Origin of the sequence: Natrinema pellirubrum DSM 15624, assembly GCF_000230735.2 — an archaeon.
Taxonomy (GTDB): Archaea; Halobacteriota; Halobacteria; order Halobacteriales; family Natrialbaceae; genus Natrinema; species Natrinema pellirubrum.
The window spans coordinates 2,636,141-2,690,787 of sequence record NC_019962.1 but is presented as its reverse complement, the minus strand read 5'-3'; the positions used below and the strand labels follow the sequence as shown (position 1 = coordinate 2,690,787).

The window sequence follows — 54,647 nt, the reverse complement described above, 5'->3', positions numbered from 1 at the left end:
CCACGGGCACCCTCGAGACGGCCGCGAGCGCGCTCGAGGTCGACGGCTCGTTCTCCCTTCGATTGAAGGGCCATAGCGCGCCCGCACACGCCCACTGTCGGCTCGCCGGTGACCTCGAGCGGATCGCTGCTCTCGAAGAGGGGAACTACTACGTCGAACCGAACGCCGTCACCACCGTCCCCGTCGCCGTCGACGCCGACGGGATCGACGGACCCGTCGAGGGGACTCTCGAGGTACTCACGGGGTACGGGGCGGAATCGATCACGATTCCCGTCACCGTCGTTCCCGGCCCGTCGGCCGTCGACGTCGACGACTCGCTGGCCGAGCCGGCCAGTCCCGAGCCGGCGTCGGCCGAGGTCGAGCAGCCGCTCGCTCGACTCATCGGCGGCCTCGAGCCGGCGACGCTGGCGGTCGCCGCGCTGGGGCTGGTCGCGATCGGCGTCGGGGGCGCGACCGCCGCGACGATCGGCGGCCCCGTCACCGCGGCCGGCCTGGTGATCGTCTTCGTCGGCGTCGCCGTTGCACTCTTGTTACTCGTTCGATAACGGTCGAGGTCGGGCTCAGTCGTCGACTCTGGTCGCCTCGAGGTCGCCCTCGTCGTCGAACCGTTTGGCCCGGAGGTATCGTGCCCGGTAGCGGTTCGCGCCGTCGTAGACGTCGGCCTCGCGGATCTCGTCGGTACGGCCCTCGGCGACGGCGTCGATCAGCTCCGTGAGCTGGTTGATCTCGCTGGTCGTCAACTCGAGTTCGTAGGTGTGTTCCTCCTCGGACTCGAGGGTCGTCCACTTGCGGGCGGCGGCGACGACGAGCGAACACGGCTCGCGACAGGGGAAGGGGCCGTCGCCACCATCGACGTCGAGGTCGTCGCCCTCTTCGTACTCCCACTCGCGGCGGCGGAGACACTGTGAGTCGACACAGCAGGCCTCGGCCATCCACTCGACGGCCTCGCGGGGGAGTTCGTCGATCACGTCGTAGATCCCCGTCTGGCGCTCGGCGGTCTCGAGCCAGTGGTCGACATCCAAGTTCCCCCGCAGTTCGCGGTGCCAGTTGGCGACGGTCGCGGGATAGAAGAACTCGACCGCCTCGACGAGGTCGCCACCCGAGAGGCCGGTAAAGGCCCAGCCACCGGGCAGCGTCGGTGCGGTCTTTAACGGCCGGTAGCGGCCGTCTCCGTCGTAGGTCGCGAGTTCGCGGGCGTCCCGTGGATCGTCGTAAACCTCGAGGTCGGCGAGATCGGTGTCGGCGTCGTCGACGTGCCAGAGGTCGTAGACGCGCTCCCCGTCGGGGTCGTCGACGTCGACGAAGCGGGCGGTGATCGAGAGCTGTCCCCACTCTCGGTCGATGCCGTCGCGGAGCGCGTCGTAGCGCTCGGGCACTGCCAGGGGATCTTCGCCGGCATCCGCATCGCCCTCTCCGCTCTCGCTCCAGGGCCCAGTCGTCGCGTTGCCGGTCTCGGCGTCCGCGAGCGACGCTCGCTCGCACCAGCGGAGGAACGCGCGGCGAGCGGTCCCCTCCCCGCCGACGGTCTCCTGCCAGTAGCGCCAGTTCGTGACGTACTCGTCGGCGGCGTCGAGTGCGCGCCGCAGTTCGTCCTCGTTGAGGCCGGTCCACTCGTCGTCCGGCGTCGCGAGCCGATAGCCGTCGTCGGTCTCCTCCACGCGGAGCCCGTCGACGGAGACGCCCGCCGACGCGCGCTCGAGGAGGTCATCGAGATCCGCCGTCGTCACCGTCACGAGTCAGTCCCCCGCGCCCGCTCCCGCGTGCGGTTCCGACTCGGCGGCCGACGCGGCCAGTTCGCGGACCGCCTCCCGGGCGTCACCGATGTCGGCCCCGGCGTCCGCCGCCCGCTCGAGGACGACGTCGGCCATCAGATCCTCGGTGCCGACCGCGCCGGTGTACCAGATCCGGTGGCCGTCGACTTCGGCCGGCACGTCCCAGCCGAGCCGGTAGTCCTCGGTCAGGCCCATGTCCTCGGGGATGTCCTCCTGCGTGTGGTAGCCGTCGGCGATAAAGAGCGGGACGACGACGATGTCGTCGCTCTCGAAGTAGTCGGTGACGTCGTCGACCTCCGGTTCCTCGTCCATGAACAGCGCCTTCACCTCGTCGAAGCGGTCGCGCTCGGCGATACGGTCGCTGTGGTACTCGATCGCCTTCGCGGAGTTTTCGTTGCGGTCGGTACCGTGGCCGACGACCGAGAGGCCAAAGCCCTCGCCGACGTCGGGGTCTTCCGTCGCGGTCTCGGCCCGCTGGACGATCACGTCGGTCATCGCGTCGTGGGTCCCGACCGGCCCACAGTAGTGGATCGTTTTGCCCACGTCCTCCGCCTCGAGAGTGGCCTGGGAGGCGCTGGTGCCGTCGGACTCCCACTTGTCGGGGTCCCAGTCGTCGAGCCGGAGTTCCCGCGGGATGACCTGCTCGGTGAAGTAGCCCTCGCTGATAAACAGGGGGACGACGAACACCTCGTCGGACTCGAGCGTTCGGATGACCTCCCGGAAGTGGGGTTCCTCCTTCCAGAACGCCTCGCGGACCTCGTCGAACGCGCCCGTCTCGCGGATCGTGTCCGCGTGGGCGTAGGTGGGGTCCGAGGCGTCCGGATTCAGGTGCGATCCGTGTGCCGCGATGACCAGCGCTTGCATGCGCGACCGTTCGGACGGAGCCGGTTTATACCCTATGGAGAAGCACAATAGTTCCCCTTCGTCTGACGAACGAGAGTTCGGGTACGGTTAAAACTGATTTCAGAAATCCAAATTCACTATCGGCTCCGCCTCGCGGGAGTTCTTACCCGTTCATACGGTTTACTGTCAGTCAGTCACGGCACACCCGTCGCCCGGGTCGCGGGTGCGCCGGGACATCGGGACAGCAATCCGTATCAGTCCGAAACCGCGACCGTCGTCGTCGCTTCGCAGGTCCGCTCTCGTGCCCGCAGTTTCGCGACGGCGGTGTACTCGCCCGACTCGGGATCGGTCCACTCGGCCTCGTAGGTCGTCGACTCGCCGGGATCGAGCCGGTCCGAACTGAGCATCTGTGCGAAGGCCCGTCCCTCGCTGAACCGCCAGACTTCGGTGCCGTCGTCTACAACGAGAAACTCCGCCTTGCAGGCGTCGGCGAAATCGAGTTCGATCGCCGCCTCGCCCGCGTTGGTCACGGTGAACACGAACATGACGGCATCTCTGGAGCCGTCGGCTGTCGTCTCGAGCGAGCCCTCGAGGGTCATGGCTCCGTGTTGGCGGTCCCCTCGGATAGGTCTTGGCCGTCTCGAGCGCTCGGGCTCAGGACGTGACCCACTCCCGGAGGTCGCCGTCGACCTCGACCCGCCGGCCGACGTCCTCGAACGTGACGCCGCCGTAGGCGACGCTGCTGTCCGGGCCAACGTAGACTCCCACGGTACCACAGTCGGCCGCGCGGGCGGTCGTCAACGTCGCATCGACGCCTTCCCTGAACCGAAACGCTTGGTGTCTGGCTCCCTTCGCGGTGACTCCGGTCAGCTTCAGGTCGGCCATGTCGTCGAAGACGACCGCGTTCGTGAACTCGCCGTCGACGACGACGTTCGAGATCGTCGCGCCGTCGAAGCCGGCCGCGTACAGCCCCGATCCGGCGGCCGTCGCGTCGTCGTCGGTCCTGATCGTGACGTTGCTGATGGTCAGCTCCCGCCGGCCGTCGGCGACGTGGCCCAGCGAGATCCCCCGCGCGTTGCCGAGACACGAGACGGCGTCGATCGTCAGATCCGAGAAGCGGGAGCCGGTGTCGGCCCTGATAGCCGCATACCCGCAGCCGGTGATGTACCCGTCTTCGATCGTGATCGACTCGGCGCCGTCCCGGTGGAAGTGGACCCCGTACTCAGGTTCGTTGGTCGGATCGATCTCGAAGTCCGTGAGCGTGCAGTTCCGCGTCGGGGTCCCGTCGTCGGTGACCAGCGACTCCCGCTTGCCGTTCCAGACCCCGTTCGCGCCGGTGCCCGCGTTCTGGTTGTCGAACTGGACCGGTGCGTCGGAGTCGCCCTCGCCGCCGCGGGCCGCCCGATAGCCGTCCACGGTGACGTTCTTCGAGGAGACGACGTCGACGTGGTGGTAGTAGATGCGATCGCCGTAGATCCCTTCGAGTCGGACGTTCTCGGCGTGGGCGGGCATGATGCCGGTCGCCTCCGGCGCGTCGATCCGGACGTCGCGAACCGCCCAGTTCGACGCGCCGTCGTACCCCGTCGCGTCGAACCCTCTGTTCGAGAGCAGTGCCCGCCCCTCCTCGCCCTCGGGCCGGGGCCCCTCGAGGATCGTCGCTCGGCCCGCGCCCTGCAGGATCGTGTCGTCGCCGATCAGCGGCGTCCGCTCGAGCAGGTACCGTCCCGGCGGGAAGTAGACGATCCCGCCGCCGGCCTCGTGGACCGTCTCGAGGAGGGAGTGGACCGCCGCGCCGACCTCGGTCTCGCCGTCGCCCTCGATCCCGTGAGCCTCGACGTTCCAGACGGGCGACTCCGCGGTGCTGGCGCGGGTCATCGTCGCCGCCTCGAAGTGGCTCGTTCCGGGCACCGGCCGCTCGGGGCTCCCCCGGCCGCCGAAGTAGACCCAGTCGCCACCGTCCCCGTCCCACCGCCAGGTGATCCCCTGATCGGTGGCGTGGTAGAGTTCGTCGTCGTACTCGCCCGTCTCGGGCCGGTCGGCGATCGGCCCGCGGACGATGGCGTGTCGGTCGACCGCCTCGACCGTGTCGGTGTGGTCCCACTCGTCGCCCGGTTCGTACGTTCCGAGCCCGAGCCGCGGGGTCTCGTCGGCCACGATCACTCCCCCCCGTAACTCCGACCGTACGACTCGCCGTACCCCGGCGATCCGCCGAGGAGTCCGTCCGTACAGCCGGCAAGCGCCACACACCCACCCGACGCCCCGGCGAGCAGTTCCCGCCGCCGCAGTTCCGAACCGTCCATACGGGGCGACTCTCTCGAGCCGACATATAGCCACGGGTCGTGCGCTTCGTCACCTCGCCGGGGTCGACCGAGACGCTACGTCTATTTGCGCCCGGTCCCAACCCCCGGTCGTGCAACTGGTCGGCTACGAACCGAGCGGACGGGGATCGGCGCTGCTGGTCAGCGACGGCGACGCCGAGATCGATGCTCGCCCGCTCGAGGCCGGCGACGACCTCGCGTACTCGCTCGGCGAGCGCCACTGTGCCGGTACGATCGATGAATCGGGGGCTCACGTCGCCTGCGATCGGCCGCCGGCCCCCTACTGCGAGTACCACACCAGCACGTGGGTCTGTGCCCGCTGTACCGGTACCTGCCTGAAAGACGAGATGGACTGTTACGAGGACCACGCGGTCTATATTGCCGCCTTCGCCCCCGATACGTTCAAAGTCGGCGTCACCAAGCGCCGGCGGCTCGAGACCCGACTGCGCGAACAGGGGGCCGACCGCGGGGCCCACGTCCACACCGTCTCGAACGGCCGCATCGCCCGCGAACTCGAGGCCGAGATCGCCGAGCGGCTGGTCGACCGCGTTCGGACGCCGGCGAAGGTCGCCTCGCTGTCCGCGACCGTCGATGAAGCCGGCTGGGAGTCGGTCCTCGCCGAGTTCGACGTCATCGATCGGTATCGGTTCGACTACGGGCTCGGTCTCGAGGCCCGGCCGGTCCGCGAGACGATCGCCTCGGGGACCGTCGTCGGCGTCAAGGGTCGACTACTGGTGCTGGAAACGGGCGGCACCGCCTACGCCGTCGACATGCGCGACCTCGTCGGCTACGACCTCGAGGGCGGGCGACCCGATCGGAACCTGCAGTCGTCGCTAGGGTCGTTCGGCAGCTGACCGCCGAGCCGGTATCGGTCCACGTCATCTCACGGTCGAGGCAAGTCAGTTCGACGGTCTCGGGTACGTCTTCGGCCAGCCGACCGATACGGCAGTCGCCGGAGTCGGTCCGTTGCAAGAACGGCCGAGGGCAGACATCCGAGACATGGCAACCCTTTTCCCCGCCGCACCAGAACCCGATTGTATGACGGACGACAACGAAGCACCCGACGACGGCGACGCCGGCGAGGAAAGCGAGGAGAAATCCTTCCGAGAGCGAGTCGAAGAGATCCGCGAGAAACGCGCCGAAGAAGGAGACGGCGAGGGCGAGCCCCCCGAAAGCCCGTTCGGCGGCGGTGGCGGCCCCGGCGGTCCCGGCGGCATGGGCGGCGGCAACCCGTTCGCACAGATGATGGGCGGCATGATGGGCGGCGGTCCCGGTGGCCCCGGTCCGGGCGGCCCCGGCGGCAGCGGACAGGACGAAAGCAACGAGGAACTCGTCCGCGAAGTCCGACAGATGCGTGACGAACTCCGCGACCAGACCCGCGCGCTCAAGCGGATCGCCGACGCGCTCGAGGACCAGTAACGTCCGCTCCGTTTTCGTCGTTTTTCGCCCCCGATAGTCCACTAGTAGCTCTTGAAAGTCACCGGACACCCGATCGCAGGACATCGTTGCGATCGGTGTGAACCGTTTCAAGAGCAACTATCGCTCCGACGCTACTGTCTGACCCGGAGCCGGCCCTGCTCGTCGTAGCGGAAGCCGGCCGACTCGAAGGCCGCCTCGACCGCGTCCTCGTCGACCTCGCCGTCCGTTCCGAGGAACGGCGTTTCGGGATCGGTGCCGTTCCACTCGAGGCTCTCGGGAACCCACTCCTCGGTCACGGGCGTCGCGATGGGACGCGCGTAGCCCTGGAACACCTCGTCGACCAACCACTCCTTGTCGATCAACTGTGCGATGACACGGCGGAATCGGGGATTGCTGAACGGCGCGTCCCGCGCGTTGAACCCGAGACAGTAAAACGACCACGACGGTGACTCGAGGACGCGAGTACTGCCGGACTGATCGACGCTGCCGACGACGTTCGTCCCGAGAGGTGACGCCGTCACGTCAGCGGTGTCGTCGATGACCCGCTGGACGGCCGACCCTGGTGGATCGATACTGACGGTCAGTTCGTCGACGCTCGGTGCCGGGAGATCGACACCCGATCGCAGCGTGAAGTGGCCGTCGAACCGCTCGAGCGTGAGGCCGTCACCTTCGGTCCGACTCACGAACTGGAACGGTCCGCTCCCGATCGGTTCGATATTGTCCGTCACGACCGCTTCCGTGGTTCCCTGCGCGATGGTCGCGCCTCCCGGTCCGTTCGCGTCGCTCGCCCGCTCGCGCCAGATATGTGCGGGGAGGATCGGGACCAGTAGCGCCCGTTCACCGACCGGCCGGCCGGCGTCGATCCGCAACTCGAGTCGATCGCGGTGGACGACGTCGACCGAGTCGACGGCTTCGACCAGCCCGCGGTATCGGGGCGCGGGAGCAGAAGTCTCGGCGTCGTCGGGGTGCATGTCCGCGAGGAACCGATAGGTAAAGGCGACGTCTTCGGCCGTCATGGGCTCGCCGTCGTGGAACGGACAGTCGGTCCGGAGTCGCACGTCGATCGTCCTGGCGTCCCACTCCCACGAGCGGGCAAACCAGGGTTTGATCTCGCCGTCGGCGGTTTCGGCCGCCAGCGAGTCGTACAGGAGATCGACGAACGGACCGTGGCCCCGATAGTCGACCGCAAGCGGATTGAGGTTCGTCGTCGGCCGGGAATCGGTATGCGTGACCCGCAGCGTCGAGACGTCCGGTGCCGGATCGAGGCCGAGATAGCCCTGCGGGGTCGCAAGCGCGCGTTCGTCCCAGTCGAACCGATCGGTCCTGACCGCACGGTGTTGGTCCGGAATACAGATCGGGACGAACGGCTGTTCGATCGCCACCTCCTCGAGGACGTCCGTGACGGCCTCGCGGCGCTTTTCACCCTCGAGTTGGCGCTGGGTCTCGAGGGAGTCATCGACGGTCAGGTTGGTGTACCCGAAGGGGTTCTGCCAGCCCGATTCGTCGGTATAGACCGAATGCAACGCCTCGTAGAGGAAATCCGGATCGATTCCGCCCGGATGCTCGAGGAGACAGATGTCGAACTCGTGATCGTACAGCACCGTCCGACGGAAATCGACCGGGGATCGGATATCGAACGAGACGTCGATGCCGACCGCCTCGAAGACGTCGGCCAACTCCCGGGAGAGCCGAATGCTCTCTCTGTCGCTGTCCGTGGGGAGGGTCGTGATCGTCAGCGAGAGTTGCTGGATGTTGTCCGGCATGAGGATGTCCCGAACTTGCCGAATGCATCCGCTGGTCGAAACCGTCAGGCCGGCCGCCGCCGCCAAGGCGCCCCGCCGACTGACGCTCAGGCCGCCATCACCGGGGTCCGTTCGGTTCGGCGCGGCTGATCCTCCGTTCATTTCGTTCGTTTATCATAGTTGAAGAGCAACGATATAACAGTATTGCGCTCAGTCAACGGCCGACGACCGCCGGACGGCATCGGCCGGTCGCCCGGGAGTCACTCCTCCCGGTGGAATCGGGGTAGTCGGTCGCTGAGCCGCTCGAGGCGGTCCCCGAACAGGTCGGACAGCGACCAGCGGTCGACCAGTTTGTCCGAGAGGACGACACAGGTCGCTGCGAGGACCAGCCCTGCAGCGACGTCGATCCCCCAGTGGATCCCCAGATACATCGTCGAGATCGCGACGCTTGCGCCCAACACGACCGCGATGGGGAACCACTTGGGGTACGCCGAGCGCGTCATCGACGCAAACGCCGCGACGGTCGCCGACAGCGAGGTATGCAGCGACGGGAAGACGTTGGTGTTGGCGTTTACCTCGCGGGTGAGATACTGGTACTGGGGGTTCGTGTCGTACAGCATCCGCTCAGTGAGTTCGGCCGGCATCACGTTCCGTGGCCCATATGCGATGATGAGGATATACAGGAGGAGCCCGATCGCGTAGTTGAGGGCGTAGGCGGTCAACAGCCGACGGAAGATCCGCGTATCAGAGAGCATGAAGTACGCGATGACCGGAAAGATCAACAGGAACGTGTAGCCGAAGACGTAGACGGACGCGAAGTATGCCGTCAGCTCCGGCGTCTCGACTGACTTGAACAGGAGGATAAACTCCCCCTCGACGTTGTAAAACGTCGCGGTCAGATGGATCCCGATCTCCCGAGAGAGTTTCGGTGCCGTCTGTCTGGCGACGCGGTTTATCAGGAGAACGACGAGCAAGACGGCGATAACCGGCGCGTTCGTCCGCAAGCGGTCACGCCACTCGGCTCGAGTCCGGACGAGTCGCTCACGGCCGATAAAGACGAGGACCGAAACCGGGAGCAAGATCCCGATAACGAGGGCGACCTGTGTCAGCACCTCGGCGAGCATCGCTGTTAGTAGCCTCCAAGCAACCGTCCGTTATCATCGTATCGGAAGCCGGCCGTTTCGAAGGCGGACTTCGCGGCTTCGACGTTGAGACGACCGTTCGAGCCGACGAACGGCGTCACTGGATCCTCTCCACTCCACTCGAGGCTCGACGGAACCCAGTCGTCGGCCACCGGCGTCGCGGTCGGCGTCGCGTAGTCGTAAAAGACCTCGTCGACGATCGTTTCCTTGTCGATCAGTTGCGTGATCGCCCGTCGGAAGTGGGGATTGCTGAGCGGGGCGTTACGGACGTTGAATCCGATCTGATAGAAGCTCCGGTGGGGGGCGGTCAGTTCCGTGATATCCGACGAATCGGGTATCCCACCGAGGGCGTACGCATCGAGAATCGAGGCCGTCAGGTCACCGCTGCCGTCGGTGACCCGTCTGACCGCCGCTGCGCTCCCGGGCTCGATAGTGAACCGGAGCCCCTCTGCGACCGGCTCGCCGAGGTCGACGTCTTCTCGCAGCGTGAAGTGATCGTCGTATCGCTCGAGGACCAACTGTTCGTCCTCGGTGTGGCTCTCGTACCGGTAGGGACCGCTGCCGACCGGCGGGATGTGTTCCCCGGTGACGGCCACCCACCGGCCCTGTGGCGCGGAGAACTCGCCGCTTGCCGCCCATTGATCGATCAGTTCCTGCCAGACGTGTTTGGGGAGGATCGGCACGGTCAGTGCCCGTTGCCCGGCCGGCGTTTCGCCCCGCAGGGAGATCGTCAGTCGGCGGTCGTCTTCGGTCTCGACCGATTCGACCATCTCGACCTGCCCTCGATACCTCGATGCCGGCGATTCGGGCGCTCGCCCGAGCGACGTGTCCTCGAGGAACCGGTAAGTAAAGGCCACGTCGGATGCAGTCAGTGGCTCGCCGTCGTGGAACCGACAGTCCTCCCGGAGCGTGATCGAGACGGTCCGCCGCTCGTCGCCGCGTTCGTCGGCGTTCGCGTCGTCTTTCTCGCCGTTCGTGTCGTCGCCCGATGCTGTTTCGGACGGCGTCGCGGACCACTCGACCGACTCGGCGAGCCAGGGGACGAGTTCGCCGTTGCGCTCGCTCAACAGCGAGTCGTAGAGCAGGTCGATCATCGTCTCCCGCTCTCGTGCCGTCGCCGAGAGGGGATTGAGGTTCCGCGTCACGCGACTGTCGGTTGCGAGGGCATGGAGCTGGCCATCGCCCTCGAGCCCGAGGTAGCCGTGTCGACTGCCGAGCGTTCCCTCGTCCCAGCCCTCGAATCCGTCGGTCCGTGCGATGCGACGTTCGTCGGGGAAACAGATCGGTTCGAACGGTTTCTCTTGGGCCAGACCGTGCAGGACCGACCCGAGGCGTTGCTTTCGTTGCTCGCCGTCGACCCGACGCTGTTCCTCGAGGAGGGTATCGAAGTACATATTGGCGAACCCGAACGGGTTCTGCCACCCCCGTTCGTTGGCGAACGTAGAGTGGAGGGCGTCGTAGAGGAAGTCGGGGTCGTAGTCGGCGGGGTGGCGGCCGACGTAGAGATCGAACTCCTGGTCGATCAGGACGGTCTTCAGTAGCTCCGATGGCGAACGCATGTCCAGTGCGACGTCGATACCGACGGCCTCGAGGTTCGCCTCGAGCCGGCGGGCGATCTGGACGTTTTGCCGGTCGGCGTCGGCCGGCAGCGTCGTGATCGAGAGTGTCATCTGGTTATCTCCCGCCTGTTCGACGACGTTTCGGACGCTGTCGATACAGCCGCTTGCCGTCACCGCGGCGGCGGCCGCGCCGGCGGCCAGAAATGAGCGCCTGCTAACGCCGTCGTCGGGCGAGGATGGGGACCAATTCATTCCGTTCTCTTGCACCTCTTTGTATGCGATATATAACAGTACTGCGTACTACTACCGAATACGTGGACGGGTAAAGAATCTTTTCAATCGACGGTACATTCGCCGTAATCGAGGGCTTGGTTCTCGTTCTCAGGGGACATAGATAGTGGGCGGTCGGTCCGGAGCGCAACATGGATACGTCGACCGACGAACACACGCGTATGGACATCGCGGCCGAGCGGATCGAGCGCCTCCACGACCTCGCTCGAGCGGCGGCCGCGGACGGTGAGGACGACCGGGCTCGGTACTACGTCCGACTCGCCCGACGAGTCGCGGAGCGAAACCGACTGTCGCTCCCACGGCGGTTTCGCCGGTTCACCTGCGATCGGTGCGACGCATATCTCCGGCCGGGGACCAACGCTCGCGTCAGGCTACAGGACGGCCACGTCGTCATCACCTGTGACTGCGGTGCCCACGCCAGATACCCCTACGAGGAGTGACCCGGCTGTCGACGCGTTCGCGCGGGCGCGTCCCCATCCGAATCGCGAAGATTGAAACGGCTCGCTTCGTTACACGGGGCCATGGATACAGCAGAACGCAAGCGCCGCGCACACGATCTCGATGTTACCGTCTGGGTCGGCAAGAGCGGTGTCGACGCCGTCGTCGACGAACTCAACGACCAATTGGACGATAGAGACCTCGTGAAGGTGAAGTTCCTGCGCGCGGCCCGTGCCGGCAGTTCGACCGCGGAGAAGGCCGCCGACCTCGCGGACCGCGTCAACGCCGATCTCGTCGAGACGCGCGGTCATACCGCGGTGCTGTACCGATGACCGGCGGTGCGGTCGGCGCATCGCTGTCCGGGATCGTCCTGGGCGTGATCGGTGAGACGCTCGAGGATGCGGGACTCACGGCAGCACAAGCCGGGGTCGCCGAGAGTGGCATCCGATTTCTGGCCGCGCTCGCCGCGATCTGGTTCGTCGGGCGGCTCGTTTTCGTTCCGCTGGTCGGTCGTGCCCTCGACCGGCGTGAACTGGACGAACACGCCAAGAACCCGCTGTTGATGCTCACGCGGTTCGGGGTTGGATTTCTCGCGTTCGCGGTCGCCTTTGGCTTCGCCGGCTTCGGAAACTTCCTGGTATCGATGGCCGGCATCGCCGCCGCCGGCGCGCTCGCGATCGGCCTGGCGATGCAGGACGTGATCTCGAACTTCGTGGCGGGCGTGTTCATCTACACCGATAAGCCGTTCCGGATCGGCGACTGGATCGAGTGGGATAACGGTGATTACTCGGGCGTCGTCGAGGACATCAGCCTCCGGGTCACCCGCGTACGAACGTTCGACAACGAACTGCTTACCGTCCCCAACTCGGCGCTGACCGACGGCGTCCTCAAAAACCCCGTCGACGCCGACAAGCTCCGCCTGAAGTTCGTCTTCGGGATCGGCTACGGCGACGACATCGACCGGGCGACCGAGATCATCGTCGAGGAGGCCGAACGCCACCCCGACATCATGGACGATCCCGCCCCCTCGGTCCGACTGACGGAACTGGGCGACTCCGATGTCGGTCTCCAGTCGCGGTTCTGGATCTCGAACCCGTCGCGGGCCGATTTCGTCCGGACCCGCGGGGAGTACGTCACCGCCGTCAAACGCCGCTTCGACGAGGAGGGAATCGACATCCCCTACCCGGTCCGTACCCTCGAGGGCGGACTCAGATTCGAGAGCGGCGACGGACAAAGCGTCGTCCAGCCGGCCGAATAGGACTCACCACTCCTCGACGGTCGTGTTTTCCGGCGGCTCGAACGCGAACCGCTCGTCCTCGAGGCCGACGTTGAACGCGATCGAGTCATACTCCATACGCAACTCGTAGCGGTCGCCGCTCGGGGTTTCGTACACCAGTCGCTCTTTCAGCGGGTAGTCGTACTCCGTATCGATCCAGAGACGCTGCTCTACGACGTCGATCTCGTCCCGCGGATCGTCCGTCTCCAATGGGTAGACGAACTCGGTGTCGCCGACGATCAGGGACACGTCGCGTTCGACGGTCTCGTTTTTCGCCGCGACCGCGAGGACGTGGGCCTCCCGATCCGCGACCCGGTCGGTACCCCGGTACTCCAGGTCATAGAGGCTGCTGACGTTCGCCGCCATCTCGGCACGATTCGACCGGACCGCCTCGCTATCGAACTGTTCGTCCGTCTCGAAGTGCTGAGCGACGGCCGCGTCGGGATAGTAGAGCCAGTTGTCGGTGCCGTTCGACACGTACTGGTTCCCGACCACGACCGGGTCGGAGGCCTCGACGACTTCGCTTCGCTCGTCGACGTAGGGTCGTCTCTCGATCCGGAGGACTTCCGTCACGGTCCGGTTCCCGTCGGTCATCTCGACCCGTCGCACGCCTCGGAGGTCCTCGAGGTCCTCGCTGTGGACGTACGCGCCCTCGAAGACCGCTTCGGGGTCGGGGTCGTCGGTACCGTTTTCGGGGTCCTCGAGCGCTACGCAGCCGGTCAGGAGGAGTCCGACGGCCAGAACGGCGAGCAGGACACCGAGTCGGCGCGTTGTCATTACCGGAGTCACTCGGACAGTAGTAGTAATTGTTACTCTTCGGTCGTCCGGCTCGAGGCGAACGCACGTTCGCTGGATTTGGCCGAGAGGACGGCTCGAACGACAGTGAGAACCGTCCGATCCGGGGGAGGGCAGGCGGCTACCCGGTACGACCGCGAGCGCCGAAGGCGCGAGCGGGCCGACGACTGACCCGGAGCGAGCGGTTGCGCGGCGCGTAGCGCCGCCAACGGACGAGCGGTGAAACCGCGAGTCAGCGAGTGGCGGGGAAGGAAGAGGCTTTTGATCGACCTTTTACCGAGTGAGCAAGGCGCGCAGCGCCGCCGCTCACGCAGCGTAAAAGGTCGGTTGTATGAATGTGGACGACCGCGGTTGCCCGGCGTTCCGACCGGGGGAATCCCGGTTGCCTTCTCCACCCCGCGACCCGGCGAGCGACAGGTGTCCGGCGGTCCACTGCTCGCTTCCGCGCCTGATGGGCTGTCGCCGGCTAACCACGATGGGACGTCCCTGCGGACGGCCATCGTGGACCGCTGTCCCCGACGGACGAGGCTTCCATGTTGGCTCCCGGGGCCCCGGTCGGTCTGACCGGACGCCCGCGGCGTTCGGTCCCCGCTAATGACCATAGCGCGGGTAACGAGCAGGGCCAAACTGCCCGACCTAGTCCACTCCTCCGTAGGGGGTGGGAACTTAAGGACCTTTCGTCTCCATCGCTCGAGTCCGGTGACGGCGGCCGCCCGTCGCAACGCGGTGAGTGCTGTCCGATCGTCGTCCCCGGTCCCGACCGGTTGCCGGGTCGGTCCGAATGCGGGTTGGTATCCAATCGGGCTCCAGGGTCCTTTCACGATATATATTCACCCAAAGGCCACGTATGAGTTTCAATTAGGGAATGTTGTGCCAAGAAACGGTTATATCGTTTGAAAGTACTTGCTCGAGTAACTGATGAAATCCCAGTCCCGCCGCCCGACCGACGGCCGACCGATAGCCGGTCCGTGGTCGGGAGATCGACGGAGCGGTATCGACAGCCCCTCGAGCGCGTCCCTGCCGTTCGTGATCCGAGGGGTGCGATGACGGTGTCCGGCTTCGATTCGCCGATCGCGGACTTGCCTCGCGGCTCCGACGGCCTCGCGACGACTGACGACGCGCTGTCTCGGCTCCGCGAACGGCTGCCGACGTTCCTCGAGCGGGTGGTGGCCGACGCCGGCGCGGAGGGAGTCGTCGTGCCGCTCGACGGCGGGGTCGAGACGGCGCTGGCGGCGACGTTCGCCGTCGATGCGGTGGGTCAGGACCACGTGACGGGGCTCGTGATGCCGGCGTTTCTGAGCCACGAGGCGGTGTCGCGCAACGCGGAAGCGGTTGCGACGTCGCTGGGCATCGACCACAGTCGCCTGCAACTGCAACCGGTCCTGGCGGCGTTTCAGGAGACGATCGGCGGGTCTTCCGGGCCGGCCGACGACCTAGTCGCGACTACCAACGCGCTGTCGCGGCTCCGGATGACCTGCGCCTACTACGTCGCGAACGCGACGGACGCGCTCGTCGCGGGCCCGATCAACCGCACCCAGTACCTCCTCGGCTCGGTCGCGAAACACGGCGAAACGGGGGCTGACTGTCTCCCCTTCGCCGGCCTCTACCGGGCCGAACTCGAGGCCCTCGCTCGAGCCGTCGGGATCCCCGAGGACCTGACGGTCGAAGCGGCGGGCTCGCCGTTACATCCCGGCGGGTCGCCGGCGACGGGACTCGATGCCGACCCCGAAACCGTCGACCGGATCCTGCGTCGGAGGATCGACGAGGGCGTCGACGCGGGAACCGTCGCGGACCGGACCGGTGTCGAGACCGAGACCGTCGAGCGACTCGCGGCGTGGGTCGAGCGGACGCGTCACAAGCGTCGCCAGCCGGTGCGGCCGTCAACGGGGGTCTGAGCCGACTCGAGCGGGGCTGGCGCCGATGAGGCAGTTTCGGGGCGGCTCCTCGACCGCTCGCGGCGACCGGTCACTCCGCTTCGATCCCGGTCTTGAAGCCCGGCATGTCGATCGGAAGGACGAACTCCTCGTCCGACGGAGGAAAAGGCCCATTAGCGCTCCGACACATCGTCCGGGTATGGGACTTGGCAGCACTGCAAAGAAGATTCAGGGCCTTTCGGACCGTGCCGAAGCGATGTACAAGCAGGTACAGAAGCTCCAGGACCGGATAACGGGACTCGAGGAGGAGATGGACGAGACCCACGACACGGTCACGCGCATGGACCACCAACTCACCGAGCAGCGCGCACTGTTGCTGGCGATCGCCGAGGAACAGGGGATCGACGGCGAGGAAATCCTCGCCGAGGCGGCCATCGACGAGGCCGAACTCGCGGCCGAGGAGACCGACGAATCGACAGCGAGCGACGCATCCGAGTCGACGGCGAACACGGCGAGCGAACCCACGGACACAACCGCCGAGTGAAACGGTGAGACGGCTGTCACGCGGTGTCTCCATCGCAAACGTGTTTCTCCGGCTCGGGGCGACCCGATCACTGCGTTGGAGAGCCGCCGGGACGGCAGCGTCGACGCTACCGGAGTCCGATAGTAGCGGCTCACCTTCGCTGTCCGGTCGATCGTAACCGTTTCTCACCGGTACCCTCGGATATCCGCCGCACCGGTCGTAATAATAAGAGCTAACAACGGAAGCAACATTTGCCAGCACGATGACGACCCACGAGCAGCCGGTGGATTCGGTCCTCGAGACGATCGGTCGAACGCCGCTCGTCCGCCTCCAGGGCGGGGCCGGAGACGTATCGATCTACGCCAAACTCGAGTCGTTCAATCCCGGCGCCAGCATCAAAGACCGCATCGGGAAGTACATGCTCGAGCGAATGCTCGAGCGTGGCAACGTTCCCGCCGGCGGGACGATCGTCGAGCCGACGGCCGGCAACACCGGGATCGGGCTGGCGATCGCGGCCAAGCAACTGGGTCTCGAGGCGATCTTCGTCGTTCCCGAGCGGTTCAGCGTGGAGAAACAGCAGTTGATGGCCGCACTCGATGCGGAAGTCATCAACACGCCGACCGAGGACGGCATGGACGGTGCCATCGCCCGGGCACAGCAGTTGGCCGACGAACTGGACGACGCCGTCGTCCCCCAGCAGTTCTCGAACCCGCTAAACGCCGAAGCACACTACGAGACGACCGCCCCCGAGATCTACGACGCACTGGATGGACGGGTCGGTGCCGTCGTCGTCGGCTGTGGAACGGCGGGGACGCTCATGGGAATCGCCCGCTACGCGCTCGAACAGGACCCCGAGACACACGTCGTCGCGGTCGAACCCGAGGGCTCGGTCTACGGCGAACTCCTCGGCGACGAGCGCGAGGAAGACGAGTACAAGATCGAGGGGATCGGCACGCACGACACCGCGACCAACGAACTGTTCGATCCCGAACTGGTCGACGACGTCAGTGCTGTCTCGGATCAGGACGCCCACGACGAACTCGTCCGGCTCGCCCGCGAGGAGGGCCATCTGGTCGCCTCGAGTGCGGGTGCCGCGAGCGTGGCCTCGAAACGGGTCGCCGAACGGATCGCCAACGGCGACCTCGACGTCCCCCACGAGACCGTCGCTACGATCTTCCCGGACTCGAGCGAGCGCTACCTCTCGAAGGGCATCTATCGGTCGTTCGAGGAGTGGACGTCGTAGGCCGACACCGTCGTCGGGCCCTGGGCCGCCGGTAACCAGTACACTCTTTGCGGTCCCCGAAACCACTGGGGATATGAGCCGGCTGCCCGATGCCCTCCCGGACGACGCACTCTCGTCGGCCCTCCACCCAACGATCGAGGCCTACGCCGACCAGGGGGGACTGCTCGGGGCGTTCACCTACTTCTTTACCTATCTCGAGACCCGCGACGAGGCCCTCGCGGAAACGCTCGCGTCGATCCCGACGGACCTGTTCGTGACGAGCGCGCTCCACGACGACGCGATCGACGAGATCGACGCCTGGGACGATCGCAAGCGACGGCTGAACGAACACGTCACGACCGGCGACCTCGTTTTCGCGAACGTCGCCGCCGCCGTCGCCGATGCACCGGCCGACGTCGATCTAGGCCACGCCCTCGAGACCGTCCGCGAGATCGGCGCGGGCCAGCTCGCCGAGGAGTCGTTCGACGCCGCGGCGGCGACCGTCGACGACGCGATCGCGCGGGTCGACGAACGCGGCGGTCTCTGGGGCGATCTCGCGGTCGAACTCGTCGCGGCCACCGGCGGCTACACGGACGCACAACTCGCGTCGATCCGAACGATCGCGACGGACGGCCTGTTCGTGTTGACTGTCGTCGACGATCTGGCGGACCTCCCGGAGGACGTCAACAACGGCGTCGCGACGCTTCCGGTCGTCCTGTTCGATGGCGATCCCGGCGCGTACCGGTCGACGACCGCCCTGGTCGACGATCTCCTCGCGTCCGACGTTCCCGACCGGCTCGAGGCCCTCGTCGACCGTCGCCGGGCCGCGATCGATGCGGCGGCTACCGACCTCAACGCGTCGCTCGACTACTCCGACGAGGCGCTGCTCGAGGCCGCCACACTCGCGCTCCAGTGGTACTGCGAGACGGTCTGTTCGGTCCCGGTCGCCGAGACGGTCTCGCAGACCCGTCGTGAGGCGATCCGCGAGGGGGTAACCGGTGGGGAGGCGTCGACGCGGCAGTTCGTCGCCGAGCGTGCCGCCGACGCCCCCGTGGCGATCGACCCCGACGCGATCGCGGGACCCCTCGGCGACCTCCCCGACGAACCGCTCGTCCGGACGGCGATCCGACTCGAACATCTCGAGTCAGTCGTCGACGACCGCATGCATACGACGGTCGAGGATGCGCTCGCGGCCCTTCGGACCGCATCGGCGCCGGCCTCGTAAGGACTCCCTCAACCGTCGGCTCAGGCGACGAGCCGGCGGTGCTGGACCTTCATACACCGATCCTGGACGACGGATCGACCCGCCGTCTCCGCGCGGGCCGCTGCCTCGTCGTCACGGATTCCCTGCTGAGTCCAGATGACGTCGATGTCGTCGCGCTCGAGGGCCGCGTCGACGATCCCACTCACCTCCTCGCTGGGCCGGAAGATACAGACGACGTCGATCTCGTCCTCGACGTCGGCCAGCGAGTCGTAGACCTCGCGGCCGAAGATCTCCTCGGCGTAGGGGTTGACCGGGATCACGTCGTAGCCGTGATTCAGCAGGTACTTCGGCACGTCGTGGGCCGCCTTGCCGGGCGTACTCGAGCAGCCGACGACGGCGATGGTGTCGGACTCCAGGATCTCCTCGATCTCCGCTGCGGTGTCGACTGGCATGGTACCCGAAGGTACGCGGTCCTCGCTGAAACGTTTCGGGGTCGATCGGTTGGGGACCGACCGGACTCGAGTCGAGCGATCGTCACGGAAAACCGAAGCCAGTGGACGCGAACGGAGCCGGGCGTTCGGAACCGGTTACGCCGAGAAACCGGCGGTCCGGATCTCGGGTTCCTCGCCGTCGGCCGTCTCCTCGAGTTCGACGACGGCGTCGAACAGCTGTTTGAGCGTGTTCATCGTCTGGTCGTCGTGGGCAGTCGAGTCGATGACGTAGACGCCCATGGCGTCGGCACTCTGGATCCGGCCCGTGAAGACGTGGAGGAACCGAAAGACCGTCTGGAGATCGGAGTACATCAGCAGTGTCGACACCGAGTGCAAGAGGACGCGATTCCGAGTCAGCCCGCGGGTCTCGTAGAAGTCCTGCAGGAACTCCGAGAGCTTGATCCCGATGCCAGTCATGTCGACCGGAGAGGAGGCGTACTTGATCCGTGGGTCGTCGTCGATCGTTCCGATACCGCGTTGTTTGGTGACACAGTCGACGACGCCGATATCCGGCTCGACGCCCTCGCCGACGTGGTCGTCGAGGCTCTCGAGGACCTTGTCGGCACTGTCTTTGGTAGTGACGACGATCGAACCGTCACCACGGGCCGCCCCGCTCGCGAGGATATCGAAGGCGATCCGCCGTTTCCCCGTCAGTGGCGGACCCGCGACGAGTACGTTCGTTCCCGGATCGATTTCGACGTCCGGAAGGACATCTGCGAGGTCATACATACGGAATACTCACATCCATCGCCGTAACGACGAGCTGGTACCACAGCCCACTCCGACTGCCGGCGTATGGTATGAAGATACGCGAAGCAGCTTATAGTACTTTTGATAACGTAGCTGGCGTCTCGCACTGTCTTCGCACGCTGAACGAGGGAGGCGACGGGTCGGTCCCACCACTCGCTGGGCGAACCGGCTCCGGTCAATCGGCCCGCGTATACGATGTGTATCCGACGGCCCGCCGGCCGCGACTACAGCGCACACCTCGATACCGTCGGCGTGTCCTACACCAACAGGGGGACCTCGAGGGCGGCTCGACCGACGATAAACGCCAGCGCGGCCAAGAACATCCCGTACTTGAGACGCGACTGGCCGGTCGTCGGATCCGCGAAACTTTCGTAGGCGGCAAGCAGCATGACGGCATCGGCCGGTGCGACGACGAGCAGGTACGCGACGCCGAAGTAGCCACGGAGGAACGGAATCGGGCTGGCGACGACGGAGACGACCAGTAAGACGGCGGCGACGACCAACGCCTTCCGCTCCCCGACCGCGATCGGGAGCGTGTTCAACCCCTCCTCACGGTCCCCTTCGATGTCCTCGACGTCTTTGATGATCTCACGGGTCAGCGTTGCGATCGCCGCCAGTACGAAGAGGACCACGGCCGGTGCGATCTCGCCGACTGCCGCCGCGCCGAAGAGGAACGTGCTTCCGACGAGATAAGCGACGAGCGCGTTCCCGAGGCCGGGCAGCCCCTTGAAGAACTCGGTGTATGCGACCAACGCGAGGAGGTTCACGCCCGCGATGGCGATCGCCGTCGCCGGAAGCGTCACCGCGAGCGCGACCGCACCGGCAAAGAGGAGGCCACTGAACGCGAGCGCACCGCGCGGGCTCACCGCACCACGGGGGATCGCCCGCCCGGGCTGGTTGATCCGGTCGATCTCCCGATCGAAGTAGTCGTTGATCGCGTTTCCCGCACCGACCGCCAGCCCCGTGGCCACGACCGCCGCAGCGACCGCGAGCGGCTCCTCCGCCACCCCACCGGCGACGAACGCTCCGATGAACGTCAGGGCACTCGCCGCGATCACGTTTACCGGCCGCGTCAATTCGAGCAACCCGCGACCCGTCTCACCGACAGTCATACGCTCGAGTGGTCATGCGGGCTGGTTAAACGGTACGGTCCGATCCCGGCGACGGATCATCCCGAAGACGATCGCACGCATCGCTCACGCGATCGATGACGGGAGAGAAGGCGTCGTCTCGGCCGGCCACCGGCTCCCGACCGGCGTCTCAGCGCCACTCCTCGAGATCACAGAGGACGTCAGCATCGATCTCGAGCCATTTGCTCACCCGGTCGTCGCCGCTCGCGTCGGCCGGCACGGCCGTCCAGCTCCCCTCGTCGTCCGAGAGCAACTCGAGGGGCGTCGCGCCGGATTCGACCTCGTCTGGGACGGGGGCTTCGGTCTCGCTCATGCTATACGTAGCCGTTGCAGGTACAAAACAAAGACCCCCGCCGCTGATTGTCACCGACTGAAAACTCTCGAGCAGCGAGCGTGGTGGTGTCTATCGAAACCGGCCCGAATCGAGTGACTTATATGGACACATCGGAAATGAACTCGTGCGGGCGCTTAGCTCAGCCTGGACAGAGTACTTGGCTTCGGACCAAGCTGCCGCGGGTTCAAATCCTGCAGCGCCCATTCCCAAACGGCCCGATTCTCGACTAGTTCTAATTCCTCTGTAGAGAGCCTGATAGATGGTATTTTCGACGTTTCGGCATTCGAGCGGTGAGGGACGAAATCCGATACCAGTTCGAAACGGGTTGCGGCCCCGTCACGTCGTGCGATTTTCAGCACAAACACGGGTGCATAGAATCGGGGCCGATCCGACCGACCCCCACCGTGATCACGCTGGAGCCCCGACCCCCGTTCATAAAGGACCGACCGATCGCTCATCCGCAAGCGACACGAATCGACCCCGAAGACGACCTCGACGACCCACCGATGTCCGTCGTCATCGACGCCGCGCTCACACACCTGGTCGAGTCTGAACAGAACATCGATGATGCGCGAGGCGAGTACGATCCCGAGACGATTCAGGCGATCGCGAACACGTCGGTGATCGGTCTTCGGTATCGGACATCTGTCGAAAGCCGGTGGCGATAGAGCAGATACTAACGTATCAACTCAGATCGACTCGCTGGAGGCACAAATACGGAAATCGAGTTTAAGTAGATCTATCCTTCGAGTTGAGCGTTGTATTCGTATTCACTGGTGGATAGGGACTCTGAAAAGTCAATATCAAACTCGAGTTCAAAGGTGTTCGAACTATCCCCGGAAACTGTAATATCTCGCCGGTTCGTATAGGTATCCCCTCCAGAGATATCGACTTGGCCCATTAGCGTGTTGGATTTTGACGAGTCACTGCTGTTTGAGACCGAAACGGTGAGAACGATATTTCCAAACGAAGTAGTCTGAGAATCGACGTTGTCGACCGATAATCCCCCACCGATTCCACCACCGTTACCACTTCCAGAACAGCCTGCTATCGCCGCCGTCGTCGCCACACCTGCACCTCTGATTACTGCTCTTCGATCTAATCCCATGACAGACTTGTAATCCTATCACACTGTTTTGTTTCTTTCTATTACCATGGGCGATCGCAATCGTGGCCGAAGACGATTTCGACGACCCGCCTACGTCCGTCGTCATCGACGCTGCGTTCGAGAACTTAATTGAACACGAGCAGAACCTCGACGACGCTCGCGGCGAACTGCCACCGGAGACGATCCAGTGGTTCAACACCTCGGTCGTCGGGCTTCGGTATCGGACAAGCATCGAGAGTCGATACCGATAGTTACCTTGTAAGAGCGACCTATAGGTCGAGTACGCTTTCGAGAGTAGATTGGTCCCGAAGTGGTGACTGTTCAGCTTCAGTCTCAAGACTTTCTGCTTTTGAAATGCGCGAATTCACCGTGTCGGGGTCTCTATCGTTATCTGCGGCTTGAGCTGCTTGCTTATATTGTTTCGCTGCGTTCCGTAGTGTTGCTGCGTGAGATTCTCCCCGTTCACAGATCTCACGCGCGTCTGAATTTCAGTACCTCACAAAGCATCGCCGGCTAATCCGACTTGAGCCATCTGTTCTGTTGTGGTGAGTCGTCGATCACGGTTGAGCAACGCTGATCGAAGGCGGAGCTGTCGCTGTCGGCGGCGCTCAGCCGCCGACGCGACAGCGTTGCCACTTGCGGAGACGCCGTACTCGGTGGGTGACTACCGGTGGAACCGGTCGTCTGGTGGCCGGTTCGCGGGGACGGCCCGACGCACCGCGAGGGCCGTCCACGCTGCCCGTCGAACCATATTCACGAACTCCTTGTACGGCCACCACCAGAGGCGACGCCCGCCTCGGCGCGGCGTCGCCACGTATTCGTAGTGCAGATACCGCCACGTGTTCTGCAACAGCAGACTCACCACGACGTACAGCAGTCTCACCGTGGAGTCTCGCGTCGTTGTCGTCGCTATCGCTTGCTCAGACAACCGATAGCTCGACTCGATACCGAACCGTTTCGAGTAGTGGTATCGAGCGTCGCGTGGATTCTCGATGAACGGCGCGTCAGCGGCGTAGCCGTGACGCGCCACGCCGTGCTCGTCGTACCGTCCGTTCAGGTACGTACAGTCGATGTAGACGGGAAACTCGACGGTCCAGCTGTGACCGTCGAGTTTCCCCGTCAGATCGTGTTGGATGACGCGACTCCACCCTTCCGAGAGTTCCTGCTGAATCGCTTCACCCCACCGGATGATCGGGACAACGTAGGCGTAGTTGTGCGTCTGTAACAGCGTGAGACACTTGCTGTCGTAGAATCCGCGATCAAGATAGACGGCCTTGACGTCGGTGTCAAGGCCGTCGAGGACACCGAGGAACTCAGCGAGGACGCTGCTGGCGGTGTCGCCGTCTTCGAGACGGCGCACCGCCAGCGTGTAGCGTTTGTTCTTCACACGCGCGTAGAGTGTGGCGTAGGCGTGGAATGCGGTGGTTCCACGCTTGGCTTCCGAGTGATAGAGGTTCTCCGTGTCGTCTTCATCACCGTAGTAGGGCCGCAGGTGGAGGTCTGCGCAGACCTCCACCTGCTCGGGGAGCAGTTCGACGATGTCTCGGCGAAGAAGCGTGTTAGCGACGCGTTCGAGCCGTTCCGGCTCGAACTTCGTCCGTAGATGATAGAGAATCGTGTTCGCCGATGGGGAGTCTTCACTGGAGTTGCACAGCGTCGAGATCGAGGTCCCGTCGGCGGTCGCGCCGACGAGGACCTCGTAGATGTCCTCTGCACCGATTTCAGCGTTGTTGGCGAGGTTGAGAGAAACTTCCTCGTCAAGGCAGTTGACGAGGAAGTTAAGGAGCTGGTCCTCGTGAATCTCACTGTCTGCTTGCTGGGTCGTAGACACACCTTCAGCAAGCAGACGTTCTAACTAAGCGGCTTTGTGATGTACTGAATTTTCGACTTCATAGGTTAGCTCAACTCCCTCTGAAAACTGTTCTTCAGCTCGTTCAAAGGACTCTATAGCACTTTCGAAGCTATCAATTGCTGAACTATATCTATCGATGTTGAAGTCGATGATTCCGTTCTGAATCCCTGCCTTCCCCCCCTTCTACGCTCGTGGTCCCCAATTGATATTGCTGCGAGATGTCTCGGCGAGTCGCGTCCTCTTCAAGTTGGTCTACGCCGGTATTCTGGCCAGTGTCTTTCTCCTCATCCCCACCATTTTCGCTACCGAGACACCCAGCAAAAGAACCCATTGTGAGAACCCCTGCAGTTCCTATAAAGTCCCGTCGGTTAACCATATAGTTCTCTTAGAGTGATTGAACTTCTAATTGATGGACATTATCGGGAGTGATAACTAGTTTAGGTCTTGCTCTGAGATCAGGTGTAGGCAGTCCTCTTTTGCACAACTCCCCAGAATTATCGTTCTACGCGATCGCGATACTCCTACTAAGATATAAACAGGACAGTTCAGGTCTGAAACTGACATAACTATCGCAAGAGATGATCGCACTTGAGGATACTTTGCACACTCAAAACTGCTCTTGCTGTGCAAGATCGAAGTGGAGATTATATTGGCGTACAAACCTTGGGTTCAACAAACAAAAAACATACTCTGGTTACTGATCGATACCATACGGTTCTTCTTTTTGTTCTTTCCAATCATCAATGATCTCACTTGCAGATCTATCCTTGTTGACTTCTGCCACCAATTCTAACGATTTTTCTCTCTCCTGAATTTCGTCACCCCATAGTTTTCTCAAACCGTTTCTCAACCCCTGAGTAAAACTGCTCCCTTTTTCGGTTTCTTTGTAAATATATTTCTTACCGTCTTTTTCAATCACTATCAAATTCAGGTTGTCAAGAGCTAGTAAGTTTTTAGAAAGTCCCTCTTCAGTGGGTCCAAAATGGTCATGAGTAAACGTCCAATCATCAACGCTGATATCTTCTGAATCTTCTCGAAAGTGGTATAGACATTTGTGGAACTTCTTCTTCCCATGCAGTTCTCCACCAAACTCATCCAATAATAATAGTCGTGGGTGGAATTTTCCCTCTTTCTTATCGAGTGGTTCGGTCTCGTCGTCACTCATTGATAAAATCACCCAGTTCAGATTGACTATTTCGTTGAAGTTCAAGTGTTTGTTTGGGTTCAAATGCTTCTGCGACAGATTGTGCTGAAGAAGTGAGAATAACCTGCTTGTCTATTTGATTCAGATAGGAAAGAGCATCATTCTGAATATCATCATCGAATCTCACGAACGGTTCATCTAATACGATCGTCTCCAATGTTGTAGTGTTATTTTCCACCCCCCAATCATTAATTGCCAGTGCAAATGAGATATTCAGGAGTGTTATCTCGGCATCGCTCAAGTCTCCCCGCCGTTGATATTCACGAGATAGTCCAGAATCATCATTCAAAACTACGGTACCATCCTCATTGAAATTCAACTTTCGTTCTAATTCTGGTGCTATTTGTTGGTAGTGATCTTTCCAGATTGACTCGAAGTCAGAAATCAGATTTGAAATGGTGCTTTCCTGGAGATCCTCTTTCTTGTTAGTTAACTCCTCTAATCTATCAGCGGTTTCCATGCGCTTTTCGGTGGTATTCGAGAGTTCCGTTCTTAGATCCTCTAATTTCTTTTCGTATTTCTCGCGTTCGTCATACAGTTCTGGTACCTTTTCTCTGACTTCTTGATCTACTAGATCTATCTGATGATTATGATCAGATAGTTTATCTATTATTATGTCCGGTATTCTATCTTCATTCAGTCTATCGTCTTTTAATTCTCTTATTTTATTCTTCACTTCCGCACGTTCGTTTTCTACCTCCTCTATTTGGTCTTCTATTTCCTCAAGATCGTCCTCTAATCCATCTCTCTCCTGGTTGAGATGGTCTTCTATATCACTTATATCTCGAGAAACAGAACAGAATGGACAACATCCATCATTCAACCTAGATATTACTTCACCCTCACCAACTCTACCCTCACAAACTGGACAGATAAATTCTTCAAGAGCGTCTACGATAATATCTTGAGTATCTTGGTTTAACTCCTCTAACCTACTCTTGTCATTCCTTAGTTCTTTGATATTGATGAATAAGCTTCTTTTCTTAGATATAAGATCATTTAGCTCAGATTCGATTTCAGGTTTTTGTCTAAGCCGCTCGCTTATGTTTTCGATTTCTCCCTCTTGGATTGATTGTTGTAGGGATTCCCAGTCTTCTATTTGGTTCTCCAACTGAGTGAGTTGAGATTTTCTTCTCGAGATTTTCCCATTTAGTGTGTTTACCTCTGCCTTGATTTCATCAAGTCCTCGATCTGTCTCTTCAATTTTTTCTCGTAGTTCTTGGATTTCTTTACTTAGGCTATCTCCAGTAGCTGCAAGTAGCAACTCGATACGTTCTGGTTCTGATAACCTCTCAAGTGGAAGTTGACGTAGATGTGAATGTAGGAACTGCCGTTCGATTAATTGGTATTCTCCAAGCTGTTCTTTCTGTACCTCATCGGCGATCTCAGGTCCATAACTTTCATTCTGATAGGTTACTTTATGACCAGTCTCTCCCCTAAATACAGTCATACTATCTCCAAGTTCGATTTCTACCGAATTTCCGTGGCCACGCTGAAGTTCGATAACTCTATCAGCTATACAATATAGTATAGCATTAAAACAAAGAGTCTTACCGCTTTGATTTTGCCCGTTAATAAGAACATCGCCACCTTCTATCTCTTCAATTTTCAATGGCCCTGTGTAGGTCAGCTCTGGTCGTGCAAACTCTTCGATGAGAACTTTATTGATTTTCATCTTTGATGTCAACCGGGGTGTACTCGACAATCTCGAGTATATCCTGATAGACAATTAAACCTACTCCTAGAATAATAATTGAACAGAGAACATTCACTAAAAATACCTCTCTGTTTGCGTAGAATATATGGCTGAATATTGGGCTAGTAATTGATGTGAGGATAATCACAACTAATAGTGCTACTGCTCCACGAAGCCGTGAATCAATTTTATCAAACTGGCTTCCATCTACCTGATCAAAGAGTTGTTTATCGACCATTTTTGCAGAATCAAAATCAGATATTTTGTCTGGGAGTTCTTCTACGATATACTCATCCGGTATCTCTAGGTATACTTCGTCCAAGGATTCGGACTCCCTTTCCAGAATATCAAGGTAGGTTTTTGATTGACTCTCACTTGCCAACCTGCCTACTATGATAGATGTTGATAAGTGCGGTATTATATACGAAATTGCTGAGGCTACAAGAAGGGTGACTGTCAATTGTGTGCTGGATGGATCACCGGACAGAGTAAATAACACATAGATCCCATAAATAACTGCTAATGCTGCGGCAGCAATTTGTCTGCTATCTCGGAGATTATTAATGAACTCGTTCATTTAGATCGGCCTCTGTGACATGAATCCTTGATCATTCTAGTAACCTATTTAACTTTCATCTTATGATGACTTTTTTATCTTCCTCTAACTAACTTCCAGTAAGTCTAATGATTACTAATGCTCGAGCCCTTGAGACCACCTACGTCCCCAAGGATCTCGAACACCGGGACGGGAAAATCAGTCAGTTTGCGACGGCGTTGGAACCGCTGACACACGGTGTCGGCGGCGAACACAGCCTCATATTCGGTCCGTCGGGGTTAGGGAAAACGACCCTCGCGAAGTTTGTCGTTCGGAAACTCCGTGAGGAATCGTTTGGTGTCCGACGAGCATATTGGGACTGTATGTCCGGCTCTTCGAAAACTGAGGTCCCCATGGGCTCGCTCAGGACTCCAGGATAGGGAACCACCTATCGAAGGACGGGACCGCTGCCAGTACGTTCATCGACGAGTTCCGAGAGACTGACGATCACATCGTCGCGATCCTCGACGAGGTGACGCGCTCGAGGACGAAACGCTTCTCCTGGGACTCGGGGATCTCCCGAACATAACGATCGTCGCGATTACGATCGACGAGGACGACTTTTTCGCGAACCACCGGTTGAATGGGCGCGTCAAATATCGTTTCTCGAGCGCCGAGATGATCCGGTTGCGGAAGTTCACCAACGACGAGTTGATCGATATCCTCTTAGCGCGGATCGATGCCGGGCTCCGACCCGGTGTGATCGGGCGAGACGCTGTCGAGTACATCGCCGATCTCGCTGTGGGGGACGTCCGCAAGGGGATCAAGCTACTCGAGAAGGCGACGCGACGAGTCGATCGCTCGGACCGGTCTCAGATCACGCTCGAGGACATAGACACGGTTCACGACGAAGCGCGCCGCGATCTCCAACAGGATCACATCGAATCACTGGGGACACACAAGCGACTCCTGTTTGATATCGTTGCGGACCCGGCGAGAACGGCGTAACCGAACTGCACGTAACCTACGAGGAACGAGCCGCGGACTCGAGAACGAGGAGGACGCCGACGAGATCAGCATCGTCGACTGATAGGCGTCGTTTCGGAGGGGACGAGTCGAACGGAACGTGATGATGCCGACACCGCCGTCGGCATCCGCTATCGACAATCACCCGTCGGACGACGCGAGCCAGGCCTCGAGCCGAGCGACGAGAGCGTCGGCCACGGCATCGCCGAGCCGGTCGGGCGTCTCGGAGAGGTCCCAGACGTAGTCGCCGGTTCGGGTGACGGTCACCCAGTCGACGAACCCGTGGCGGTCCAGTTCGAGGAGGAGCGTCTCGAGGGTGGCGTCGGCGAGCCGACAGCCGAGCGCGTCCGCGATCGATTCGGAGAGCTGTGCGGTCGTGGCGACGACGCGGTCCTCGAGGGGATCGTCGCGTGCGGGAGTGGGGTTCGGCGGCGAGGGCGGCCGATCAGTCATCGTCGACCGCTGGGTGTGAGTGGGGACGTAATAGGTTTGGTGGTAGTCGCAGACGCGGGACGGTATCGGCGAGCGGCCGTCCTACTCGGCAGCGACGAGCTTGTAGCCGCCGCCGTCGGTGTCGGTCTCGCCGCCGTCCTCCGGGTCCGGGTTCGGTGCCCGTTCGGCGTAATAGATGGCCCCGTCGATGACCCGCGGCGTACTCGTGACCACGCCGTCGTTGTCGACCTCCCAGACGAGATCGCCGCTGCGTTTCTCGAGCGCGTAGAGGCCGCCGTCCTTCGAGCCGACGAGGACGCGATCGTCGTAGACCGTCGGACAGCCGGTGATCGGGCGGTCGGTCGGGAACGACCAGTGGCGGTCGCCCGACTGCGCGTCGAGCGCGTAGAGGTTCCCGTCGTGGCTGCCGACGAAGACGGTATCGAGCGTCGGGTCGATCGCGGGCCCGGACATCACTAGACTGCCGGTCTCGAACGACCAGTCCTCGCTGCCGTCCTCGAGGTTCACCCGATACACGTGGTGATCCCACGAGCCGAAGTACGCGCCGCCGTCGTAGGTCGCGACCGGGCCCTTGATCTCGCCGTCGTTGTCGTTGCTCTCGGTCTCGAACGACCATTCGAACTCGAGGTCGGGGTACGACCAGCCGTAGAGGAGTCCGTCGTTCGACCCGCAGACGAGGCGGCCGGCCTCGAGGTCGACGGCAGGCGTCGAGTGTGGGTGGTCGGTCGGCCGGCCCTCGGGGTCCTCCCAGACGATCTCGCCGTCTTCCGCGTTCACGACGAAGGTACTCCCCTCCGGATCGGGGTATTCGACGGCCATGACGAGTCGACCGTCGTGATAGAGCGGGCTCGAGCCGATGGAACCGCCGAGTTTCGTCTCCCAGTCGATATCGCCGGTCTCGGCGTCGACGGCGTAGAGGACGCCGTCGTACGCGCCGACGTAGACTCGGCCGTCGGCGACTGCCGGCGTCCCGTGGATTCCCCGGGCATCGGGGCCGGTGTCGGTCCCGGTTCGCCATCGCTCTTCGCCGTCCGCGTCGAGTGCCACGAGATAGCCGGTGTCGCCCGGAAAGACGACGCCGCCGTCGGGAAGGGGGGCGGCACTGGCCTTGGCCGCGCTGTGGGTGCCCGTGTTGAGTCGGTCGAGCCGCCAGTCCTGCTCGACGGCGTCGGGAACCGACGCGTCCGGATAGTAGCCCCACCGCTCGAGCGAGCGTCTGAACTGGGCGACGCCGTCCGGTACGGTCCCTTCGCGATCGGTCTCCGTCTCGGGAATCAGGTCGTCTTCGCCGTCACCGAGACAGCCCGCGAGGGCGACCGTCGCCGCCGTCGCGCCTCCGACCGTCCGCAGTACTCGGCGCCGTCCGTACGTTCGGTGGTCGCGGGCGGGGTGCGAGTCGTCAGTCATCGTCCCGACGCTTGCGCTCGAGCGATACAGGCTTTGTGTTAGCAAGCGTACCGATCGAGCTAGCGGGCGATGCCGATCGTCCGTCACGTCCCGCCGGGAGACGCCACCGTCGGTGTGTCAACTCCGACTACTCGTCGGGATGGTCGTTGATGATGACGACGGCCTCGCCGTCGATGACGGGGTCGTCGTCCTCGTCGACGACCGTCGTGTGCAGGCGGTAGCGATCGCCCCCGAGGTCCTCGACGATCTCGCACTCGGCGGTGACCGTCTCGCCGATCTCGACCGGGCCGGTGAACTCGAGGGTCTGCGAGAGATAGACGGTCAGTCCGGGGAGGCGGGCCAGTGCGGCGCTGATCGTCCCGGCGACGAGGGTGCCGTGGGCGATCCGGCCGCCGAACTGAGTGTCGTCGGCGAACTCGCTCTCGAGGTGGAGTCGGTTGGTATCGCCGGAGACCTGCGCGAAGGCAGTGACGTCGGTGTCGGCGATCGGCTTGCTAAAGCGGACGTAGTCGCCGACACCGAGCGAGTCGTGATCGTCGGTCGAGCGCTCCATGACCCAGGCCTCGTCGCCGAACGCGACCTCGGCGGCAGCGGTTTCGACCGTCGTACCCGCGGTCGGACGCGCCGCGTCCGAACCGGCCGTGGGCCGAAAGCCCATCGCGGCCAGCAATGCGTTGTTCGCCTCGCGGTAGCTGTTGAGAACGTGTCTCGAGACGCTGGACCAGTGGTCGTCCGGCGGGGCGGAGCGAGCGTCGTCGACGTCGGAAGGGTGACTACTCATTGGTTTGGATAGCAGGGGTCCGATCGGTCGGTCGATTCCGGACGTACCTAGAACGGAGATCCCCTTCGGGGTATCGCCAAAGCACGTTGGGAACCGGCGCCGACAGTGGAGGTCGTCGACGTGGCGCCCCGACCGATCGAACCTACGCGGCGGGAATGAACTCGGCCGTCGCCGCGTTGAACGCACTCGGGCGGTCCTGATTGACGAGGTGGCCCGAATCGGACAGCAACAGGCGCTCGCCGTCGGTGACCGCCGAGACGATCTGTTCCCCCTGTCGTTTGACGAGCGGGGCCTCCTGGTCTCCGTGGACCACGAGCGTCGGAACCTCGAGGCCGGTCAGCGCGGGTGGGTCGTACCGATAGAGCGCGTCGAAGATCTTGCGGAACTCGCCGGTGGGGATCTCGCCGGCATCGTCGATCGCCGCGGCCCTGGTTTCGGCGTCGACCGATAGCCACTGCTCGCCAGTCGTCGCCCGAATCGAGTACAGCATCGACCGGAAGGTCCCCGCCGAGCCGGAGACCGACAGCGTCGCCGACAGGGCCGGCAGCGGCGACCAGAACGACTTCAGGCCGCCGGGGATATCGACCGGCGGCATCGAGCGGACCGCGCCGCCGAGAACCGCCGCCCTCGCACCGTCGGGATGGCGGTCCATGTACTCCTGGACGACCATCGACCCCAGCGAGAGCCCACAGAGGACCGGCCGCTCGATCTCGAGGGCGGCGAGCAAGGCCTCGAGATCGTCGGTGAAGAGTTCGATCGAGTACTCGTCGACGTCGGTCGCGCCGGTCCGGCCGTGGCCCCGAACGTCGAGCGTGACGACGCGGTAGTCCTCGGCGAAGCGCTCGATCTGGGGGGCCCAGGCGTCGCCGGTCATCCAGCCGCCGTGGATGAACACCAGCGGGTCGCCGTCGGTCACACCCGTCGTTTCGTACCAGATCTCCCCGTCCGCGAGTCGGAGTTCCGCCATGCATCCCATTGGGGCTCGGCAGCTATTAGAACGCCGGGTTGCGTTGGCACGGGCTGTGAACGGGGGTCCAAAACCGGGAAACGGTGAGCGGTCAGTCCGCGGACGGACGGTCAGTCGTCGTCGCGGGCGAGCCAGCGGTCCCGGAACGATTCGAAGTCAGCGTCGTCCTCGGTGATACGGTCCCACGCCGCGAGGCCGCGTTCCTCCCGGGAGCCCGGGATGGTGTTGTCCAAGATGAGTGCGGCGAGACCGCCGACGGCCATGCCCGTCGAGCCGATGATGTAGACGGTGTCGACGACGGCCTGTGCGGCGGCTTCGATCGGCGTCGCGACGCCCGCCTCCGCGAGGAAGGCCTCGAGCCCGACGGCTTCGCGGAACGCGATCGTACTCTCGAAGTTGCCCATGTAGGCCGGGATCGCCAGCCCGACGAAGAGCGCGAAGCCGATGACGAAGGTGTTGCGCGAGGAGTCGAGATCGACGTGGCGTAGGTTCGAGATCCCGACGGCGACGATCTGGCCGAACATGGCGATGAAGAGGCCGCCGACGATCGGGTCGGGGATCGTCGCGATCAGCTGGCCGAAGTAGCCGACGAAGCCGACGACGAGCATGACGGCGGCCCCGATCTGGACGACGTATCGCGAGGCGACGCCGGTCAGCCCGATCGCGCCGATGTTCTCGGAGTAGGAGGTCGAGCCGCCGGTGCCCATGATGCCGGCGAAGACGTTCATGAGCCCCTCCATGCCGATGCCGTGGTTGATCCGGCGCTCGCTGGGTGCGCCCGAGCCGGTGATGTTAGCCACCGCGTAGTAGTCGCCGATGCTCTCGACGATCGAGGCCAGCACGCCGGCGAACATCCCGACGACGAACGCGGTCGTCACCTGTGGCATGCCCCACTGGAAGGGGTAGATCGGCATGATCGGCTGCGTGTTTGCGACCGCTCCGAGATCGACGAATCCCGGATGACCGCTGCCGATCACACCGAGTACCGACAGCGCTGCGGCGGCGACCCAGGCGATGACCAGGGCCAGAATGACCGGGTAGAGTCGAAACGCCCTGTGTTTGACGTCGAGATACTGCGAGAACAGGAGGATCAATCCGAGCGTGAGCGCAAGCAGCGGCCAGCTCTGGTTTTCCGCGGTGATCTGCGGGGCGCTGAACAGCGACAGCCCGATCAGCGCGATCGTGGGTGCGACGACCACCGGTGAGAGGAACCGGCGGAGTTTCCCGACCAGTCCGAAGTAGCCCATCGCGACCTCGACGATCGCGGCGACGATGATCGCCCCCTGTAGCTGTAACAGCGCGGCCTCCCAACTCGGCTGGCCCGAGACGCCGCCGGCGGTGACGACGCCGATGATCGCTAGTGCGGGGGCGAGCATCGAGAACGGCGCGCCCTGCACGATCGGATACCGGTTCCCGAACGTCGTCTGGGCCAGCGTCGCGATCCCCGAGACGACGAAGAACGTCCCGATGAACCGTGCGGTGACGCCGGGATAGTCCGTCATTCCCATCGCGTCGGCCAGTATCAACGGCACGGCGATGTTCGCGCCGACCATCGTCAGGTAGTGCTGGATCCCCAGCACCACCGACTCGCCCAGCGGCGGCTGTTCGTCGATTCCGTATTCGATGTCGTCGCCGACGGCCTCGTCGGCGACTGCCTCGTCCCCCGTCATCGATTCTCGTCGGATAACACGCGAGGGGGCTCAAAGGGGTGTTGATCTTGAATTCACAACGCGCTCGCCGTCCCGTCGTAGGTCGGCGTCTCCGCTGTCGCCCGTCACACTCGAGCCCGCCCTATCGCCGCGTCTCGTCGGCCGCCCGCTCCGCGGCAGCCCGGACCGTCTCGACCGACAGCGACTCGAGGGCGACCAGTTCACCCTCGGTCTCGCCGGCGACCAGTTCCGAGAGGCCGGCCCGGGAGTCGTCCCCTGCGTCGACGACGACCACGCGGGTGTCACCGTCGCCGAGGGCTCGAGCGGCTCGCCGCGTCGCCTCCGTCGGGCTCCCGTCGGCGACGTTCGCCCGGCCGTCCGTGACGAGGACGACCACTGAAGCATCAGTCTCGGCCCGTTCTATGACTCGGCGCGAGGTCTCGAGGCCGGCCGGCAACGGCGTCCGGTCGCCGGAGGGGAGGTCCTTGAGGTGGCGGGCGGCCAGCGAGACGCTGTCGGTCGGCGGGAGCAAGACGTCGGCGTCCTCGCCGGCGAAGGCGACGAACGCGACCCGATCGCGGTGTTCGTAGCTGTCCCGCAACAGCTCGAGGACGACGCCTTTCGCAGTGCGCATCGCGGGCCGCATCGAGGCGCTGGCGTCGACGGCGAAGACGATCGTCACCGAGGTGTCGCCGGTCCGGACCGACTGCCGGAGGTCGTCCTCGCCGACGCGGGACCCCCCACGGGCGGCAGCCGACCGGACCGACGCCGCGGCGTCGATCGAGCCCTCGCCCGAGGCGGGTTCGGTGCGGACGCGAGCGCCCCGGTTGTCCGTACTCGGCGACGTACTCGCACGCGACCCCGTCGCGGCCGCCGTCTCGCCGCCGTCGACGGTCGGCGACTCGAGGTCGGGCGCGGCCGCCTCGCCGATTTCGGCCCGCTGCTGGCCGGGGACGAGCGGCTGGGCGGTCTCGTCGTCTCCGTCCCCGTCGTCCGGCGACCCCTCCGAGTCCGACTCCCCGTCGCTCGAGCCGTCGTCGGACCCGCCGTCGCCGGCTTCGGCGGGCGACTGGTTCGCCGATTCGGGTCGGTCACCGTCGTCGGGGCGACGTTCGGGGCCGTCGTCAGTGTCGGCGCTGTCCTCGTCCCCGTCGGAACCTGCGCCGTCGCTCGAGTCCTCATCATCCGCGTTGTCGTCCCCGTCGCGCCCGTTTCCCTCGCCGCGATCACCGCCTTCGTCTCCGTCGCCGGGTTCGGACTCGGCGTCGCCGTCCTCGCCGTCCGCCCCTTCCGTGCCGTCACCGTCGTCCGCGTCGCTCTCGGCGTCGCTGTCTTCCGCGTCCGGCGACTCCTCGTCGAACCGGTCCTCGAGCAGATCGTCGAGGTCGGGTTCGTCCTCGAAGGGCGTACTCCGGAGTCGGTGGGGAAGCGTGTAGGTCGCGGCCTCGTGGACGTCGGACTCAATGACCGTCTCGCGGCCCTCGAGCGCCGCGATGGTCATCGCGGTGCGGGCCGTCGCCACGTCGCCCCGGTGGCCGTCGACGCCGGCCTCGAGGCAGAGGTCGGCGATCTCGGCCTTGAACTCGGTCGGAAGGTCGACCCGCGAGAGGCGGTCCCGCGCCGCGGTCAGGTCCTCACGCAGGGCGTCGACTTCGTCGGCGTACTCGGTCCGCGGATCGGACTCGCCGCCGTCGGCCTCGAGCGCGCGGTCGATGATCTCGACCCGGTCGTCGATCTCCCGGCAGCCCTCGACGCTGGCCTGCAGGGCGAAGCGGTCCCGCAACTGCGGGCGCAGATCGCCCTCTTCGGGGTTCATCGTCCCGATCAGGGTAAAGTCGGCGGGGTGGGAGACACTGATCCCGTCGCGCTCGACGGTGTTGACGCCGCTGGCGGCCGCATCGAGAATGACGTCCACGAGGTGGTCGTCGAGCAGATTGACCTCGTCGACGTAGAGGATCCCCCGGTGAGCGCGGGCCAGCAGGCCGGGGTCGAAGTCGGCCTCGCCCGCCAGCGCGTCCTCGACGGAGAGGGTTCCGACGACGCGGTCCCGCGTCGCACCGAGCGGAAGGGTTACGAGCGGTACGGGCCGGGTTTCGACCGGTAGATCGTCCGGATCGCGGTCGCGACAGTCGGCACACTGCAGGTCGGGGTCGTCGGGCGAACAGCCGTACGGGCAGTCGGCGACCGCCCGCTGCTCTGGCAGGAGATCGACGAGCGCCCGGACGGCGGTCGACTTCGCGGTGCCTTTCTCGCCGACGATCAGGGCCCCGTCGAGGCCGTCGTTGGCCGCGACGGAAAGCAGTACGCGCTTTAACTCCTCCTGTCCGACGATCGCCGGAAAAGGGAGTGACGACAGCTTTTTGCCCCCGGCGTTTGCAACCATATTTGAGCTAATACAACAGAGGTTTAAAAACACGATGACACGCATCGGGATCTATACTGCGACGGAGAACGAACTCGGCTCGATCGGGCGGGCCGCCGAGCGCCTCGAGGACATCGACCTCGTGGTGCGCTCGGAGAGCGATCTCGACGAGGAGGCCGACGTCGAGTCGTTCGTCGACGAATTGGACGACGCCGCGGCGGCGATCTTCTGGCTGCACGGAGCCGAAGACAGCATGCCGGGCTACGACTACGCGACGGGCGCGCTCGCGGAGGCGGGCGTGCCGCTGATCGTCAAGGCGACCGGCGACGCCTTCGCCCTCGAGGACACGACGGTCTCGGACGCCCACCGGGACCGGGTCTACGACTACCTCGAGAAGGGCGGCACGATCAACGTCGCGAACCTCTGTCGGTTCCTCGCCGCCGAGTACGAGGGCCGCGATATCGAGTTCGACGAACCGACGGAACTCCCCACCGAGGGGGTCTACCACCCCGACCACCCGGGGATAGAGTACGAGGGCCTCCTCGAGACCCACGATCCGGACAAGCCGACGGTCGCGGTCTGGTTCTACGAGTCCCACTGGACCCACGAGAACACCAGATACGTGGACGCACAGGTCCGGGCGCTCGAGGAACAGGGTGCGAACGCGCTGCCGATCTTCTGTAACCCCGCGACCGATACCGACGAGCAAGAGGACGCCGAATGGGTCACCGACAACTGGTTACTCGACGACACCGGGAACCCGGTGGTCGACGCCGTCCTCTCCTCGTTCATGTTCTCGCTCTCGATGGACGAGCGCGGCCGCAGCGCCGACGACGAGGGCAGTTCCGCGGAGGACGTCTTCCTCGACCGTCTCGGGGTCCCGGTCCTCCAGACGGTCACGACGATGCGCTCGCGCTCGCGGTACGAGTCCAGCGACACGGGCGTGATGGGCTTCGAACTCGCGCTCTCGGTCGCGCTGCCGGAGTTCGACGGCAACGTGATCACGCACCCGATTTCCGGCAAAGAGCGTACCGACGACGAGGCCGGCATCGGCTCCGCGCCGAAACACCACTTCCCGATCGAGGACCGGATCGACCACGCGACCCGACTGGCGGTCAACTGGGCCGAGCTTCGGCATACGCCGAACGAGGACAAGCAGGTCGCCGTCGTCCTGCACAACTACCCGCCCAGCGACGACGGGATCGGTACCGCGTTCGGCCTCGATTCGCCCGAGTCGACGGTGAACCTGCTCGAGGAACTCGAGGCCCGCGGCTACGATCTGGGCGACGACATGCCGGACAGCGGGCAGTCCCTGGTGGAGAAATTAACCGCCCAGCTCACGCTCGAGGACCGCTGGGTCGCGCCCGAGGACGTCCGCGACCTCTCCGTTGACGTGGTCTCACCGGACACCTACGCGGGGTGGTTCGCCGACACTGACGAGCGCTTTCAGGAGAATATCATCGAGGAGTGGGGCGAGGTCCCCGACCGCCCGTTCGCGATTCCGGGTGTCGAGTTCGGGAACGTCCTCGTCACCGTCCAGCCCCCGCGCGGGTTCGGGATGGACCCCTCGAAGGTCTACCACGACTCCGATCTGCAGCCGCCACACGACTACTTCGCGTTCTACGGCTGGCTCCGGAATACGTTCGAGACCGACGCCGTGGTCCATCTGGGCACCCACGGCAGCCTCGAGTGGCTCCCCGGGAAGACCGTCGGCCTGAACGGCGAGAGCGCGCCCGACCAGTTGATCGACGACATCCCGAACGTCTACCCCTACATCGTCAACAACCCCGGCGAAGGGACCCAGGCCAAACGCCGCTCCTACGCCGCCATCGTGGACTATCTGACACCCGTGATGCGCAACGCGGGCACCTACGACGAACTCTCGGAACTCGAGGAACTCGCGAACCAGTACCGCGAGGCGGGGATGGAAGACGCCCGCGCGGACGACGGCCAGCACCTCGAGGACCTCATGCGCGAGAAGGTCGCGGAACTCGACCTCGCCGTCGAGTTGGGTATCGAGGGCACCATCGACGAGCAGGCCGATGTCCGCGGTCCGGACGAGGCGGGGTCGACCTTCGCGGAAGGCGACGTCGCAGGTGACGAGGTCGATGTCGACGAACTCGTCGAGCGGATCCACGAGTACCTCACCGACGTCAAGACGACCCAGATCCGGCTCGGGCTCCATACGATGTCCGAGCCGCCGGCCGACGAACGGCTGGTGGAGTATCTCGTTGCCCTCACGCGCCTCGAGAACCCCGGCGCGCCGAGCCTGCGCGAGAGCGTCGCCGGCGTGCTGGGCGTCGACTACGAGAAAATGCTGAACGCGCCCGGCGAGTACGACGAGGCGCTGGGAATGACCTACGCCGAGGCGGCCGACGAGGTCTACGAGACCAACGTCGAACTGATCGAGACGCTTGCCGAACACGACTTCGACATCCCGGTTTCGGAACTCGAGGGCGGCCCCGAGGACGAGGTCAATATGAACCTGCTCGTGGTCGACCTCGAGACGATCGGCGACGCGCGGGCCAAATCGCGGGCCCACGACGACCTCCGGGAGGCGCTGGCCTACGTCTGCGAGGAGGCCCAGCCCCGCGTGCAGGGGGCCGAAGACGAGATTCCTCGGACTGCGGACGCCCTCTCTGGCGAATACGTGCCCCCCGGAGGATCGGGCGCGCCGACCCGCGGCGGCGTCGACCTGCTGCCGACGGCGCGGAACTTCTACACGCTCGATCCGCGCAAGGTGCCCGCGAAGGCCGCCTGGCAGGTCGGCAGCGAGGTCGCCGAGGGGGTCCTCGAACGCCACCATTCGGAGAACGACGAGTACCCCGAGGAGATCGGCGTCGTCGCGTGGGGGACCCCGACGGTGCGGACTCGCGGCGAGACGATCGCCCAGGTGCTTGCCATGATGGGCGTCGAACCGCAGTGGACCGATGCCGGCCGGATCGATGACGTGGAGCCGATTCCGCTCGAGGAACTCGACCGGCCGCGAGTCGACGTGACGACACGCGTCTCGGGACTGTTCCGCGACGCGTTCCCGGCCGCGGCGGGGGTCATTCACGACGCCGTCGACGCCGTCGTCGACCTCGACGAGCCCCACGAAATGAACTACGTGAAAAAGCACGTCGAGGAAGAGCAGGCGGAACTCGAGGAGGAAGAAGGCCTCGACGAGTCGGACGCTCGGAAGGCAGCAAAGCATCGGGTCTTCACGACCAAGCCCGGCGGCTACGGTGCCGGGACGAACAAGGCCGTCGACGAGGGCAACTGGGACGACCGCTCGGATCTCGCCTCCGTCTACGTCCAGTGGGGCGGCTACGCAATGGGCTCGAGGGGGCGCGTCTCCGACGCCCACGACGCCTTCGAGCGCCGCCTTTCGTCCGTCGACGCCACCGTGAAGATCGAGGACACGATGGAACAGGACGAGTTCGACTCCTCGGACTGGTACGCGTTCCACGGCGGGTTCATCTCCGCCGTGAGCGAGATTTCGGGCGCGGAGCCCGCCTCCTACGTCGGCGACTCCTCGGATCCCGACAACGTCGACGTCTACACGAACGAGGAGAAGGTCCGCAAGGCCATGCGTTCGCGGGTGTTGAACCCCGACTGGCTCGAGTCCATGGAGGACCACGGTTACAAGGGGGCGGGTGACCTCTCGACGACGGTCGACGTGACCTTGGGCTGGGACGCCACGACGGGCGTCGTCAGTGACACCCTCTGGGAGGAGGTCGCCGAGAAGTTCGCCTTCGACGAGGACCGTCAGGACTGGATGCGCGACGTGAACCCGTGGGCGCTGGAGTCGATCACGGACACCCTACTCGAGGCGATCGACCGCAATCTGTGGGACGCCGACGACGAGACGGTCGACCGCCTGCGCGATCTGAACCTCGCGGTCGAGGGTGACCTCGAGGCGCGGACGACCAACGAGGCCGTCGGTGCGGAGGTATCGACCGATGACTGACGACGGGAGCGAACGGGTTCGCCCGACGATCGATCGTCGGCGCCCGGAGTGTGATGTCAAATGAGCGATAGCCAAGAGTTCGAGGAGGAGTACGCCGATCTGGGAGCAACGACACAGAACGCCATGGACATCGCCGAGACGAGCCTCGATATCGTCAGGCAGTTCACGCCGGACGAGACGCTGGCCGATCGCGTCCGCCAGAAGTCGGTCCACTCGATGGGCGACATCGAGTTCCAGCACCTCGTCGAGTTCACCGGCAGCGACGACCTCGGCGACGACGAGGACGCGCCAGTTCGGGCCGGCGCGCGGGCCGTCCTCGAGGAGGCCGATATCTTCACCGATATCACGATGGTGAAAGCCGGCGTCACGGGCCGGGGCCACGACTGCGAGGTCTCGAAGGCCATCGGTCACGGCAAGGAACTCGCCGCCGAGACCGGGATGACCCGAACCGCCGCGGCGATGCTCGAACTCGACAAGGAAGACGCCTTCGAGGGATCGATCGTCACGATCGGGAACGCGCCGACGGCCGCATTGGCGCTTGCGGACTGCATCGAGCAGGGGACCCGGCCGGCGGTCGTCGTCGCGAACCCGGTCGGCTTCGTCAAGGCCGAGGAGAGCCGCGGGCGAATTCGCGAGGTCAGCGAGGATTTCGGCGTGCCGGCGATCACCCACGTCGGTCGCCGGGGCGGGAGCGGCCTCGCCGCCGCGCTGACGAACGAACTGATCCACGTCGCGAAGGACGTCCGGACCGACGAGATCGACCTCGAGATCGACGCCGAGACGCGGGCCGAAACCGGCAAGAACCGATGAGCGGTGAGTACGACCTCGACGCGGGGCCGGACCCGGCGACGTTCGCCGCGGGAGCGGCGGAGCCGGACATCGATGCGGACGCCGACGACCCGGTGTATGCCGTCGGCGTCGGTCCCGGCAATCAGGAGTATCTCACCCCTCGCGGCGAGCGGGCGATCCGGGAGGCCGACGTCGTCGTCGGCTTTACGACCGTCGTCGAGTTCGTCGCGGACCTGACCGACGCCGACCTGCTGACCTGCGGCTACAAGGACGAGGCCGAGGCGCTCGAGGAATTCGGCGAGCGCGTCGCAGCCGGCGAGTCCGGAACTGCCGTCGCGATGGGCGATCCGAACCACTCGGGGTATCAGTTCGTCGGCAAGGTACAGGACGCCGTCGAGCAAGCGGCCCCTGACGTGCCGGTCCGCGTGATCCCCGGCATCTCCTCGATCCAACTGGCCGCCAGCCGCGCCCGGACGCCCATGGAGGACACCGAGTTCGTCACGCTGCACAAAAGCGGCGACCTCGAGTCGGACATGGACCGCCTCGTGGCCGCGGCAACGACCGACGAGCGACATCTGCTCGTCCTCCCCCGACCGTACGACCGGATGCCCGGCGATCTCGCTGCCTTCCTGCTCGAGGAGGGGGCCGACCCCGATCTTGAAGCGCTGGTCTGTGAGAAGCTGACCCACGACGACGAAGCGATTCACCGGTTCACGCTCGAGGAGTTAGCGGATCACGCCGGCGGAAACGGGACGGAGGACACGCCGTTCTCCGATCTGGTCGTCCTCGCGGTCCGGCAGCCGGTCGTCGTTGATCAGTCCGCGTAACGACCCCCGCAGTCTCGGACGGCACTCGAGGCGGCTCTCGTCTTTACCGGACCGATACGACTGCCTCGAAATGGATAGAATATAAATAGTTATCGCCGATCGACTCGAGCAGGCGACTATGTCGGCACCGATTTTTTCGGCGGAGCCGCACCTGTACGTCTTCGTCGGGGCGCTCGCCGTCTGGATCGTCTCGGACCTGAGTATCGCGGTTCGACATCGCGACGGAGTCGTCGGCCCGCGGGATCGTGGATCGAAACGCGTGATCGGAATCGCCGTGAGCGGGGGTACCGCGGGCGCTGCACTCCTTCCCGAGCTGGTGGCCGTCCCTGCACTCCCGCGTCAGCGGGCAGCGTTCTGGATCGGGATCGGACTCGTGGTACTTGGCGTCCTGTTCCGCCAGTACGCCGTCAGGACGCTCGGCGAATACTTTTCGCTCGCCGTCTCGGTCGACGAGGCCGATACGGTGGTCACTTCGGGACCGTACAGGTGGGTCCGTCACCCGTCGTATACCGGCGGACTGACGACCATGGTCGGGATTGGAGTCGCGACCGGTAACTGGCTGAGTCTCGGAGTTATGGCTCTCGCCGGAGTAGCCGGCTATGGGTATCGTATTCATATCGAAGAGCGCGTCCTGCGGGAGAAACTAGGCGCCTCCTACGAAGCGTACGCGGAACGGACGCGGTATCGACTCGTTCCAGGGCTCTGGTGACGGTCCGCTACCGGAAACGCTACGTCTCTCACTCGTCGCCTTCGTACTCCCGCAGCACCGACGAGACGGTGTTCGACACTTCCTCGAGCGCGACGGCGTGGGTCTTCCGGAGGTCGTCGTCGTCCTGTGCCGCGCCGAGGTGACGAAGCGCCTCGCGGAGGTGCCGTTCGGTGTCGGATCCTGGGTTGTCACTCATGATTCGAGCGCCGAAGCGTAACTGACTCGAGCGGTTAAGTTCGTCGGTGGTACGCACTCACTCGAGGGCATCTCGGACGGCCGCGCGGCGTTCAGCGAACGTCGCGTCGTCGAGGACCGGCGTCGCCGCGTCGGGCTCGATCGGTGCGTCGTCGGCGAGGTCGATCCAGGCGCGACAGCCCCGGTAACTGCCGCGTTCGGTGATCAGTGCCGGCGAGTCGAGTTCGGCGACGCGGAGCAACAGCACCCGCAACTCCCCGTCGGGGTCGTACTTGTCCCGCAGCCCGTCGGGCGTGTAGACGTAGTGGTCGGCGAGGGCCTCGAGGTCGTCCGTCGAGACGGCGTATTCCTCGCGGATGTCGGCGACGGCGCGGATCGGGACGCCCGCCTCGGGCTTCGCACTCGAGCGGTGGTAGTATCCCTCGTACCGGGACCGGTACCGGCTCGGCTCCTGATGGCTGTACGCGGGATAGAGCGCGAACCGCTCGTCGATCGTCCCCGGATCGAGCGTGGGGTGGCGGACGAGGACGGTCTGTGCGCCATCGAGCAGGGCGTTGACGACGCCGGCGCGTTCCTTCAGCGCCGGTCCCGACTCCGCGGCGGTCGCAGTAGTGTGGTCGCGCATCGGTCTCGAGTACTCGATCGTCGTGGCGACCCCAATTCGGTTTCGGTCGCTCGTGGCCGGACGCCTCCCTCACCGACGGATTCAAGTACAGTTGTGCGAACGAAACTGACGATGAACGGATTCGTCCTCGGCGGCGTCAGCTCCGGCGTCGGGAAGACGGTCGCGACGCTGTCGATCATCCAAGCACTCGAGGACGCCGGCCACGAGGTCCAGCCCGCCAAGGCGGGGCCGGACTTCATCGATCCGAGCCACCACGAAGCGATCGCGGGCCGGCCCTCCCGCACCCTCGACCTGTGGCTCTGTGGCGAGGACGGCCTCCGGCGGAACTACCGCCGCGGCGAGGGCGACATCGACGGGTCACACCCGTCTGTTCGGGGGACGTCGTCCCCCGACATCTGCGTCGTCGAGGGCGTGATGGGGCTCTACGACGGTGACGGCTCGAGTACCGCGATGGTCGCCGAGGCGCTCGACCTCCCGGTCGTCCTCGTCGTCGACGCCAAGGCGGGGATGGAAAGCGTCGCGGCGACCGCGCTGGGCTTCCGGGAGTATGCCGCCGAGATCGGCCGCGATATCGATGTGGCCGGTGTGGTCGCCCAGCGGGCCCACGGCGGCCGCCACGAGCAGGGGATCCGCGACGCCTTACCCGACGACCTCGGGTACTTCGGCCGGATCCCGCCGAACGACGACCTCGAGATTCCCGACCGGCATCTGGGGCTCGAGATGGGCGGGGAGGCCGCGTTACCGAGAGAAGCCTTACGAGAGGCCGCCGAGTCACTCGAGGCCGAGCGGCTCGCCGCCGTCGCAAGCGAGCCGCCGGCCCCCGACGCAGCCGCATCCGCGGCCGACCCGGCCGGGCCGGTCGACGCTACCGTCGCCGTCGCCAGCGACGCCGCCTTCTGTTTCCGGTATCCGGCGACCCTCGAGCGGTTCCGCGAGCGCGCCGAACTGGTCACGTTCTCGCCGGTCGCTGGCGATCCCGTGCCGGACTGCGACGGGGTCTATCTGCCCGGCGGCTATCCGGAACTTCACGCCGACACACTCGAGTCCGCCGGCACCCTCGCGGAACTGGGCGCTCTAGCTGCGGATGGACTGCCCGTCCTCGGCGAGTGCGGCGGCCTGATGGCGATGAGTCAGTCGCTGACGACGGCCGCGGGCGAGCGCCACGAGATGGCCGGAATCCTCCCCGCCGACGTGACGATGCACGACCGCTATCAGGCCCTCGATCACGTCGAACTCGAGGCCGTCGACGACACGCTGACGGCCGACACCGGCGAACGGATCCGCGGTCACGAGTTCCACTACTCGAGCGCCGACGTCGATGGCGACGCTCGCTTCGCCTTCGAGACGGTCCGGGGCGACGGCATCGACGGCGATCATGACGGCCTGACCGAGTACGAGTCACTGGGCACGTACGTCCACGTCCACCCCGAAAGCGGGGCGTTCGATCGGTTCCTCGAGGCCGTCGAGTCGAACGAGATATAACAATCTACCCGTCTTTCACGAGAGCTGAAACGGGGTCAAATTACTAACACGAACGGTCGCGTAGGGGCGAGTATGGCCGAAACAGTCCAGCGCCTCGAGCCCCTGGAGCGTCGCCCGCTGACCGATCGAACCTGTCTCGTCACCGGGTCCTCGCGGGGGATCGGTCGCGAGATCGCGTTCGAACTCGCCCGGTGTGGTGCCGACGTGGCGGTCAACTACCGGTCCTCGGAGGAGCGAGCGCTGGCAGTGACCGAGACGATCGAGGACAACGGCGAGACGGCCATCCCGGTACAGGCCGACGTTTCGGATCCGGCGGCCGTCGAACGGATGGCCGCTGAGGTCCGCGAGGATCTCGGCGAGATCGACGTCCTCGTCAACAACGCGGGGATCACCATCGATCGCACCTTCGAGGACATGACCTACGAGGACTGGCGGACCGTCATCGACGTCAACCTTCACGGCGCGTTCAACTGCACGAAGGCCTTCTACGAGGACATCAAAACGTCAGATCACGGTCGCCTGATCAACATCTCGAGCGTGGTCGGCCAACAGGGCAACTACGGGCAGGCCAATTACGCCACCTCGAAGGGCGGACTCTTCGCGTTTACCCGGACGCTGGCGCTGGAACTGGCCAGTACGGGGTCGACCGCCAACTGCATCGCACCGGGCTTTACCGAGACGGACATGCTCGATGAGGTGCCGGAGCGCGTTCAGGAGAAGATCCGTGAGGACATCCCGCTCGATCGGTTCGCCGAACCCGAGGACATCGTCGGCATGGTTCGCTACCTCGCCAGCGACCAGGCCGACTACATGACCGGGCAGGTACTCGGCATCAACGGCGGGATGGAATGGTAAGGACGGCGGGTCGTCACTGACGGTCGGTTCTCGAGACCATCCGTTTTCGGTCGCGTTCACGACGAGTGGATACTCCACTCACCGTCGACAATTTTCGTTGTCCTACTACAACTCCAACTGGGCAAGCGCAGTTGTCCTACCCCAAACAAAATTGTTTTAGGGGCGGACTCTGTTCCAACGGATGATGCCACCCATCGCGCTTCCACACGACGCGAAGGCCGGCCCGACCAAGTCGGAGGTCCGGGCCGTCGTCGGCTCGAAGCTCGCGCTCGGGCCGGACGACCACTTCGCGGAGGTCGGCTCCTGTACGGGGGCCGTCACCATCGACGCCGCACAGCGAGCCGGGCGGGTGACCGCCCTCGAACGGAAACCCGAACGCCTCGAGACGACGGAGAAAAACCTCGCGGCAAACGAGGCGTCCGTCCGCGCCGATGTCGAACTGCGCAACGCGGAAGCGCCCGAGGGACTGCCCGATGACGCCGACGCCCTCTTCCTAGGCGGGAGTCGGAACTTCGAAGAAGTACTCGACCACGCCGTCGAGACCGAGATCGACCGCGTCGTCATGAACGTCTCGCGGCTCGAGGTCGCTGGCCGAGCGACGGAGGCCTTCCGCGAGCGAGACCTGCTCGAGGAAGTCGTCCAGTTCCAGGTGAGTCACGGCTATGAACTCGCCGGGGCGACGAGTTTCAACTCGGACAACCCGGTGTACATGCTGGTCGGGAGTGCAACGCCGGAGACGGACGAAAACGACGACGAGATCGCAGCGGACGGCGGCGAGGTGGACCGATGACGCTCTACGGCGTCGGGCTCGGTCCCGGCGAGGCCGACCTCGTGACCGTTCGCGGGAAGGAAGTCCTCGAGAACGCCGACGTGGTCTACTCGCCGGGCCGGCTCTCCCGGACCGTCGCCTTGAACCACGTCGACGAGTCGAAGATCGGGGACCTGGACTTCCCGATGACGAAAGACGAGGAAAAGCTCCGGGCGGCCTGGAAGGAGGCCGCCGCGGAGATCGCCCCGAACGCCCGCGACGGTGACGTCGCCTTCGTCACGTTGGGCGACCCCAACGTCTACTCGACGTTCGGCCACCTGCGCCGGACGATCGACGCGTTCCACCCCGAGGTCGAGTTGGAGATCGTCCCCGGCGTGAGCGCGGTGACGGCCTTCGCGACCGCGATGGGGGTCGAGATCGAGGCCGGCGCGGGCCTCTCGCTGCGAGAGGCCGCGAGCGGCGCGAGCCCGACGGGACCGGATCGGATGATCCTGTTCAAGGTCACCGACGCACCGGCAACCCACGAGGGACTCGTCGAGGCCGGCTACGACGTGACCTACGGCCGCCGGCTGTTCATGGAACAGGGTGAGACGATCGTCACCGATGACCCCGAAGACATCGACGAGCGTGACTACTACACGCTCGCCTACGCCGAGAAGGAAGACCTCGAGGTCGAACAGGCGACGGCCGCCTTTGCCGACGACGAGTCCGGATCGGAGGACGCGACGACGGACGGGGAGCCGGTGACCGACGGCGGAACGCTGGTCGACCTCGAGCGCGCCGAGGGCCGTGAGGGCGGCGACTGTGGAGGACACCGATGACTGACGACACACCGAACGACCCGCAGGACGCGATCGACTCCGAGGGCGAGCGCCGCCGTGAGGAACTGGACGACCGAATTTTCGACCACAGCGCCGGCGACGACCAGGAGGGAGTCCCCTTCGTCGGTGCCGGCCCCGGCAACCCGCGACTGCTGACCGTCGCGGGCAAGGAACTGCTCGAGGAGGCCGACCTCGTCGTCCACGCGGGCTCGCTGGTCAACAGCGAACTGCTGGACGAGTACTGCGGCCACGCCGAACTCGTGAATTCGGTCGGCAAGGACCTCGAGGAACTGATCCCGCTGATGCGGGACGCCTACGAGGACGGTGACAACGTCGTCCGGCTCCACAGCGGCGACCCCGCCATCTACGGCGCGGCCCTCGAGCAGATGGACGCGCTGGAACACGAGGGCGTGCCGACCTACTTCGTGCCCGGCGTCACGTCTGCCTTCGCGGCCAGCGCGACGCTGCGGACCCAACTGACGCTCAACGAAGTGTCGAATCACGTCGCGTTCACCCGGCCACAGGGCAAGACCCTGACGCCGGAGGAGGACCACATCTCCGACTTCGTCGAGATGGGCGACGTGACGACCTGCATCTACCTCGGGACTCACGCCGTTCGCGATACGATGGACCGGCTGCTCGAGGCCGACCACGACCCCGAGACGCCGGTCGCGGTGATCTACCACGCTTCGTGGCCGGACGAGGACGTTATTATCGGCTCGATCGGCGACATCGCCGACAAGGTCGAGGACGCGGGCTACCGCGCCTCGGCGCTGGTCGTCATCGGCGACGCGGTGACCGGCGCGGGCTACGAGCGCTCCTTCCTCTACGGCGACTGGGCCAATCGGGGCCCCGACTCGAGCGACGGGAACGAATCGGACGCACAGGCGAACGAAACGCAAGCGGGAGACGATTGATATGAGTACGGACAACGCTGACAACGCGAACGACGAGTCGGGATCCGACGGCGGCCACTGTTCGACCGCGGACTCGGACGGCGAGGTCGCCGAGGAGATCGCGATCATCTCCTTCGGCCGGAAAATGGACACCGCCGAGGAGATCAAAGCCGAGATCGGCGATCGCTACGAGGCGATCGACATCATCGAGTACCACGGCGACGTCTTCGAGGAACACTGGGGCGAGTACGACTGCTTTATCGGCCTCATGGCCTCGGGGATCGCGATGCGGAAGACGGCCCACCTGCTCGACGACAAGTGGGACGACCCCGCGATCTGTGTCGTCGACGAGGAGCTAACGTGGGCCATCCCGATCACGGGCGGCCACCACGGCGCGAACCAGGTCGCACAGGACTTGGCGACGATGGGTGCCGTGCCGGCGATGACCACCGCCAGCGAGGCCGCGGGCAAGCAGGGCGTCGAGTCCCGCGCGAAGGCGATGGACACCCACGTCGTCAACGGCGACTCGACCGTGAAGACGAACCTCGCCGTACTGGACGAGAACCTCGGGCCCGTCGCCCGACTCGACGGGCCGAAGGCCGTCCTCGTCGGTGACGACGTGACGGTCCTCAAACGGAACAAGGACGACGGCGTCGTCCTCGGGACCGGTAGCGTTTCGGGGGCCAGCAAGGAGGCCTTCCTCGCAGCGTGGGAGGAAGCCCTCGAGCAAACTGACTACGACTTCGACGACATCGAGTTCGTCGGGACCGCAACCCGGAAAGAAGACGAGGAGGGACTGCTCGAGGCGGCCCAGGAACTCGATCTGGGCGTCGTCGCCTTCGACAAGGAGACACTGCTCGAACACGAGGGGCCGACCCCCTCGAAGTCCAAGGAACTGATCGGCTGGCCGGGCGTCTCCGAGGCCAGCGCGATCGCCGGCGGCCGCGAGCAGGAACTGGTCCTCGAGAAGATTGGCTACGAGAACGAGGTCACGGTGGCGATCGGCCGATGAGCGTGGAGGACGCAGCTCCCAGCGGCGACGGCACGCCCGACGACCACGGCACCCTCTACGTCGTCGGTATTGGCCCCGGCCTGCCCGACCACATGACCAAGCGAGCCAAGGAGGTCATCGAGTCCGCGGACGTGGTCATCGCCTCGAGCCTCTATCAGGAGTTCCTGCGGGACGACGGCACGATTCCCTCGGAGGACCGAACCGACGAGGACGGCACCGCGACCCGTGAGGACGGCTTCGAACAGGAGATCGTCCGCTCGACGATGGGCCGACAGATCGAACTCGCCCGCGCGGCGTTCGATCACGTCCGCGAGGGGAAAGACGTGGCCCACGTCTCCGGCGGCGATCCGTCGGTCTACGGCAAGTCCGACCTCATCTTCAAGATGGCAGAGGAGGACGATGCGACGGATATTCCGATCGAAATCGTCCCCGGCTTGACGGCAGCACTGGGCGGCTCCGCGAACGTCGGGGCGCCGCTGTGTAACGACTTCTGTACGGTCTCGCTGTCGGACAAGTGGCGCGGCTGGGACGAGATCGAGGAGAAGCTCCGGGCGGCGGCGATCTCCGATTTCGTGATCGTCCTCTACAACTGCTGGCGCAACTACGAGGAGGCCGTCGAGATCGTCCGCGAGGAGCGGACCGACGACGCCTACGTAGCCATCGTCAACGACGCCGGCCGGGAAGACGCCGGCCGCAACGGCGAGAGCCAGTTCATCACCACGCTGGGCGAGGCCGCCGACCACGACGACAAGGTCTCCGGTATGGGCACCTCGCTGATCATCGGCAACCACGAGACCGAGACCTGGCGCAACGACGACCGAACGTACCTCGTCACCCCGCGCGGCGGGCGTGACGTCGACGACTTTTGAACCCACAACCATGAGTACTGACACCAACGCCGACGCTGACGCGGAATCGACTTCCAACTGCGGTGCCTCCTCGAGCGACAGTAGCGAGGCCAGCACCGACAGCTCGAGTTCGAAATGCGGTGCCTCGAGCAGTACCGACGACTCGAGCGGCTCCACGTGCGGTGGGTCCTCGAGTTCGAGTTCCTCGTCCTCGAGTTGCGGTGCCTCGAGTTCCGACGACTCGAACAGTAACGAGCAGGAGGTCGGCGCGACGGTCGACGACTTCGACGCCGAGCCCGGCCAGCTGATCGCCGTCGGCCTCGGTCCCGGCCATCCCGAGGGGATGACCGACCGCGCGAAGGCCGCGCTGCTCGAGGCCGACCACATCGTCGGCTACACGACCTACATCGACCTGATCCCGGACGAGATCACCGACGAGGCCGACGACATCTACGACACGCCGATGTGCGGCGAGGTCTCCCGCACCGAGGAGTCGATCGACCGCGCGCTGGCGGGCAACGACGTGGCGATCGTCGGCAGCGGCGATCCCAACGTCTACGCGCTGTCCGGACTCGCACTCGAGATCCTCGAGTCCAAGGGCGCGACGGCCTCGATGGTCGACTTCGAAGTGGTGCCGGGCGTCCCCGCGGCACAGTCCTGTGCGGCCCGTCTGGGCGCACCGCTGGTCAACGACACCGTCTCGGTGTCGCTGTCGGACCACCTCGTCCCGATGCCCGAGATCGAGTCCCGACTGCACTCCGTCGCCAGCGAGAACTTCACGATCACCATCTACAACCCCTGGAGCCGCAAGCGCCGCGAGAACTTCGAGAAGGCCTGTGAGATTCTGCTGACCCACCGCGAGCCCGACACGCCGGTCGGTATCGTCCACGGCGCCGGCCGCGAGGACGAGGAAGTGATGATCACCGAACTCGGCGAGCTCGAGGACCTCGGCGAGAGCGAGATCATCGACATGACGACGACGATCGTCGTCGGCACCGAGGACACCTACGTCTGGGACGACCGGATGGTCACGCCCCGGGGCTACGAGACGAAGTACGACTACTGAGCGACGACCCACCAGCGACCTACATCATCATGCCACGATACGAAGTCACAATCGAGAAAGACGCCTGCGACGGCATCTTCGCCTGTCTGACCCGCGACCCGCGATTCGTCGAGGGCGAGGACGGCCTCGCGACCGTCGACCCGGACGCGGACCCGGTCTACGACTGCGAGGGCGAGGTCACCGACAATGCCGAGCGCGTCGTCGCGACGTTCGACGACGACCGCATCGACGAGGCCCAGCAGGCCGCGGCGGCCTGCCCGACGGACGCCATCATCGTCGAGGAGGTGGGCGAATGAGCGACGCCCAGTCGTCGGCCGACGGCGACGCACTCGAGGTATCGGTTCCGTCTGACCCGCTGGCCGGCCACGCCGCGACGGCGTACTTCTGGGGTCACGTCGCCGGCAGCGGCGACGTGTCCGACGACCGGATCGAAGTCGTCGCCAACGATGAAGCGTCCGCAGGGGTGCTGGCCGCCGTCGCGGGCGGCGACCTCGAGCGCGAGACGACGACCAGGGACTACGCCCACGACACGTCGATCACGCGCACCGAGGACGAGTACGTCCTGACGATCGACGCCGACGACGGCGAGTCGGGGCTGCTCGGCCGCAGCGGTGCGCTCGGGCTGCCCGTCGACGGCCGCGGCAACTACCGGTTCGGTGCCTTTGCGGGCCACGAGCGCGAACTCCTGCGGGGGCTGCTCGAGGGCTGTGGCACCGTCTGTTTCAAGTCCTCGAGTGGCACCGTCGGGATCTCGTTCGTCCACGACGATCGGGACCTGCTCGCGTTCGCACGGGAGTTGATCGCCGACTGTCCGGTCGATGCGCCGACGGGCGACCTCTCGGAGACCTCCTCGGGGGGCTACTGGTTCGGCGTCGACGACGCCGCCGCACCCGACTTCGGTACGTGGCTCTACGAGGACTGCGAGGAAACGGGTCTGTTCGCGCCGAGTCGTCGACGCAAGCTAGAGCGCAGTCTCGAGCAGGCTGACGCCTACGACGAGTAATATGAGTACACCCGACGACACCACGGCCGCGCCCGCTGCCGGCTTCGACGACGAGGCCGTCCTCCTGATCGGCCACGGCTCCAGACGCGAGAAGTCCAACGAACAGGTCCGCGAACTGGCCGCCGACCTCGAGTCCCGGCTGGGCATCCCGGTCGACGCCGCTTTCCTCGAACTCGCGGAGCCGGCGATCGACGAGGCATTCGCCCAGCTCGCGCCTGTCACCTCGCAGGTGACGGTCGTCCACTGCTCGCTGTTCGCCGCGAGCCACGTCAAAAACGACGTGCCCCTGGCGATCGAGCAGGCCCGGGCCGAACACGACATCGAGATCAACAACGGCTCGCATCTGGGGGTCCATCCCGCGATCCTCGATCTGCTGGACGACCGCGCCGCCGCCATCGAGGCCGAACTCGGCGTCGACCGCGCGGACGACGACGTGGCCGTCGTCGTCTGCGGCCGCGGCTCGAGCGATCCGGACGCCAACGGCGACGTCCACAAACTGGCCCGGCTGCTCTACGAGGGCCGCGCGTTCGACCGCGTCGAGGCCTCCTTCATCGGCGTCACCGAGCCGACGCTCGAGGACACCCTCCACGGGCTCTCGAAGCACCGGCCCGACGCGGTCGTCGTCCTGCCGTATATGCTCGGTGACGGCGTCCTCACCCAGCGGGTGCGCGATTGGACCGCCGAGTTCGACGAGGACTACCCCTACGTCGACGCGCTGGCCGGCGATCCACTCGGGACCGACTCCCGGCTGCTTGACGTATTCGCCGACCGCTGGGAGGAGGCCCGGACCGACAGCGTCGAGATGTCCTGTGACACCTGCAAGTACAAGGTCGACCTCGAGGGCTACGAGGAAGACGTCGGCGGTGCGCGGGCCATGCTGCGGGCGCTTGCCCACCAGGAGGCCCACGCCGACCGCGACGACGTCGACGCGGAGCCGGACAGCCACGATGCGCCCGAGAAACACGTCGCGGTCTGTACCAACCAGACCTGCGCGAAGATGGGGTCGCCGGCGGTCCTCGAGCGACTCCGACAGGAGGTCCGGGATTCGGATCACTGCGATGCCCGCATCACGCGGTCGTCCTGTCTCGGCCGCTGTGGCGACGGGCCGATGGTCGCGGTCTATCCGGACGGGGTCTGGTACGGCGGCGTCGACGACGGCGACGCCGAACGGATCGTCTCGGACCACTTAGACCGGGACCGCATCGTGAGCGACCTCGTCGATCAGACGCTGTAACGCCGTTCGAACACACGAATCCGATACTTCACGACACACCCATGAGCTGCCACGAAATCGAAGCACTACGACTCGGACTGATGAACGTCCTCGGCGTCGGGGACGACAGCACCCGCGATCACGCGGAGAAGGAACTCGAGGGCCACCTCGAGGGGCCGATCAAGGGCCTCGCGGAGGCCGAGAGCCTCACGGAGATCGAACGCCACCTCGACGCGGCGCTGGTCGACCTCGAGGAAGAGGTCGCCGCGCTGGATAGCGAGGACCCCGAATTCGACTACACGCGCGGCCGGCTGCTCGAGGTCCGGAACGCCGAGCGAGCGATCCAGCGGCTTCGTACACAGGGATCGAGCATCGTCGATGGGCTCGGCGACGCCCACGACACCCTCCACGAGACCTTTCCGGTAGAGGAATGACGATGACCGAGACTGTCGACACCGAACGCGAGGACGGCCTCGACTTTCGGACCGCCTCGCTGGGCGAGATCGAGCCCGCCCGCAGCCGCCACATGTGGACCCGCTCGGCGGTCGGACTCGCCGAGTCCGGCGATCTCGTCGTCACCGGCGAGTGGGACGGCACCGTCACCGCCCGCGATGTCGACTCGCTCGAGGCCCGGTGGACGGTCGCTCATCCGGACCACGCGGTCGGGGTCACATCATTCGAAGACGACGAGACGATCGTCGTCGCCGGCCGCGGTGAGACCGGAACGATCGCGGCCTACGATGCCGCGACGGGCGAACGCCGGTGGCGCTACGACACTGCCGACGACGTCGGTGAGCCGGTCAAGGACACCGTCTTCTACCTGCCCTACGTCGTGGCGCTCGAGACGGGGACCGACGCGGACGGCAACGAACGGCTCTACGCCGCCGCGCGGCGGTACGAACGCGACGGCGAGACCCGACAGTGGCACAGCACCGTCTATGCGTTCGCCCCCGACGGCGCTGTCTGCTGGACCTACGAGACCGACGCCTCGCCGATCGCGCTCGATCCCTCTGCCGACGGCGAGCGGCTGGCGGTCGGCTACAACCGCTGCATGGGCGACCACGACACCGGGCTCGTCGTCCTCGGGACGGGCGCGACGACTGAGTCGTCGCGAAACGGAGGTCGCGCGGAACGGAGTTCCGCGGAACGTTCGAGCGGGCAAAGCCCGCGAGAAGACGGTGAAACCGCCGAAGGTGGCGACCTCGAGTGGACGTGGGACCCCGGCACCGAGGGCGACCGCCGCGTCGGTGACGTCTCGTTCGACGGCGACGCCATCGCAGTCTCGAGTCACGGCGACAAACGGGGCTACCTGCTCGGACCCGGCGGGGCAGAGCGCTGGAGCGTCGATCTCGCCGTCGAAACGGCAATCGACGGCGAGACCCTGTACGCCTATCCGAACCACGTCTACGCCGACGATGGCCG

57 protein-coding genes, 1 tRNA gene and 1 other RNA gene (2 of these 59 running past the window's edge) are annotated in these 54,647 nt (G+C 64.6%); 32 read left to right on the top strand and 27 right to left on the bottom strand.

Features of this window, described 5'->3' with window-relative positions; genetic code table 11:
- Positions 1–545, top strand: the 3' portion of a protein-coding gene (locus tag NATPE_RS12965) for a DUF7524 family protein (RefSeq protein WP_006181935.1). 40 nt of this gene lie to the left of the window's left edge; only the last 545 of its 585 coding nucleotides appear in the window; its start codon lies off the left edge, out of view; its stop codon occupies positions 543–545.
- A gap of 15 nt (positions 546–560) precedes the next feature.
- On the opposite strand, the gene NATPE_RS12960 is transcribed toward NATPE_RS12965, so the two are convergent.
- The 5 genes from NATPE_RS12960 to NATPE_RS22315 all read right to left on the bottom strand — a co-directional run bounded on the left by NATPE_RS12960 (position 561) and on the right by NATPE_RS22315 (position 4,915).
- A complete protein-coding gene (locus tag NATPE_RS12960) occupies positions 561–1,733 on the bottom strand; it encodes a DR2241 family protein (protein ID WP_015299118.1) in 1,173 nt (390 codons plus the stop codon).
- A gap of 3 nt (positions 1,734–1,736) precedes the next feature.
- A complete protein-coding gene (locus NATPE_RS12955) occupies positions 1,737–2,636 on the bottom strand; it encodes a CbiX/SirB N-terminal domain-containing protein (protein WP_015299117.1) in 900 nt (299 codons plus the stop codon).
- A gap of 233 nt (positions 2,637–2,869) precedes the next feature.
- Positions 2,870–3,214 carry a BsuPI-related putative proteinase inhibitor gene (locus NATPE_RS12950; RefSeq protein WP_006181932.1) on the bottom strand — a complete coding sequence of 115 codons (345 nt, stop codon included), beginning with the start codon at positions 3,212–3,214 and terminating at the stop codon, positions 2,870–2,872.
- A gap of 55 nt (positions 3,215–3,269) precedes the next feature.
- Positions 3,270–4,769 carry a glycosyl hydrolase family 28-related protein gene (locus NATPE_RS12945; RefSeq protein ID WP_049804913.1) on the bottom strand — a complete coding sequence of 500 codons (1,500 nt, stop codon included), beginning with the start codon at positions 4,767–4,769 and terminating at the stop codon, positions 3,270–3,272.
- Positions 4,770–4,771: 2 nt separating this feature from the next.
- Positions 4,772–4,915, bottom strand: coding sequence for a hypothetical protein (locus tag NATPE_RS22315; protein WP_015299116.1), 144 nt, complete (start codon positions 4,913–4,915; stop codon positions 4,772–4,774).
- A 110-nt stretch (positions 4,916–5,025) separates the two neighbouring features.
- Between NATPE_RS22315 and NATPE_RS12940 the strand changes: the two genes are divergently transcribed.
- A complete protein-coding gene (locus NATPE_RS12940) occupies positions 5,026–5,787 on the top strand; it encodes a DUF2797 domain-containing protein (RefSeq protein ID WP_006181930.1) in 762 nt (253 codons plus the stop codon).
- A gap of 184 nt (positions 5,788–5,971) precedes the next feature.
- Positions 5,972–6,352 (top strand): hypothetical protein, encoded by a 381-nt coding sequence (locus tag NATPE_RS12935; protein WP_006181929.1) that lies wholly within the window; start codon positions 5,972–5,974, stop codon positions 6,350–6,352.
- Positions 6,353–6,483: 131 nt separating this feature from the next.
- On the opposite strand, the gene NATPE_RS12930 is transcribed toward NATPE_RS12935, so the two are convergent.
- The 3 genes from NATPE_RS12930 to NATPE_RS12920 all read right to left on the bottom strand — a co-directional run bounded on the left by NATPE_RS12930 (position 6,484) and on the right by NATPE_RS12920 (position 11,047).
- The gene (locus NATPE_RS12930) at positions 6,484–8,256 is read right to left on the bottom strand and encodes an ABC transporter substrate-binding protein (protein WP_006181928.1); all 1,773 of its coding nucleotides are present in this window, start codon (positions 8,254–8,256) and stop codon (positions 6,484–6,486) included.
- A 98-nt stretch (positions 8,257–8,354) separates the two neighbouring features.
- Complete coding sequence (locus NATPE_RS12925) at positions 8,355–9,218, bottom strand: phosphatase PAP2 family protein (protein ID WP_006181927.1); 864 nt, start codon at positions 9,216–9,218, stop codon at positions 8,355–8,357.
- A gap of 5 nt (positions 9,219–9,223) precedes the next feature.
- Positions 9,224–11,047 carry an ABC transporter substrate-binding protein gene (locus NATPE_RS12920; RefSeq protein ID WP_015299115.1) on the bottom strand — a complete coding sequence of 608 codons (1,824 nt, stop codon included), beginning with the start codon at positions 11,045–11,047 and terminating at the stop codon, positions 9,224–9,226.
- Between the two features lie 200 nt (positions 11,048–11,247).
- Between NATPE_RS12920 and NATPE_RS12915 the strand changes: the two genes are divergently transcribed.
- From NATPE_RS12915 to NATPE_RS12905, 3 genes are all read left to right on the top strand, one after another.
- Positions 11,248–11,526 (top strand): ribonuclease P protein component 4, encoded by a 279-nt coding sequence (locus tag NATPE_RS12915; protein WP_006181925.1) that lies wholly within the window; start codon positions 11,248–11,250, stop codon positions 11,524–11,526.
- 81 nt (positions 11,527–11,607) lie between these two features.
- The gene (locus tag NATPE_RS12910) at positions 11,608–11,856 is read left to right on the top strand and encodes a YhbY family RNA-binding protein (RefSeq protein WP_006181924.1); all 249 of its coding nucleotides are present in this window, start codon (positions 11,608–11,610) and stop codon (positions 11,854–11,856) included.
- Positions 11,853–12,782 (top strand): mechanosensitive ion channel family protein, encoded by a 930-nt coding sequence (locus NATPE_RS12905; protein WP_006181923.1) that lies wholly within the window; start codon positions 11,853–11,855, stop codon positions 12,780–12,782. The genes NATPE_RS12910 and NATPE_RS12905 overlap by 4 nt, the downstream gene beginning before the upstream one ends.
- A 3-nt stretch (positions 12,783–12,785) precedes the next feature.
- Here NATPE_RS12905 and NATPE_RS12900 read toward each other — a convergent pair whose 3' ends face one another.
- Both NATPE_RS12900 and ffs read right to left on the bottom strand, forming a co-directional pair.
- On the bottom strand, positions 12,786–13,577 hold the full coding sequence (locus NATPE_RS12900) for a LolA family protein (protein WP_006181922.1): 792 nt from the start codon (positions 13,575–13,577) through the stop codon (positions 12,786–12,788).
- A 353-nt stretch (positions 13,578–13,930) separates the two neighbouring features.
- Positions 13,931–14,242, bottom strand: an RNA gene (ffs, locus tag NATPE_RS18380) — signal recognition particle sRNA.
- 396 nt (positions 14,243–14,638) lie between these two features.
- Between ffs and nadE the strand changes: the two genes are divergently transcribed.
- The 4 genes from nadE (at position 14,639) to NATPE_RS12880 (ending at position 18,439) form a co-directional block, all read left to right on the top strand.
- Positions 14,639–15,490 (top strand): NAD(+) synthase, encoded by an 852-nt coding sequence (gene nadE / locus NATPE_RS12895; RefSeq protein ID WP_006181921.1) that lies wholly within the window; start codon positions 14,639–14,641, stop codon positions 15,488–15,490.
- A gap of 178 nt (positions 15,491–15,668) precedes the next feature.
- Positions 15,669–16,013 carry a DUF5798 family protein gene (locus tag NATPE_RS12890; protein WP_015299112.1) on the top strand — a complete coding sequence of 115 codons (345 nt, stop codon included), beginning with the start codon at positions 15,669–15,671 and terminating at the stop codon, positions 16,011–16,013.
- Between the two features lie 241 nt (positions 16,014–16,254).
- On the top strand, positions 16,255–17,235 hold the full coding sequence (locus NATPE_RS12885; protein WP_006181919.1) for a PLP-dependent cysteine synthase family protein: 981 nt from the start codon (positions 16,255–16,257) through the stop codon (positions 17,233–17,235).
- Between the two features lie 73 nt (positions 17,236–17,308).
- Positions 17,309–18,439, top strand: coding sequence for a hypothetical protein (locus NATPE_RS12880; protein ID WP_015299111.1), 1,131 nt, complete (start codon positions 17,309–17,311; stop codon positions 18,437–18,439).
- Between the two features lie 20 nt (positions 18,440–18,459).
- On the opposite strand, the gene NATPE_RS12875 is transcribed toward NATPE_RS12880, so the two are convergent.
- From NATPE_RS12875 to NATPE_RS12860, 4 genes are all read right to left on the bottom strand, one after another.
- Positions 18,460–18,870: a CoA-binding protein gene (locus NATPE_RS12875; RefSeq protein ID WP_006181917.1), complete on the bottom strand. Its 411-nt coding sequence runs from the start codon at positions 18,868–18,870 to the stop codon at positions 18,460–18,462.
- A 135-nt stretch (positions 18,871–19,005) separates the two neighbouring features.
- Positions 19,006–19,638, bottom strand: coding sequence for an RAD55 family ATPase (locus NATPE_RS12870; RefSeq protein WP_006181916.1), 633 nt, complete (start codon positions 19,636–19,638; stop codon positions 19,006–19,008).
- 278 nt (positions 19,639–19,916) lie between these two features.
- Positions 19,917–20,771 (bottom strand): geranylgeranylglycerol-phosphate geranylgeranyltransferase, encoded by an 855-nt coding sequence (locus NATPE_RS12865; RefSeq protein ID WP_006181915.1) that lies wholly within the window; start codon positions 20,769–20,771, stop codon positions 19,917–19,919.
- A 148-nt stretch (positions 20,772–20,919) separates the two neighbouring features.
- Positions 20,920–21,102, bottom strand: a complete 183-nt coding sequence (locus tag NATPE_RS12860; RefSeq protein WP_006181914.1) for a DUF7511 domain-containing protein — start codon at positions 21,100–21,102, stop codon at positions 20,920–20,922.
- Between the two features lie 149 nt (positions 21,103–21,251).
- Between NATPE_RS12860 and NATPE_RS12855 the strand changes: the two genes are divergently transcribed.
- Together NATPE_RS12855 and NATPE_RS22905 are read left to right on the top strand one after the other, a co-directional pair.
- Positions 21,252–21,326: transfer RNA gene (locus tag NATPE_RS12855), tRNA-Arg, on the top strand.
- 231 nt (positions 21,327–21,557) lie between these two features.
- Positions 21,558–21,791, top strand: coding sequence for a DUF7386 family protein (locus NATPE_RS22905; protein WP_086009786.1), 234 nt, complete (start codon positions 21,558–21,560; stop codon positions 21,789–21,791).
- 71 nt (positions 21,792–21,862) lie between these two features.
- On the opposite strand, the gene NATPE_RS22310 is transcribed toward NATPE_RS22905, so the two are convergent.
- The gene (locus tag NATPE_RS22310) at positions 21,863–22,192 is read right to left on the bottom strand and encodes a hypothetical protein (protein WP_152422585.1); all 330 of its coding nucleotides are present in this window, start codon (positions 22,190–22,192) and stop codon (positions 21,863–21,865) included.
- A 56-nt stretch (positions 22,193–22,248) separates the two neighbouring features.
- On the opposite strand from NATPE_RS22310, the gene NATPE_RS12845 reads away from it, so the two are divergent.
- Positions 22,249–22,482 carry a DUF7386 family protein gene (locus NATPE_RS12845; RefSeq protein ID WP_049804909.1) on the top strand — a complete coding sequence of 78 codons (234 nt, stop codon included), beginning with the start codon at positions 22,249–22,251 and terminating at the stop codon, positions 22,480–22,482.
- Positions 22,483–22,895: 413 nt separating this feature from the next.
- On the opposite strand, the gene NATPE_RS12840 is transcribed toward NATPE_RS12845, so the two are convergent.
- From NATPE_RS12840 to NATPE_RS22300, 4 genes are all read right to left on the bottom strand, one after another.
- Positions 22,896–24,062 carry an ISH3-like element ISH27-2 family transposase gene (locus NATPE_RS12840; RefSeq protein WP_012289254.1) on the bottom strand — a complete coding sequence of 389 codons (1,167 nt, stop codon included), beginning with the start codon at positions 24,060–24,062 and terminating at the stop codon, positions 22,896–22,898.
- A 715-nt stretch (positions 24,063–24,777) separates the two neighbouring features.
- Positions 24,778–25,248: a hypothetical protein gene (locus NATPE_RS12835; RefSeq protein WP_006181911.1), complete on the bottom strand. Its 471-nt coding sequence runs from the start codon at positions 25,246–25,248 to the stop codon at positions 24,778–24,780.
- On the bottom strand, positions 25,241–26,962 hold the full coding sequence (locus tag NATPE_RS22305; RefSeq protein ID WP_015299109.1) for a hypothetical protein: 1,722 nt from the start codon (positions 26,960–26,962) through the stop codon (positions 25,241–25,243). Before NATPE_RS22305 ends, NATPE_RS12835 begins: the two co-directional genes overlap by 8 nt.
- A complete protein-coding gene (locus tag NATPE_RS22300) occupies positions 26,949–27,560 on the bottom strand; it encodes a hypothetical protein (RefSeq protein ID WP_015299108.1) in 612 nt (203 codons plus the stop codon). The genes NATPE_RS22305 and NATPE_RS22300 overlap by 14 nt, the downstream gene beginning before the upstream one ends.
- A 107-nt stretch (positions 27,561–27,667) precedes the next feature.
- Between NATPE_RS22300 and NATPE_RS23075 the strand changes: the two genes are divergently transcribed.
- A complete protein-coding gene (locus tag NATPE_RS23075) occupies positions 27,668–27,958 on the top strand; it encodes a Cdc6/Cdc18 family protein (RefSeq protein ID WP_244880095.1) in 291 nt (96 codons plus the stop codon).
- Between the two features lie 238 nt (positions 27,959–28,196).
- Complete coding sequence (locus tag NATPE_RS23070) at positions 28,197–28,526, top strand: Cdc6/Cdc18 family protein (protein ID WP_006181909.1); 330 nt, start codon at positions 28,197–28,199, stop codon at positions 28,524–28,526.
- Positions 28,527–28,685: 159 nt separating this feature from the next.
- Here NATPE_RS23070 and NATPE_RS12820 read toward each other — a convergent pair whose 3' ends face one another.
- From NATPE_RS12820 to NATPE_RS12795, 6 genes are all read right to left on the bottom strand, one after another.
- Positions 28,686–28,997 (bottom strand): hypothetical protein, encoded by a 312-nt coding sequence (locus tag NATPE_RS12820; protein WP_006181908.1) that lies wholly within the window; start codon positions 28,995–28,997, stop codon positions 28,686–28,688.
- A gap of 81 nt (positions 28,998–29,078) precedes the next feature.
- Positions 29,079–30,404, bottom strand: coding sequence for an outer membrane protein assembly factor BamB family protein (locus NATPE_RS12815; protein WP_006181907.1), 1,326 nt, complete (start codon positions 30,402–30,404; stop codon positions 29,079–29,081).
- Positions 30,405–30,531: 127 nt separating this feature from the next.
- Positions 30,532–31,185: a MaoC family dehydratase gene (locus tag NATPE_RS12810; RefSeq protein ID WP_006181906.1), complete on the bottom strand. Its 654-nt coding sequence runs from the start codon at positions 31,183–31,185 to the stop codon at positions 30,532–30,534.
- Between the two features lie 142 nt (positions 31,186–31,327).
- Positions 31,328–32,152: an alpha/beta fold hydrolase gene (locus NATPE_RS12805; RefSeq protein ID WP_006181905.1), complete on the bottom strand. Its 825-nt coding sequence runs from the start codon at positions 32,150–32,152 to the stop codon at positions 31,328–31,330.
- A gap of 110 nt (positions 32,153–32,262) precedes the next feature.
- On the bottom strand, positions 32,263–33,822 hold the full coding sequence (locus NATPE_RS12800; RefSeq protein WP_006181904.1) for a uracil-xanthine permease family protein: 1,560 nt from the start codon (positions 33,820–33,822) through the stop codon (positions 32,263–32,265).
- 121 nt (positions 33,823–33,943) lie between these two features.
- Positions 33,944–36,184, bottom strand: a complete 2,241-nt coding sequence (locus NATPE_RS12795) for a VWA domain-containing protein (RefSeq protein WP_006181903.1) — start codon at positions 36,182–36,184, stop codon at positions 33,944–33,946.
- 34 nt (positions 36,185–36,218) lie between these two features.
- Here NATPE_RS12795 and cobN point away from each other — a divergent pair, with 34 nt between their 5' ends.
- The 4 genes from cobN to NATPE_RS12775 all read left to right on the top strand — a co-directional run bounded on the left by cobN (position 36,219) and on the right by NATPE_RS12775 (position 42,440).
- Entirely contained in the window at positions 36,219–40,115 is a 3,897-nt protein-coding gene (cobN, locus tag NATPE_RS12790) for a cobaltochelatase subunit CobN (RefSeq protein WP_006181902.1), read from the top strand.
- Positions 40,116–40,175: 60 nt separating this feature from the next.
- Complete coding sequence (locus tag NATPE_RS12785; protein WP_006181901.1) at positions 40,176–40,925, top strand: precorrin-8X methylmutase; 750 nt, start codon at positions 40,176–40,178, stop codon at positions 40,923–40,925.
- Complete coding sequence (locus NATPE_RS12780) at positions 40,922–41,731, top strand: cobalt-precorrin-7 (C(5))-methyltransferase (RefSeq protein WP_006181900.1); 810 nt, start codon at positions 40,922–40,924, stop codon at positions 41,729–41,731. The genes NATPE_RS12785 and NATPE_RS12780 overlap by 4 nt, the downstream gene beginning before the upstream one ends.
- 118 nt (positions 41,732–41,849) lie before the next feature.
- A complete protein-coding gene (locus tag NATPE_RS12775) occupies positions 41,850–42,440 on the top strand; it encodes a methyltransferase family protein (RefSeq protein ID WP_006181899.1) in 591 nt (196 codons plus the stop codon).
- Positions 42,441–42,468: 28 nt separating this feature from the next.
- On the opposite strand, the gene NATPE_RS22720 is transcribed toward NATPE_RS12775, so the two are convergent.
- Positions 42,469–42,636, bottom strand: a complete 168-nt coding sequence (locus NATPE_RS22720; RefSeq protein WP_015299107.1) for a hypothetical protein — start codon at positions 42,634–42,636, stop codon at positions 42,469–42,471.
- A 57-nt stretch (positions 42,637–42,693) separates the two neighbouring features.
- On the bottom strand, positions 42,694–43,260 hold the full coding sequence (locus tag NATPE_RS12765; RefSeq protein ID WP_006181897.1) for a DUF1802 family protein: 567 nt from the start codon (positions 43,258–43,260) through the stop codon (positions 42,694–42,696).
- Positions 43,261–43,371: 111 nt separating this feature from the next.
- Here NATPE_RS12765 and NATPE_RS12760 point away from each other — a divergent pair, with 111 nt between their 5' ends.
- The 13 genes from NATPE_RS12760 to NATPE_RS12700 form a co-directional block, all read left to right on the top strand.
- Positions 43,372–44,742, top strand: a complete 1,371-nt coding sequence (locus tag NATPE_RS12760) for a cobyrinic acid a,c-diamide synthase (RefSeq protein WP_015299106.1) — start codon at positions 43,372–43,374, stop codon at positions 44,740–44,742.
- Between the two features lie 72 nt (positions 44,743–44,814).
- A complete protein-coding gene (locus NATPE_RS12755) occupies positions 44,815–45,597 on the top strand; it encodes a 3-oxoacyl-ACP reductase family protein (protein WP_006181895.1) in 783 nt (260 codons plus the stop codon).
- Positions 45,598–45,781: 184 nt separating this feature from the next.
- Entirely contained in the window at positions 45,782–46,387 is a 606-nt protein-coding gene (gene cbiT / locus NATPE_RS12750; RefSeq protein ID WP_015299105.1) for a precorrin-6Y C5,15-methyltransferase (decarboxylating) subunit CbiT, read from the top strand.
- Positions 46,384–47,187, top strand: a complete 804-nt coding sequence (locus tag NATPE_RS12745) for a cobalt-factor II C(20)-methyltransferase (RefSeq protein ID WP_006181893.1) — start codon at positions 46,384–46,386, stop codon at positions 47,185–47,187. Before cbiT ends, NATPE_RS12745 begins: the two co-directional genes overlap by 4 nt.
- Positions 47,184–48,104, top strand: coding sequence for a cobalt-precorrin-4/precorrin-4 C(11)-methyltransferase (locus NATPE_RS12740; RefSeq protein ID WP_006181892.1), 921 nt, complete (start codon positions 47,184–47,186; stop codon positions 48,102–48,104). Before NATPE_RS12745 ends, NATPE_RS12740 begins: the two co-directional genes overlap by 4 nt.
- Before the next feature lies 1 nt (position 48,105).
- A complete protein-coding gene (cbiG, locus tag NATPE_RS12735; RefSeq protein WP_006181891.1) occupies positions 48,106–49,095 on the top strand; it encodes a cobalt-precorrin 5A hydrolase in 990 nt (329 codons plus the stop codon).
- Positions 49,092–49,964: a precorrin-3B C(17)-methyltransferase gene (locus tag NATPE_RS12730; protein WP_006181890.1), complete on the top strand. Its 873-nt coding sequence runs from the start codon at positions 49,092–49,094 to the stop codon at positions 49,962–49,964. The genes cbiG and NATPE_RS12730 overlap by 4 nt, the downstream gene beginning before the upstream one ends.
- Positions 49,965–49,974: 10 nt before the next feature.
- The gene (cobJ, locus tag NATPE_RS12725; protein WP_006181889.1) at positions 49,975–51,009 is read left to right on the top strand and encodes a precorrin-3B C(17)-methyltransferase; all 1,035 of its coding nucleotides are present in this window, start codon (positions 49,975–49,977) and stop codon (positions 51,007–51,009) included.
- 29 nt (positions 51,010–51,038) lie between these two features.
- Entirely contained in the window at positions 51,039–51,305 is a 267-nt protein-coding gene (locus tag NATPE_RS12720; protein ID WP_006181888.1) for a ferredoxin, read from the top strand.
- Positions 51,302–52,012, top strand: coding sequence for a hypothetical protein (locus NATPE_RS12715; RefSeq protein ID WP_006181887.1), 711 nt, complete (start codon positions 51,302–51,304; stop codon positions 52,010–52,012). The genes NATPE_RS12720 and NATPE_RS12715 overlap by 4 nt, the downstream gene beginning before the upstream one ends.
- Before the next feature lies 1 nt (position 52,013).
- Positions 52,014–53,246: a CbiX/SirB N-terminal domain-containing protein gene (locus tag NATPE_RS12710; protein WP_006181886.1), complete on the top strand. Its 1,233-nt coding sequence runs from the start codon at positions 52,014–52,016 to the stop codon at positions 53,244–53,246.
- Between the two features lie 41 nt (positions 53,247–53,287).
- Positions 53,288–53,659 carry a DUF3209 family protein gene (locus NATPE_RS12705; protein WP_006181885.1) on the top strand — a complete coding sequence of 124 codons (372 nt, stop codon included), beginning with the start codon at positions 53,288–53,290 and terminating at the stop codon, positions 53,657–53,659.
- 2 nt (positions 53,660–53,661) lie between these two features.
- On the top strand, positions 53,662–54,647 hold the 5' portion of the coding sequence (locus NATPE_RS12700; protein ID WP_049804911.1) for an outer membrane protein assembly factor BamB family protein. It continues 391 nt past the right edge of the window; the window shows 986 of its 1,377 coding nt (coding positions 1–986); the start codon lies at positions 53,662–53,664; its stop codon lies beyond the right edge, outside the window.

What these genes read in the sequence shown, in the direction of transcription:
- NATPE_RS12955 (WP_015299117.1), bottom strand. Translation starts at nt 2,636, where the DNA reads ATGCAAGCGCTGGTCATCGCGGCACACGGATCGCACCTGAATCCGGAC.
- NATPE_RS12950 (WP_006181932.1), bottom strand. Translation starts at nt 3,214, where the DNA reads ATGACCCTCGAGGGCTCGCTCGAGACGACAGCCGACGGCTCCAGAGAT.
- NATPE_RS22315 (WP_015299116.1), bottom strand. Translation starts at nt 4,915, where the DNA reads ATGGACGGTTCGGAACTGCGGCGGCGGGAACTGCTCGCCGGGGCGTCG.
- NATPE_RS12935 (WP_006181929.1), top strand. Translation starts at nt 5,972, where the DNA reads ATGACGGACGACAACGAAGCACCCGACGACGGCGACGCCGGCGAGGAA.
- NATPE_RS12930 (WP_006181928.1), bottom strand. Translation starts at nt 8,256, where the DNA reads ATGAACGGAGGATCAGCCGCGCCGAACCGAACGGACCCCGGTGATGGC.
- NATPE_RS12925 (WP_006181927.1), bottom strand. Translation starts at nt 9,218, where the DNA reads ATGCTCGCCGAGGTGCTGACACAGGTCGCCCTCGTTATCGGGATCTTG.
- NATPE_RS12920 (WP_015299115.1), bottom strand. Translation starts at nt 11,047, where the DNA reads ATGAATTGGTCCCCATCCTCGCCCGACGACGGCGTTAGCAGGCGCTCA.
- NATPE_RS12915 (WP_006181925.1), top strand. Translation starts at nt 11,248, where the DNA reads ATGGACATCGCGGCCGAGCGGATCGAGCGCCTCCACGACCTCGCTCGA.
- NATPE_RS12910 (WP_006181924.1), top strand. Translation starts at nt 11,608, where the DNA reads ATGGATACAGCAGAACGCAAGCGCCGCGCACACGATCTCGATGTTACC.
- NATPE_RS12905 (WP_006181923.1), top strand. Translation starts at nt 11,853, where the DNA reads ATGACCGGCGGTGCGGTCGGCGCATCGCTGTCCGGGATCGTCCTGGGC.
- NATPE_RS12900 (WP_006181922.1), bottom strand. Translation starts at nt 13,577, where the DNA reads ATGACAACGCGCCGACTCGGTGTCCTGCTCGCCGTTCTGGCCGTCGGA.
- nadE (WP_006181921.1), top strand. Translation starts at nt 14,639, where the DNA reads ATGACGGTGTCCGGCTTCGATTCGCCGATCGCGGACTTGCCTCGCGGC.
- NATPE_RS12890 (WP_015299112.1), top strand. Translation starts at nt 15,669, where the DNA reads ATGGGACTTGGCAGCACTGCAAAGAAGATTCAGGGCCTTTCGGACCGT.
- NATPE_RS12885 (WP_006181919.1), top strand. Translation starts at nt 16,255, where the DNA reads ATGACGACCCACGAGCAGCCGGTGGATTCGGTCCTCGAGACGATCGGT.
- NATPE_RS12880 (WP_015299111.1), top strand. Translation starts at nt 17,309, where the DNA reads ATGAGCCGGCTGCCCGATGCCCTCCCGGACGACGCACTCTCGTCGGCC.
- NATPE_RS12875 (WP_006181917.1), bottom strand. Translation starts at nt 18,870, where the DNA reads ATGCCAGTCGACACCGCAGCGGAGATCGAGGAGATCCTGGAGTCCGAC.
- NATPE_RS12870 (WP_006181916.1), bottom strand. Translation starts at nt 19,638, where the DNA reads ATGTATGACCTCGCAGATGTCCTTCCGGACGTCGAAATCGATCCGGGA.
- NATPE_RS12865 (WP_006181915.1), bottom strand. Translation starts at nt 20,771, where the DNA reads ATGACTGTCGGTGAGACGGGTCGCGGGTTGCTCGAATTGACGCGGCCG.
- NATPE_RS12860 (WP_006181914.1), bottom strand. Translation starts at nt 21,102, where the DNA reads ATGAGCGAGACCGAAGCCCCCGTCCCAGACGAGGTCGAATCCGGCGCG.
- NATPE_RS12835 (WP_006181911.1), bottom strand. Translation starts at nt 25,248, where the DNA reads ATGAGTGACGACGAGACCGAACCACTCGATAAGAAAGAGGGAAAATTC.
- NATPE_RS22305 (WP_015299109.1), bottom strand. Translation starts at nt 26,962, where the DNA reads ATGAAAATCAATAAAGTTCTCATCGAAGAGTTTGCACGACCAGAGCTG.
- NATPE_RS22300 (WP_015299108.1), bottom strand. Translation starts at nt 27,560, where the DNA reads ATGAACGAGTTCATTAATAATCTCCGAGATAGCAGACAAATTGCTGCC.
- NATPE_RS23075 (WP_244880095.1), top strand. Translation starts at nt 27,668, where the DNA reads ATGATTACTAATGCTCGAGCCCTTGAGACCACCTACGTCCCCAAGGAT.
- NATPE_RS23070 (WP_006181909.1), top strand. Translation starts at nt 28,197, where the DNA reads ATGATCCGGTTGCGGAAGTTCACCAACGACGAGTTGATCGATATCCTC.
- NATPE_RS12820 (WP_006181908.1), bottom strand. Translation starts at nt 28,997, where the DNA reads ATGACTGATCGGCCGCCCTCGCCGCCGAACCCCACTCCCGCACGCGAC.
- NATPE_RS12815 (WP_006181907.1), bottom strand. Translation starts at nt 30,404, where the DNA reads ATGACTGACGACTCGCACCCCGCCCGCGACCACCGAACGTACGGACGG.
- NATPE_RS12810 (WP_006181906.1), bottom strand. Translation starts at nt 31,185, where the DNA reads ATGAGTAGTCACCCTTCCGACGTCGACGACGCTCGCTCCGCCCCGCCG.
- NATPE_RS12805 (WP_006181905.1), bottom strand. Translation starts at nt 32,152, where the DNA reads ATGGCGGAACTCCGACTCGCGGACGGGGAGATCTGGTACGAAACGACG.
- NATPE_RS12800 (WP_006181904.1), bottom strand. Translation starts at nt 33,822, where the DNA reads ATGACGGGGGACGAGGCAGTCGCCGACGAGGCCGTCGGCGACGACATC.
- NATPE_RS12795 (WP_006181903.1), bottom strand. Translation starts at nt 36,184, where the DNA reads ATGGTTGCAAACGCCGGGGGCAAAAAGCTGTCGTCACTCCCTTTTCCG.
- cobN (WP_006181902.1), top strand. Translation starts at nt 36,219, where the DNA reads ATGACACGCATCGGGATCTATACTGCGACGGAGAACGAACTCGGCTCG.
- NATPE_RS12785 (WP_006181901.1), top strand. Translation starts at nt 40,176, where the DNA reads ATGAGCGATAGCCAAGAGTTCGAGGAGGAGTACGCCGATCTGGGAGCA.
- NATPE_RS12780 (WP_006181900.1), top strand. Translation starts at nt 40,922, where the DNA reads ATGAGCGGTGAGTACGACCTCGACGCGGGGCCGGACCCGGCGACGTTC.
- NATPE_RS12775 (WP_006181899.1), top strand. Translation starts at nt 41,850, where the DNA reads ATGTCGGCACCGATTTTTTCGGCGGAGCCGCACCTGTACGTCTTCGTC.
- NATPE_RS22720 (WP_015299107.1), bottom strand. Translation starts at nt 42,636, where the DNA reads ATGAGTGACAACCCAGGATCCGACACCGAACGGCACCTCCGCGAGGCG.
- NATPE_RS12765 (WP_006181897.1), bottom strand. Translation starts at nt 43,260, where the DNA reads ATGCGCGACCACACTACTGCGACCGCCGCGGAGTCGGGACCGGCGCTG.
- NATPE_RS12760 (WP_015299106.1), top strand. Translation starts at nt 43,372, where the DNA reads ATGAACGGATTCGTCCTCGGCGGCGTCAGCTCCGGCGTCGGGAAGACG.
- NATPE_RS12755 (WP_006181895.1), top strand. Translation starts at nt 44,815, where the DNA reads ATGGCCGAAACAGTCCAGCGCCTCGAGCCCCTGGAGCGTCGCCCGCTG.
- cbiT (WP_015299105.1), top strand. Translation starts at nt 45,782, where the DNA reads ATGCCACCCATCGCGCTTCCACACGACGCGAAGGCCGGCCCGACCAAG.
- NATPE_RS12745 (WP_006181893.1), top strand. Translation starts at nt 46,384, where the DNA reads ATGACGCTCTACGGCGTCGGGCTCGGTCCCGGCGAGGCCGACCTCGTG.
- NATPE_RS12740 (WP_006181892.1), top strand. Translation starts at nt 47,184, where the DNA reads ATGACTGACGACACACCGAACGACCCGCAGGACGCGATCGACTCCGAG.
- cbiG (WP_006181891.1), top strand. Translation starts at nt 48,106, where the DNA reads ATGAGTACGGACAACGCTGACAACGCGAACGACGAGTCGGGATCCGAC.
- NATPE_RS12730 (WP_006181890.1), top strand. Translation starts at nt 49,092, where the DNA reads ATGAGCGTGGAGGACGCAGCTCCCAGCGGCGACGGCACGCCCGACGAC.
- cobJ (WP_006181889.1), top strand. Translation starts at nt 49,975, where the DNA reads ATGAGTACTGACACCAACGCCGACGCTGACGCGGAATCGACTTCCAAC.
- NATPE_RS12720 (WP_006181888.1), top strand. Translation starts at nt 51,039, where the DNA reads ATGCCACGATACGAAGTCACAATCGAGAAAGACGCCTGCGACGGCATC.
- NATPE_RS12715 (WP_006181887.1), top strand. Translation starts at nt 51,302, where the DNA reads ATGAGCGACGCCCAGTCGTCGGCCGACGGCGACGCACTCGAGGTATCG.
- NATPE_RS12710 (WP_006181886.1), top strand. Translation starts at nt 52,014, where the DNA reads ATGAGTACACCCGACGACACCACGGCCGCGCCCGCTGCCGGCTTCGAC.
- NATPE_RS12705 (WP_006181885.1), top strand. Translation starts at nt 53,288, where the DNA reads ATGAGCTGCCACGAAATCGAAGCACTACGACTCGGACTGATGAACGTC.